Source organism: Bradyrhizobium septentrionale, from assembly GCF_011516645.4.
GTDB classification, from domain to species: domain Bacteria; phylum Pseudomonadota; class Alphaproteobacteria; order Rhizobiales; family Xanthobacteraceae; genus Bradyrhizobium; species Bradyrhizobium septentrionale.
The window spans coordinates 5,401,045-5,458,715 of sequence record NZ_CP088285.1 but is presented as its reverse complement, the minus strand read 5'-3'; the positions used below and the strand labels follow the sequence as shown (position 1 = coordinate 5,458,715).

Sequence of the window (57,671 nt, the reverse complement as noted above, 5' to 3'; positions counted from 1 at the left end):
GCTTGCCAGCAACGGCGCGAGACGCGCGTGCAGTCTGACAATCCAGGCGGAAAGCGCCAACGAGGCGGCGCGGATCTTTCGCGAGAACTGGAGCGCAATCGAATCGATGGCGCGCGACGGCGTGAGCACGGGCGTGGTCGGCTCGGCGCCCGTCAGCCTGGCGATGTCGTGAGGCTTCGCGCGAGGCGCGGCTGGCAAAACGCTTGAGGCTGAAGCGACGGCGGGTCGGGAGCCTCTTGTCATAATCGCGTAGCGTTTGACGCAATGACGCAACAATCGATCCATGAGGTGCAGGGCTCGCGCAGACACGCGAGCCTTGCTGTTTCTTAGAACGATTCAAATCCAATCCAGTTAGAGAGATTCAAGTCTGCTCCGGTTCTTTTCGCGCGCGGCGGCTGCTAGAGGCGCGGCGTGAACATGCTCGCGTGAATCGGAAGTACCAGAGTGCCTGTGAATGCTGATGGCCGCGTTGTCGGCGACCGTCGAAATGCCGCCGACAAGGGCCGCACCCATCTGTTGATCGGTGCAGCGTTCCTGCTCACCGATATCTCCGCCGCGGTGACGCAGGCAAACGCGCAATCAAGCGTCCCGTTGCCGCCTGTCACTGTCGATCAGCCGACGCAGAAGCGCAAACCTGCGGCCAATTCGGCGAGATCGGTGCAGCGGACGCAGGCGGCCGCCGCGGCACGGCAGCGCACGCGGAATGCCCAGCCGGCGCCACCGACGCCGTCGGAGCGGGCCGCGGCGGCCGCCGCAGTGCTCAACGAAGCCAAGCTGCACTATCGCGCGATGCCGAGCGCGACCACGCTCCGCAGCGGCGCCTCGCCGCTCGACACCTCGCAAACCGTCAACGTCGTGCCGGAGCAGGTGCTGAAGGACCAGCTGCCGCGCAACCTCGATGAGGCGCTCGCCAATGTCAGCGGCGTCACCCAGGCCAACACACTGGCCGGCACCCAGGACGCGGTGATGCGCCGCGGCTTCGGCGACAATCGCGACGGCTCGATCATGCGCAACGGCATGCCGCTGGTGCAGGGCCGCAGCCTCAATGCGTCGGTCGAGAGCGTCGAGGTGCTGAAGGGCCCGGCGTCGCTGCTTTACGGCATCATGGATCCCGGCGGCATCGTCAACACGATCAGCAAGCGCCCCGAGCTCTATCAGCATGGCTCGGTGACCCTGCTCGGCTCGACCTACGCCAACTCGAAGACCGGCGCCGACGGCACCATCGACGTCACCGGCCCGATCGGCAATGGCGGCCTCGCATATCGCTTCATCGGCTATGGCGTGAGCGAGGACTATTGGCGCAATTTCGGCCGCCACCGCGAGATGCTGGTCGCGCCGTCGCTGGCCTGGTATGGCGAGAACACCACGGTCCAGCTCAATTACGAGCACCGCGAATTCATCACGCCGTTCGATCGCGGCACCGCGTTCGTCAACAATGCACCGCTGGCGATCCCCGCGACGCGCCGGCTCGACGAGCCCTTCAACAACATGTGGGGAACCTCCGACCTGATGCAGGCCTCGGTCGAGCACCGCCTGAACCAGGACTGGAAGCTGTTCGCCGCCTACAGCTACAACACCGAGACCTTCAGCGCCAACCAGCTCCGCATCACCGGCGTCAATGCCACGACCGGCGTCGAGACCCGCAGCAATGACGGCACGCAGGGCTCGCTCAGCAATGCGAGCTACGGCACCTCCTATTTGCAGGGCAATGTCTGGCTCGGCAATTTCCGCAACGAGATATTGTTCGGCGGCGATGCCCAGTATCGCACGATCTACCGCGACAATCTGATCCGGCAGGCGACGCCGAGCTTCAACTTCTACAATCCGGTCTACGGGCTGATCACGCCGGGCACCACGGTGTCCGCCGCCGACAGCGCGCAAACCGACAAGCTCGGCCAGTGGTCGCTGTTCTTCCAGGACACGCTGCATCTGACCGAACGCTTCGCGCTGGTCGGCGGCGTGCGCTACATGGATTACGACCAGCTCGCAGGCAAGGGCCGGCCCTTCATCACCAACACCAATGTCTCGCAGGACAAGGCGTTGCCGCTCGGCGGCGCCATTCTCAAACTCACCGACGAAGTCTCGCTCTACGCGAGCTACACCCAATCGCTGAAGCCGACCTCGACCATCGCGCCGCTCACCGGCGGCGTCGTGATCGGCTCCAACATCGCCCCCGAAGAGGGCACCCAGTGGGAGACCGGCGTCAAGTTCGACTACAACAAGCGGATCTCCGGCACGCTTGCTCTCTACGACATCGACAAGAAGAACGTGCTGGTCTCGCAGTTCAATCCCGCGACCAGCATCGTCGAGTACCGCACGGCCGGCAAGGTCCGCTCGCGCGGCGTCGAGCTCGACGTCACCGGCCGGCTCACCGACAACTGGAGCATGATCGGCAGCTACGGCTACACCGATGCGCGCGTGACCGAAGATCCGACGCTCGCCGGCAAGGCACTGCAGAACGTTGCGCTCAACACCGCCTCGCTCTACCTCGTCTACGATTTCGGCACGGCGCTGCCCGGCCGGCTTCGTCTCGGCGGCGGCGCGCGTTATGTCGGCGACCGGCCGGGCGACGCCGCCAACAGTTTCGTGCTGCCGGCCTATACGGTGGCGGACGTCTTTGCGACCTACGAGACCAAGGTCCAGACCTTCCCGGTGATCTACCAGTTCAACGTCAAGAACCTGTTCGACACCGTCTATTATCCTTCCGCCAACAGCATTCTCACGGTGGCGATGGGCGACGCGCGGCGCTTCTCGCTGTCGGCGACGGTGAAATTCTGATGAGTGATGTCCGACGCCCAATCAAGGCCGCGCTGTTGCAGGTCCATTCTCTCGCCGGCCTCGCGCTGGCGCTGCTCTGGGCCGTGGTCGGCATCACCGGCGCGACGATGGCGTTCGAGGACGAGATCGAGGCCAGCCTGAACAGCCACATCATGCGCGTCGACGCCAGTGCGACGCGGCGGCTGACACCGGATGAGCTGGTCGCACGGTTGCAGTCGGCCGGCGACTTCGGCAGGGCCTCCGCCGTGACGATGGCGAGCGACCCGTCAGCGGCCGTACGCATCCGCTTCGCGCGCAGCGAAGGCGGCGCACGACCGTCCTCGGTCTATGTCGACCCCTATGACGGACATGTGCTCGGGTCGCCGCGGGCTGAGGACTTTTTCGCCACCGTCCGCAAGCTGCATCGTTGGCTGCTGTTGCCCGGCGACGGCAATGGCATCGGCCGCAAGATCACCGGCACCGCCGCGATCTGCCTGATCGTGATGCTGATATCAGGCCTCGTACTGCGCTGGCCGCATCGCGCACGCAGCGTGAAGATGTGGCTGAAGCCAAACCTCGGACTGCGCGGACGCGGCCTGCATCGTTCGCTGCACGCCGTGATCGGCACCTGGGTGCTGCCGGTCTATCTGGTGATGACGCTGACCGGCCTGTGGTACTCGTTCGAATGGTACAAGGCCGGCGCCAACTGGCTGCTGGCGCGACCCGTAACGACGACGGCCGCGATGCAGCCCAAGCAGCCGCGCGGGGCCGCAGCCGACGGCAAGGCGGATGCCAGGGCAAACCCAGGGAATGACAAGCGGGCCTCCGATCCGAACGGCGAGGCCAAGGCGCTTACCTTCGACCGGGTCTGGACGGCATTCCTGGCGCAGGAAGGCGACCAGTACGGCAGGGCCCTCCTGACAATGCCGGCCGGTGCGGGCACGGCGGTGCGCGTACGGTCATGGCTGCCTGATTCGTCGCTTGAGAGCGTGCGTGACGAATTCCGCATCGAAGCCGTCACCGGACGCGTGATCTCAGCGGATCGCTACGCCGACAAGACGTTCGGCGAGCGCATCCTCGCCGGCGTGCTCGACATCCACCGCGGCGCCATCCTGGGGTGGCCCGGCAAGCTCGCCTTCATGCTGGCCGCCGCCATGATGCCGCTATTCACCGTGACCGGTCTCCTGCTCTATATGTCCCGGCGCAGGCACCGCCGCCTCGCGCGGCAGCCGGTGGGTCACCTCGTTCCGGGCGAATGAACCGCGATCAGCCGAGGCCGCACGCCGCGAGCCGTGCGCGCAACTCGGCGTCCGTTTCGGCCGCGAGTTCGAGCAATCCGCGATAGGGATCGCCGGATATCCCGAGCACGGCGGCAAAGGCAGGCTCGGTCTTGAGGCCATATGCCCTCAACCTGCCGACGGCTCGCCGCAGCCGCCCATCGTCGAGAGCAAGCAGCCGTCGTTCGACCTCGAAATGGATCCAGCCCGGCTGCTGCTCCACCGGACGCTGCTCACCGAACAGCTCGAACGGCCAGCCATCCCACACAAAGCGGGCAATCGCCGGCCGTGGTCCCGAGGTCCATCGGTAGAGGACGAAATCATCGGCCGATTGATAATGGGTCCAGACGATTTCCGCGAAAGCGTTCGGATCGGGCGCATGGCAGACGATATCGATGTCGCTGCCCGGCACGGCAAGGCCGAGCGGCAGCGTTCCGACGATGCGCGGATCGAACGGCCTGAGCAGTTCCATCACAGCGGAGTTGGTGACGGCGGATGCGTAGTGCCCGACACTCATCGCGTCCCCGAGATCGCGGCAATGCAAATACCACGCTCGCGCGGAATGCGGGAGCCTCTGCCAAGGGCGGAACAAGGGCGGAAGCCTGGCGGGAACGCCTTTGTAAAACGTTGCGGGGCGATCTCGACCGCGTCACCGTGGTCGAAAATCGCCCCGTCGTCGGCGGACAGGGAGGCTGCTCGCAAGCCAGCCCGTCCAGCCGATATTAGAGAATGATCCGTTCGATCGACTAGCCGAACTGGTTCATCGTGTTGTGGGCGCCGCCCGCCTTGAGGGCAGCCTCACCGGCGAAGTACTCCTTGTGATCGTCGCCGATGTCGGAGCCCGCCATGTTCTGATGCTTCGCGCAGGCGATGCCCTGACGGATTTCCGCACGCTGCACGTTCTTGACGTAGCCAAGCATGCCCTGCTCGCCGAAATACTCCCGCGCGAGATTGTCGGTCGACAGCGCCGCCGTGTGATAGGTCGGCAGCGTGATCAGATGGTGGAAGATACCGGCGCGCTTGGCTGAATCGGCCTGGAAGGTGCGGATACGCTCGTCCGCTTCGATCCCGAGCGGCGTGCCGTCGTATTCCGCCTTCATCAGTTCGGCGCGATTGTACTTGCTGACATCCTTGCCGGCTTCCTTCATAGCGTCGTAGACCTGCCAACGGAAGTTGAGGGTCCAGTTGAAGGACGGCGAGTTGTTGTACGCCAGCTTCGCGTTCGGAATGACCTTGCGAATGCGATCGACCATGCTGGCGATCTGCTCGATGTGCGGCTTCTCGGTCTCGATCCACAGCAGGTCGGCGCCGTTCTGCAGCGAGGTGATGCTGTCGAGCACGCAGCGATCCGCACCAGTGCCGGGACGGAACTGGTAGAGGTTGCTGGGCAGCCGCTTCGGACGCATCATCTTGCCGTTCTGGTTGATGATGACGTCGCCATTGCGCGCGTTTGCGGCCGTCACTTCCTCGCAATCGAGGAAGCTGTTGTACTGGTCGCCGAGGTCGCCGGGCTTGTGGCTCACGGCGATCTGCTGCGTCAGGCCGGCGCCGAGCGAGTCGGTGCGGGTCACGATGACGCCATCCTCGACGCCGAGCTCGAGGAACGCATGGCGGCAGGCGCGGATCTTCGCGATGAACACCTCGTGCGGCACGGTCACCTTGCCGTCCTGGTGGCCGCACTGCTTTTCGTCGGAGACTTGGTTCTCGATCTGCAGGGCGCAGGCACCCGCCTCGATCATCTTCTTGGCGAGCAGATAGGTCGCCTCGGCATTGCCGAAGCCGGCGTCGATGTCGGCGATCACAGGCACGACGTGGGTCTGGAAGTTGTCGATCTTTTCGATCAGCGCCTTTTCCTTCGCATTGTCGCCTTCCTTGCGGGCCGCATCGAGCGCGCGGAAGATGTCGTTCAGCTCGCGGGAATCCGCCTGGCGCAGGAAGGTGTAGAGCTCCTCGATCAGGGCCGGCACCGAGGTCTTCTCATGCATCGACTGATCGGGCAGCGGGCCGAACTCGGAGCGCAGCGCCGCGATCATCCAGCCGGAGAGGTAGAGGTAACGGCGATCGGTATTGCCGAAGTGCTTCTTGACCGAGATCAGCTTCTGCTGGGCGATGAAGCCGTGCCAGCAGCCGAGCGACTGGGTGTACTTGGTGCTGTCGGCATCATAGGCGGCCATGTCGGCGCGCATCAGCGCAGCCGTGTAGCGAGCGACGTCGAGACCGGTCTTGAAGCGGTTCTGCAGGCGCATGCGCGCCACGGCTTCGGCGGTGACGCCGTTCCAGGTGTCCTTGTCCTTGAGCAGCGCTTCGGCCGCCTCGATCTCGCTCTGATACGAAGCCGGTCCCTGGATGGCCCGGTCGCTGATCCCGCGCGGTTGGAAGTTCATGTCCGTGATCCCTTCGGTGACGAAATAACTGGTCTCTTTGTAAGCGTGGCCTCACCGGGAGCTAGACCTGGCGCGGAAAACTTGTCATAACTTACAAGAAACCAATGTATTGTTGTAAGACTCTTACAATGGATTAGGCGATGGCAACGTCGAGCGCCCGTTCCGTCTTCATGGGACCACGACTGCGCAGGCTCCGGCGCGACCTGGGCCTGACCCAGGCCGACATGGCGGCCGATCTCGAAATCTCCGCCCCCTATGTCGCGCTTTTGGAGCGCAATCAGCGGCCGGTGACGGCGGACATGCTGCTTCGCCTGGCCCGCACCTACAAGATCGATCTGGCCGATCTCGCCGGCGACGGCGGCGCCGACCACACCGCGCGCATGCAGTCCGTCCTGAAGGAACCGATGTTTGCCGACATCGACATCCCCACGCTCGAAGTCAGCGACCTCGCGGTCAGTTATCCCGGAATGACGGAAGCGTTCCTGCGTCTCTACACCGCCTATCGCGAGGAGCAGCTGGCGCTGGCGGAACGCAGCGCGCCGGACCTGGCAGGCGCCGCATCATTTCCGGGTCAGGAGAATTTTGACGCCAACGATCCCGTGGCGGAGGTCAGGCGATTTCTGGCCGCACGCCGCAACAATTTCGCCAGCCTCGACGATGCGGCCGAGCGCCTCGCCCATGAACCGGCCGGACCTGCCGGATTTATCGAACGGCTGCGCCAGCGTCATAACCTGCAGGTTCGCTATCTGCCGCCCAACGTCATGCTCGGCTCGGTCAGGCGGCTGGACCTTCATCGCCGGCAATTGCTGATCGAGGACTCGCTCGATACCGCCGGCCTCAATTTTCAGCTGGCCAAGCAACTGGCCTATCTCGAACTGGAAGACGAGATCAGCGCCGCGGTGGAAGCCGGCAAGTTCACCTCCAAGAGCGCCGAGCTGCTGGCCCGCCGCGCGCTTGGAGCCTACGCTGCCGCCGCGCTCATCATGCCCTACTCGGTGTTTGCGAAGGCGGTCGAGACGCGCCGCTACGATCTGGAGGCGCTGGCGCGTCAATTCGGCACCAGCTTCGAGCAGACCGCGCACCGTGTCACGACCTTGCAGCGGCCGGGGCTCGAGAAGGTTCCGTTCTTCCTGATCCGCGTCGATCCGGCCGGCAACATTTCCAAGCTGCTCGATGGCGCCGGCTTCCCGTTCGCAAAGCACGGCGGCGCATGTCCGCTGTGGTCGGTGCACGGCATCTTCAAGACGCCACGGCAGATCGTCACGCAATGGCTGGAATTGCCCGATGGACAGCGGTTCTTTTCGATTGCCCGCACGGTGACCGCCGGCGGCGGCGCGTTCGGCGCAATCCGCGTCGAGCGCGCCATCGCGATCGGCTGCGCGGCCGAATATGCGGGGCAACTGATCTACACCCGCGACGGACAGGGGCCGAACGCCGATGAGCCCACGCCGATCGGCGTCGCATGCCGTGTCTGCCATCGGCCGCGATGCGCGGCGCGGGCGGCGCCACCGATCGGACGCGAGATTCTTCCCGACGATTTCAGAACCTCGAGCGTTCCGTTCGGGTTCTCGGCGGATTGACGGTACCCATTTCGTTCGAAAGCGCGCTAGCTTCCGATCCTGAAATCGCTTGCCGTCACGGTCGCGGCGGTCGCTCCGTTCAGCCACACCGCCGTGTCGGCATCGACCTGAACCACGAAATAGGCGCCGTTCTGGTACGAATGCGACAGGACGTCGGAGAAGGAGTGAAAGCCCGAGCCGTTGAGCTGCACGGTGTCCTTGCCTTCGGTCCAGTCCTGCACGACGTCGATGCCGCCCTGGCTGATGTTGAATGTGTCGACGCCGATGCCACTGCCGGGACCACCGCCGGCGCCGCCGAAGTAATAGTTCACGCCGGTGCCGCCATCGAAATAGTCTCTGCCGGAATCGCCGATCATGACGTCGACGCCGCTGCCGCCGAAAAACTCGCTATCGCCGGAACCGCCGTAGAAGTAGTTGTTGCCGCCCGCGGCGCCGTACATGAAGTTGGTGGCGCCTTCGCCGATCATCACCGAGCCGTTCGGGCCCGCGACGAAGACGTCTTCGCCGGCAGGCCCGCCGAAAGCTTCCGAACCCGCAGCGCTGGAAAGATAGAAATAATCCAGCGATGTTGCGGTCCCGCGGCCGACCTCGAGGCTCTCGCCGCTGCCGCCGACATAGACGTCGTTGCCCGTGCCGCCATACATCGTCGAATTGCCGGAGCCGCCATAGAAGGTGTCGTTGCCGTTGCCGGCCTCGATGAGGTCGCTGGCCGATCCTGCGTAGAAGACGTCGTTGGCGTTGCCGCCGGCCTGCGTCCACGGCCCCCAGACGGTGCCATCATTGGCGCGCACCCACACGATGTCGCTGGCTGAATCCGTGACATAGCTCAGCTGCGAAAGCTGCGCCGGCGTGACGATGTTGTCCTGGTTCGCAGGCAGTGGTGTGCCATTGAGCTCGAATTCCCCGTCATTGGTCGCTGCATTCCAAACTTCGTATTCGGTGGCCGGGCTGCCGAACGGATCGCTGTAGGAGAACAGTGATGTTGCGGCGAAGGTTTCGCCGGACGTCCAGGCCAGGTTCGAGACCGTCACCACCGGCCCGGTATCGACCGGAGCCGAGACCTGAAAGATCGCCCAAGGGCTCCACTCCGAGCCATTAGAAGCCTCGACCCAGATGACATCGGCGCCGGAGCCGGATCGGTACGTGGTCTGCGCGAGTTGCGCCGGCGTCAGATAGAGATCGGTCTGGCTCGGCTGCGCAATTCCGTTCACGAGAATCTGCGCGCCGCCGCTGCCAGTGTCGTACACCACATATTCCGCGATCCCCGCGCCGGTCGGATCGCTGGCGCTCAACAGGCTCGACATCGCAAACGTCTCGCCGTGGGTCGCGGTCACATTGGAGGCAACGACTTGCGGTCCTGGAATGCCGACGAAGCCGTGCTGACCGGTGGAATCATTGTAGTCGCCATAGATCTCGCCGGCGGCGTTGACCCCGAGGATTTCGGTGTCGGTGGCGCCCGGGACATCGACGGTCGTGAACACCCCGCCCTGATCCAGGAAACCATCCAGATGGCCGCTGGCTTCGGCGTAATAGCCGGCGATCTCGCCGTTGTCGCCGACATAGGAAATGGAAGTATAGGTCGAGCCGGGGCCGGCTATCGTTGTGTAAGCACCGTTATTGTAGACGAACCCGTATTGGGCGTTGGAGCTGGTCTCATAGGTGCCCACCACCTCGCCGGAGGCGGTGACGCCGACTGCGCTGCTCGAATAGGATCCGGGCGGATAGAGCGCGGTGAAGGTGCCGTTGTTGTTGAAGAAGGCATGTGTCCCGCTGGCATCCGTGATCGTTCCGACGATGACGCCGGACGCATTGACGCCGAATACCGACGTTGACGTTGCCAGGGGATCGTCGATCGTCTCGAACGAGCCGTTGTCGTCGAGGAATCCGTGAACGCCGGTGAACGTGCCGACATAGCTGCCGAATAGCTCGCCAGTTGCGGTGATGCCCGAGATAACGGTGGTGGCGGCAAAGGGAAAGTCGATCGTCGTCGTGACGCCGCCACTCTCGATAAAGCCGTGTTGTATGTTCGACCAGTCGGTGAAATCGCCATAAAGCTCGCCGGACGACGTGACACCGACAACATCCGTCTGGTTGCTCGATGCCGGGGGATCGTAGAGGGTGACCGAACCGTTATGGGCGGCCGTAATGCCGTGCCAATCGCCGTCCATATCGCCGACGTTACCGACCGCAAGCCCTGAGGCATCGACACCATCGATGCTGATATAGACAAAGCCGTTGCTGCCGTACCCGCCGGGAATATCGATCTTGTAGAAGTTGTAGTTTGTCATGATCGTGGGCTCGGACCGGTTGCCAATGCAGGTGTGTTGGCTTCCGCGCGCGAGCGGTTCGATTCATTACGATCTTTACATCTAGGGCGACCCCGCAGGCGAACTCGGCGTGACTGTCCGTGTCTGGTTGGTTTCGCGAGTTGTCGGGGGACGATTGACGCCAATGGCAAGGACCGGTCGGAGACATCAAGTACACGTCGTCCGCGACGACGTCGGACTCTTTGGCGGATTCGATTTTGGAGAAACCGTTTTCCGTACCTAACAAACCAAAGGGCTGCGGTTGTAACGCCGCAGCCCCTTCAGCAGATACAGTTGCGGCTAGATCTCGAACACCGACTGTCAGGGATATCGCCGGCCGTCCTTTGCCGCAACCTATTCGACGCCGGATCGTACGAGCGATAGCGCTGAGCGCAAGACGCCGCGTGCTGCTGGGCGGCAGCAGCTTCCTGCTGCGCGGTGGCGTTGGCCGCACCGGCCGCGATGACGCCGCCGATGAGGCCACCGACCAGTCCGCCGCGATACAGTCCGGCGAGCACGAGGGTTCTGCGGCTAGAAGGACTTCGGTTGCGCCGGGCAGTTCCAGTGGCGGTGCGCCGGCTGCAAAAATGGATTCTTCCCCGCCGGGCGGGGACAGTCGCCTGAAGTTGAGCACTACTCGCCGCGAGGTATTCGTGCTTTGATGCCGACCGAAAATCAGCTCAAGGTCCAAGGGAGGACGTGTGGTGCTTGGCGATGTCCCGCGCAACGTCGCGCCAGGGGCCGTTTCCCTCGCGCTCCCCAATCGCCCTGTGTCCGGTTCCGAGCGGCGCAAAATCGTAGTGGCAACTCGCCGACCTCCACGACTTGGGTCCGGAAACCGGCGGACATGGCTGCCGCGCCGCAAATCATTGCGCATTTCGTTGCGCGCGAAAAACACAGAAACTATAAGTGCTTGGAAGAATGGTCGGAGTGGCAGGATTCGAACCTGCGACCCCTGCGTCCCGAACGCAGTGAACATTTTTCTAAGTTGTTGATTTTTCTTGTTGTGGCAGCCTCTTCCGTCCCGTTTTGTTCACGGTCGTTTCACCCAATTCATTGCGATTTTGTTGCGGCGTATCGCAAAGTGAACGGAGCTCGTCGACATTGAGACTTCGGAAGCCTGGCAAGTGCCTTGCTGGGTTCGGAGTGACCTCACCCACCGGGCGGCAGAAGCAGATCCACAGCGCCTTTCCAAACGGGCCCCAAGCTCGGCCCGAACGTTGGTGTTTTCGCAACAAACTCGGCACTTCCGAACTCGCCGAGGCGGGACGGACTAGACTCAGAATTGCGGAATCAAAATGAGATTGATTGTCCAACGATTTCAACGCCCGTTTGGAAAAACGGCCGAATTCACCTCTAGCAAGTTCAATAACTTAGCTGACCTTTCCAAATGGCGAGACCATCTTTCCACTAATCTAACCTCTTGGATCAAGGGCAGCCTGACTCTGTAAGAGCCGAGCCGCCAGAGCCGCAAATCGACGAATGGAGCTTTCGACCTCTTCAGAGCATCGGCCACCGCAGCGTCGACGGAGGCGCACACACGCTCAAGGAGCGCTACCCTCATGGGGCGCTTTAGCTCGACCTGGGGGTAACCATCCGAGCTAGGTGATGGCATCGTCAGAATGGGTGTCTCGCGAAGAGCGTACCGGGCCATCCCGCGACAACCGCACTGCGCGCCATCGGGGGTTCGAGTCAGTGGTCCGCTACATCGCGAAACCCGCTATTTCGCGATTGATTGGACGGGAGATTCCAAACTCGTTGCATGAGGTTGATATGGCGGAGAGAGTGTCAGTCAACCTGATGGACAGGCTGCTGTTCAGTTCAGCAAGTGGAACCCACGGTCCCGGCTACCAGCCAATGGTATGCGATGGCGGCCGCAAGTTTGAGCGACATCAATGTGCCGATTTCACAATGTGGGACGATCAGGCCATCGCTAACCGAACGATCCGCATCGCATGCGCCGAGCATTCACCTCATGGTTTCGCCGGTTCACCCATCGCGTCAGCGCCGTTCGGCTGCGCGGTCGAGTTCGCCGTGATCGATGACCAGCAACATCCGCTAGGCTTCCCCTGCGTCAGGCTCGCCCACGGATGGCTCGACGCCATCACGATGCAACCCGTCACGGCGTTGCCGACACATTGGCGCTATTTGCGGCCCGACGTGCCACCGATGTGCTGCTGCTGACGATGGCGCGGTTTGGTGCTATCAACCGGCTGGTCTCGGTCCTGCTCCTGCGGTCTCGGGTGCCGCAATCGCGGCGGCCGGACTGGACATTGGTGCTGGCGCTACCTAGCCTCAACGGCAATGACCATCGCCGCGGGGGGTTCATTTGTATATTTTTCATTATTTGGATCGGCCTTGACCGTTCGCGGGCTCATCGTCGGCGATGGCGCGCCAGGCTGCACCGTCGAGATCGTCGTACTGGCCGCTTTTGAGTGACCAGAGGAAGCCGAGCAGGCCGGCAAAGCCAAGTGCGAGAGCCAGCGGCACCAGAAAGACCAGAATTTCCATCAGACCGTCTCCGTCGTTCGTGCCCTCAGCGCGTTCAGCATCACGATCACCGAGGAGCCCGACATCGCCGCCGCGGCAATCAGTGGCGTGACCAGACCGACGATCGCGATCGGCACGGCCAGCACGTTGTAGATCACGGCGAGCCAGAGATTTTGGCGCATCAACCGCAGCGCCTTGCGGGACACCTTGACAGCTGTCAGCACTGGCGCGAGACGTTCGCCGAGAAAGACCGCATCGGCGACAGCCTGGCTCATGTGGGTCGCCGTAACGGGCGACATCGAGGCGTGCGCGGCAGCCAGCGCTGGCGCATCGTTCAGGCCGTCGCCGACCATCAGTACCTTGCAGCCCTGGCGCACCAGTTCGTCGATCCGGTCGATCTTGTCGACCGGAGACACCTCGGCGCGCCATTCGTGCACGCCGAGCACCTCGGCTGCCAGCCGGACCGCAGGTTCGCGATCCCCAGACACGATCTCGACGACGATGCCCAGGCGCGCCAGCGCTGCCACCACCTCAGCCGCGTCCGGCCGCAACCGCTGCCGAACCGCGAAGGCATATCTGCACTCGCCAGACCTGAATGCGACGACGGACGCCTCGGGATCGCGGCACAGAAGCTCGTTGGCGAGGTCGTTCGCGCCGCAGAATGACGGCCGGCCCAGCCGGATCGGACGACCTTCGTGAAAACCGTGGACGCCCTGGCCTGGTTCTTCCTGGATGTCCGGCAGGGGTGCGGCCGCACCCGCCTTGCGCGCGACCGCGGCAGCGACCGGATGACGGCTCGAGAGTGCCAAACGGCCTGCCAGCTTCACGACATCGTCCGGGATTTCCGCGAGATTGACGACATCAAGCTCGGGTAGCGTCAACGTGCCCGTCTTGTCGAAGATCACCCGGTCGATCTCGGCGATACGCTCGATCGCGTCGCCAGCGTTGAGCAGCACGCCAGAGCCAAACAGCGCACCGGATGCAATCGTCTGCACGGCAGGAATGGCAAGCCCCAATGCGCAGGGACAGGTGATGATCAGGACTGCAATCGCTGTCACGATCGAATCATGAAAGCTCGCGCCATATGCCAGCCAGCCCAGCATCGTGGTCAACGCGGTCGCGTGCACCACCGGGGCATAGAGCCTTGATGCACGCTCCGCAAGTCGAAGATAGCGCGAGCGCGCCTGGAGCGCGCGATCGAGCAGCTGAGATATCTCATCCAGCAGCGTACCACCCGAGGCGGCCGACACACGGACGCGCAATGTTCCGGAACGGATCAGTGTGCCCGCGAATATAGCGCTGCCAGGCGTCACCATCGCCGGCAAGGTTTCGCCCGTGATCAGGCTCTGGTCGACCTCCGAGCGGCCCTCGATCACTTCGCCATCGACCGAACAGCGCTCGCCGGGCCGCAGCAGCACGATGTCGCCGGGCCGGATCGCAGCTACCGGGACCGTTCTGATCTCGGTCGGACTGATGAACTTCGTCGCGGTCTCCGCCTTGAGGGCGTACAGGTTGCCGGCAAAGGCACGGGTACGCCGCCGCATGTTCTGGTCGAGGTAGCGGCCAGCGAGCAGGAAAGCGATCAGCATGATCGCGGCATCGAAATAGGCATGTTCGGCGTGGTTTACGGTCTCGATAACCGAGGTTGCAAGCGCCAGGATGATGCCGATACTGATCGGAACGTCCATGTTGACGCCGCGCGCTCGCAGGGCTGACAACGCCGACGAGAAGAAAGGCTGCGCCGAATAGGCTGCGGCCGGCAGCACGATCAGCGCCGACAGCCAGTGGAAGAAATCACGCTGCTCCGGCAGCATGTCGGAGACGTTGCCGGACCATACCGGGACCGACAGCATCATGACGTTCATGGCGGCAAAGGCCGCGACGCCCAGCCGGCGCAACAGGCCTTGCGCACGTCGAGCCTCCAGGGTTTCGGCATCATCGCGCTCGAAGGGATAGGCCTTGTAGCCGAGCTCCGCGAGCCGACTTACGAACAGCGCCGGTTCAAGAGCACCCGCCTTCCATTCCAGCGCAAGGCGACTGTCCGTCAAGTTCACGCGGGCCGAGGTGACGTCCGGTATGGCTGACAGATTGCGCTCGATCTTGGCCATGCAGCCCGCGCAATTGATGCCCTCGACTGCGAGATCGAGATGGATGAGCCCGGTGCCCGCGCTCTTCAGATAGTGAGAGAAATCGATATCCGCCTGCATAGGATGCACCTTCAGTTCAGCAGGATTCGGTTCTTCGACAGGAACATGCGCCGGCCATCGGCGTCGGCCTCGATTACGAGGTCCCACTGCCCTGCCGCGACGCCTTCGGCGCGGCCGCTATAGCTCCCACCCCCGGCCTCGCCAATCTCGATTGCCCGGTCGGCGCGACGATCGATCGGCCGTTCGAGCCGGGCGAGGAAACTCATCCCCGTGAGCGGCGCGCCGGCGTGGTCGCGCGCCTCGAGTGCAATTGCAGCGCTGCCGTCAGGCCGCCGATCGATATGGGCCTGGACCCGCCAGTCGCGCTCGTTCTGCTGCCTGGCCGAATCGATCTCGCGTTGATAAGCGAGACTGGCACTGTAGGCGCTGTCGACCTCTGTGCCCGGAAGAGTCGAAATGGCAAGGCGCATCATGACCATATTCACGCTGATGACGACGGCGAAGAATGCGATCGTCGTGACCAAGACGAAACGTCCGGTGACGGGTCGCGCGGCTGGACGAGAGGCTGGCATGGCGGGATGTCCGTGGTTAGGGAAGGACGAAGTGGTCGGTCGCGGAGGCGACCTCTCCGAGACCGATATCAGTGACGCGGAACGTGACCGGCACCGACTTTTCCGCCTTTTCATCGAACGCCGCCGTCACCAGCACGCGAAGCTCGGTGGTGGTGTCGCGGCCAAGGACGATCATCGGCCGGTCTGGCGTCACGGAGTCCGCACCGATGACGTGCAGCTTCGCGTTGGCTGGCCCTTCGACATCGATCGCGATCACGCGATCAAAGCCGCGCTTGTTGAGGAAACGCAGTGTGTATCCATTGCGGATCGCGCCGTCACTAAGACGCACCGCAATCGGATTGCGGTCGTGCAGCACGTTGATGTCGAGCAGGGTTCGCGACATCAACGCGTAAAGCATCACAGCACAGACGACGGTGATCAGGCTGGCGTAGACAACGGTACGGGCGCGAACAGGCTTGAAAATCTCCTGCTTGCCGGCAACGCGGCGCTGAACGTTGATATCGTTGTCGTATCCGATCAGACCCGTCTTGCGACTGATCTTGGTCATGACAGCATCACAGGCATCAATGCACAGGCCGCACTGGATGCAGCCAAGCTGCGCGCCATCGCGAATGTCGATCCCAGTCGGGCACACGGCAACGCACTGGTTGCAATCGATGCAATCGCCGGCCTTCTCGCCGAGCGACCGAATGTCGAACGCCTTCTTGACCGAGCAACGCGGTTCGCCGCGATCGTATTTGTATGTGACGATGAGGGCCCACTCGTCGGTCAGCGCGGCCTGTATCCGCGGCCACGGGCACATATAGACGCAGACCTGCTCGCGCATATAGCCGGCCAGCAGATAGGTCGACGCGGTCAGCATCGCGATCCAGACATAGGCGATCACTGGGGCCTGAAAAGTCGCAAGGTCGCGCACCAGCGTCGGCGCATCGGCGAAGTAGAGCACCCAGGCGCCACCAGTCCACCACGCGATCATGAGCCAGATCGCGTGCTTCAACGCACGGCGACCGGCTCGCTTTACGGTCATTGGGCCAGCGTCGGCCTTCATTTGCGCGCGGCGATCACCTTCGACTAGCCGCTCGACCGCACAGAACAGATCCGTCCAGACCGTCTGCGGGCAGAGATAGCCGCACCAGATCCGCCCACCCAGCGCGTTCATCAGGAACAAGGCGAGCGCCGCCAGCACCAAAAGGCCAGTGAAATAGTAGATTTCTTGCGGCCACAGCTCGATGAAGAAGAAATAGAAGCGTCGGTTTGGAAAATCGATCAGGACCGCCTGGTCGGGCGCGCCGAGGCCCCGATGCCAGCGCACGAACGGCAGCAGATAGTAGACGCCGAGACAGACGGCCATCAACCGCCATTTGATCGAGCGGAATCGGCCTGAGACGCTCTGCGGATATACCTTCTTGCGGGGCGCGTAGAGCGGCCCGTCTTCGTCGGTTATGAGTTCATCAGGCGACACGGGCTTGTTCATGGGTTGCTCAAGTGAGGCTCGGTTGAAACCTACATCCCCGCAACATGTCCGGGTTTGACCTCGGTCAATGATCCCGGTCCCCTCGCGGTGGCGGCTACTTGCCGCCGCCGAGCGAGTGCACATAGACCGCCAACGCCTTGACTGTGACCGGGTCGAGGCGGCCGACCCAGGCCGGCATGACGCCGGCGCGGCCATTGGTGATGGTCTCGACCAGCGTCTCCTCGTCGGAGCCATAAAGCCAGATCTGGTCGGTCAGGTTCGGCGCGCCGAGCTCAGGGTTGCCCTTGGCGTTGTCGCCATGGCAGCTGGCGCAGTTTTCGGTGAACAGCTTCTTCCCTGCGACGGCGTCGAACCTCGGCGCGGTGGAAAGGCCGGAAAGCGAGCGCACATAGTTGGCGACGGTCACGATCTCGTCCTTCTTGAGGACGCCGTCGCGGCCGAATGCCAGCATCTGCCCTTCGTGAGTCTTTGCGTGTCCGGAACGTGCACCGAACTGGATTGTCTGCATGATCTGGTCAAGCGAACCGCCCCACAGCCAGTCGTCGTCGTTCAGGTTCGGATAGCCCTTTGCACCCGCGCCGCCGCTGCCGTGGCACGGCGCGCAATTGTCGGCGAATACGGTCTTGCCACGAGCACGAGCTAGCGCCAGCAGGGCCGGATCTTTCTCGATGTCGGAAAGCAACGCGTTGCCGAGCACCGCCATCTTCTCGCCGCGCAGCTTCTCGATATCCGCAAGGTCGGTCGCGACACCGGCGCGGGTGGAATACTGGAACAGACCGGTGGTGTAGCCGGAGACCAGCGGCCAGGCCGGGTAGACGACCCAGTAACCGATCGCCCAGATAATCGTTGCGTAGAATGTCAGGACCCACCACCGCGGCAGCGGCGTATTCAGCTCCTTGATGCCGTCCCACTCGTGACCAGTCGTGCTGCGGCCGGAAACGCGGTCGATTTCGTTGTGGTCGCTCATGATCGGTCAGTCCTCCCGCAGCGGCATTCGGGCTGCAGCATCGAAGAGAGATTTGTTGCGGGGCCACAGCGCGTAGACCACGATGGCAACGAATATTCCGACGAAGATGGGCGTCCAGAGTGAGCCGACCAGGCTCGACGCGAAATTCTCGACTTGAATGATCGCTTTCATGCTCGTGCCCTCAGCGCAGATTGGCTTTTTCGTTGTAGAGCTTGAAGTCGACGAGCGTGCCGAGCATCTGCAGGTAGGCGATCAGCGCGTCGAGCTCGGTCGGATTACCGGCCTTGCTGTCGAAGTTACGGACCACCGCCTTCGGATAGCGCTTCTGGAGCGCGTCGGAGCCGGGGCTGTCGGGGTCGACCTGTGCTTTCAGATCGGCGGCCGCGTTGGCGATCTGCTCGTCGGTATAGGGCACGCCGACCGCGCGGTTGGTCCGCAGATGAGCCATGGCGTCGGACGGATCGAGCTCCGTCCTGGCGAGCGCCGGGTATCCGGGCATCACCGATTGCGGGACGATTGAGCGTGGATTGATCAGGTGCGTGACGTGCCAGTCGTCGGAGTACTTGCCGCCGACGCGCGCTAGGTCCGGTCCGGTGCGCTTGGAACCCCACTGGAACGGGTGGTCATACATGCTCTCGGCGGCCAGCGAATAGTGGCCGTAGCGCTCAACCTCGTCGCGCAGCGGCCGGATCATCTGCGAGTGGCAGAGGTAACAGCCCTCGCGGACATAGATGTTGCGGCCGGCGAGCTCGAGCGGCGTATAAGGCCGCACGCCGTCGACCGCCTCGATCGTGCTCTTCAGGTAGAACAGCGGCGTGATCTCGACCAGTCCGCCGATGGCAATGACCACGAGAATGCCGGCGATCAGGATGATCGAGTTCTTCTCAACGATCTTGTGTCGATTCCAGAGAGACATATCTCAACCTATTCGGCAGGCTGGAGAGCACCGGCGCCCTCGGTTTCGCTGGCTCGGCCAGCATTGACCGTCATCCAGAGATTGAAGGCCATGATCAGGGCGCCGACCAGAAACAGCGCGCCGCCAGCCGCGCGGATGATGTAGAAGGGATGCATGGCCTCGACCGACTCGATGAAGGAGTATTCGAAGAAGCCGAGCGAAGTGTAGGCACGCCACATCAAGCCTTGCAGGATCCCCGACACCCACATTGCGGAAATGTAGAGCACAATGCCGATAGTCGATATCCAGAAGTGCCAGTTGACGAGCTTCAGGCTATAGAGCTGGCGATTCCAGAGCCACGGGACGAGGCAGTAAAGCGCGCCGAAGGAGACGAAGCCGACCCATCCCAGCGCTCCGGAATGCACGTGACCGATGGTCCAGTCAGTGTAGTGGCTCAGCGAATTGACCACCTTGATCGACATCATCGGGCCTTCGAAGGTCGACATGCCGTAGAAGGCGACCGACACCACCATCATGCGCAGCACGGGATCGGTGCGCAGCTTGTCCCAGGCTCCCGACAGCGTCATCAGGCCGTTGATCATGCCTCCCCAGGAAGGCATCCAGAGCATGATCGAGAATGTCATACCAAGGGTTTGCGCCCAGTCCGGCAGCGCCGTGTAGTGCAAGTGATGCGGGCCAGCCCAGATGTAGAGGAAGATCAGCGCCCAGAAATGGATGATCGAAAGCCGGTAAGAATAGACCGGACGCTCCGCCCGCTTCGGAATGAAGTAGTACATGATCGCTAGGAAGCCGGCAGTCAGGAAGAAGCCGACAGCGTTGTGGCCATACCACCACTGGAACATGGCATCCTGCACACCGCCCCAGGCAACGTAGGACTTCGAGCCGAGGAAGGAGACCGGAAGCGCGGCGTTATTGCCGAGATGGAGCACCGCGATCGTGACGATGAACGCCAGATAGAACCAGTTGGCGACGAAGATGTGCGGCTCCTTGCGCTTCACCAGCGTCATCAGGAACACGAGCAGATACGTCCCCCAGACAATCGTCAGCCAGAAGTCGGCATACCACTCCGGTTCGGCGTATTCCTTCGACTGGGTGACGCCCAACAGATAGCCGGTGCCGGCGATCAGAATGAAGAAGTTGTAGCCGACCACGACGAACCAGGGCGCGAGGTCGCCCGCAAGGCGCGTGCGGCAGGTCTTCTGCACGACATAGAACGAGGTCGCGATCAGGACATTGCCGCCGAATGCAAAAATTACCGCAGACGTATGCAGCGGCCGCAGACGGCCGAATGTCGTCCAGGGCAGATCGAAGTTGAGCGCGGGCCAGGCCAGCTGCATGGCGATGATCAGACCCACGGTGAAGCCCGCAATACCCCAGAACATTGCCATCGCCGAAGCGAACTTGATCGGGCCGAGATTGTAATTGGGGCGCCCACCGATCTCCGCCGGAGGCAATGCAGCCGGGCGGTCCAGATAGCGATTGCCGATCACGACCACGGAGATCAGGCTGGCCGCGCAAGCAAGCGCCGCGTGAAAACTGAATGCCGGATCGTGCCCCATCGCTGCGCCGAGAAAGCAAACGAAGGCAAATACCGCGAGCGCGGACGCCAGGCCGGCTTCGCCCATCGTCATCGACTTTGAAACGGAGGATGGACTTGTCATGTGGAAGCTTTCCCTGGATGCGATGACGTCATGGAAACCACGATCTCGCTGACAGCCGCTTGATCGGCATCAATTCCTGCGCCAGGTCGCGCGCCCCTGGCACCGCGGCTCAGCGCGGTGAGTGTCAATTCGTTCGGACAGTACCTGGCCGGACTGGCTCGCTTATCCCGCGCGAGGTCGGTAGTGCAGCGCTTCTTCTCTTGGCACAGGCCACACACCCGCCGCAGATCACGCAGCACATCACTGTGAGACGTAGCGAGCGCCTCTGCCGACAAACCTGCATGTTTGAGACGCTTACTCAGCAATTCAGGCGAACCCCGGCCGCGAGCCAGCGTTCGAAGGTCCGATGTGGAAAGATTGAGCTCGTGGGCGATCTCATCGACCTCCCGAGGAGTCATCAGATCGAATTCGTGCCGGCGAGCAAGAAATGCTCGGAGGCGGGCGAGAAGGTTCTCGAATTGCGGCGAGTTATTGCCAGCTGATCGATCGGTCATCGCCCACACCCCTTTTGCTTTCCGTAACCTCTAGCGGACGGTCGCGATTGCCGATTTGATCTTCGTCAAATGCGCAATGTCGCGGCGATCAAATGTGATCGCCACTCAAGGCCACTAGCTACCCCATGCGGACGGCAAAGACGACGGCATTCGAAGCTCCATCGAATCGGCAAAGATCGTCCAATCGCGAATGCCCTTCTGTCTGCAGAAGTCGGCTTCCGCGAGCTGTGCGGCCACGGACAGCGAAGCGGCATCGACCTTGAATGCGGCCTGACAGGCGCGATGTTCATGGCCGGTGTCGTCGCAAACGGTCTTGATGAAACGAACGTCAAATGATGGCACAGCACCCTCACGTGGGTTGATTCCTTGATGTCCACGTTGCCATTGATGCAAGAGGCCCGTATTGATCTGTCGCAATTGAATGCTCTGAGGTGCAGCCGTCGTATTGCGGAGGATATAGAAACCGAGCAGAGCTTTGAGCGACCACGAGGACCACGAGCGGCACGCTTTTCGCGACGTGCGGCTCGCATGATCCGCAACTGCGATCGGACGAGGTACTATTCGTGGTGAGATTTCCAGTCTGAGGATGACGGCCGGACTGCCGGTATTGACGTCGTCTTGCTGCTGACGGTCCATCCGGAGGCGGCGATCGCGAAGCCAACGATCGCGCAGATCGTAAGCAGCGTTGCCGCGAATCCCAGGACATCTGCGCTGACCACAGCGGTCACGATCAACGGGATCAGCAGGATTGCGAGGCGAGCGATCACCCTGCCGTCTCCTGCGCAATTTTGGCGGCAGCCGCTCGTTCGTCTTCCGCGGATTGGATGTAGAAGCCGGAATAGGTGTCGACATAGCACAGATGATCGTGCAATTCCCTGACGCCGGAGGTATTTTCCACGGCAACGATAGCCGCTTGCCTCGCCTGCTCGTCCATGATGATCCCTCGGAGGTGCACCACGCCATTGCGCACCGAAACCTGCAGACCAAGCGGACACCAGTTTGCGGCGACGAGCGCCCGCACGATGCGGTCGTGGATATGCTTGTCATCCGCCGTGGGGTCCGGAATCTGGTGAGCGATAGACGCAACTGCCCGTAGCAGATCGGCGCGTGTGACGATACCGACGAGACGCCCGTCGCGCATCACCGGCAGCCGCTTGACTCCCTTCTTCTCCATGAGCTCGACTAAATCCGGCAGAGGCGTTTCTTCCGTGACGGTGACCGGATCATAGGACATGATCTCTCCGACCTTACGCCCGCGTTCATGGGCAAAGTCCGTGGCCGCATGGCCGGAGCCGAGAAGGAACTGAAGCCAGCGGGCGCGCCGGCGTTGCGTCCCGATCTCGCTCCGCCGCAGAAAGTCACCTTCCGACAGGATGCCAACCAATCGTCCGGCCGCATCGACCACCGGGAGGCCGCTGACATGGTGATCCATCATCAGTTTGGCGGCGTCCATAATGGACGTCTCGGTTCCGACGGTGATGACATGTCTTGCCATGATCTGATGTGCGCGCATTGCCAGTTTCCCTTTCTCGCCAGACACGTTCGCATCAAATCGGCTTGTCTGTGTTGATCTCCCTCAACGGCCTCGTTTGACGGGGATCAAGGCGTAGCGACTTGATCGGACATACATGTCACGTTGTCAGGAGAAGAAGATCATGCTGCAGAACCTGCTTGCTTCAATCGGAGTACTCGCGATCATTATCGTGACTTTTGCCCGGATGACCTTCCAGGCAAGGCGCCCCCCCCCCGCAAGAGCAGCTGGCCAGGTCAAAGACGCTCCAAACGCTTCGTCCCGGCGGCCGTTCTAGAGCGCTCTCACCTGTCCTAACCCGCCTGTCCGAAATTTGACCTTCATCAATGCGGAGCGAGTGCCGCCGCTTCAGATTGTCCGTCCGTCAGGATCGTGCAAATGGCAGACAGAAGGGCTTGGCGCCCCATTATCTTTTCGTGTCCAACTACCGGCGATCGGGTTCAAGGCCTGCTTCCCGACGACACGTCCGAGCCAGCGGCTGACGATCTGCACTCAATCTCCTGCGCCGCGTGCGACGGCATCCATTTCTTCAACCTGAGGACAGGGAAAGTCATCGGTCCCAGGCCGGCTTGAGCAGATCGTGCTCCGGAGGAGGCCAGTAGCGGTCCGGTCGACACATATCAACACGCCCGCGCCGACATGGGGAAATAGCAACTTCCCTCAACGAAGGATGTTGAACATGACAGATCTTAGCGATTCCCGTTCCATTGCCGACGCCATCCAGAGCTGCGCGAAGCGCAGAAGACGCGACGTACGCGATCGAGACCGCGCGTTCGTTGGGCACCATCGAGCTGAACTTATTTGCTCGGCAGACGGGCGGTGCCGACGAGGCAACTCAGAAACCTGCCAGGTCGCGAGCCCTGCCCTGGATAGAGCAGCCAGTGGCTTCAGGCGTCCGAACGGTGTAATATCTCACGGTCTGAGGGCATTGCCTGGGGGAATATGTCCGACCGCATCTGGTACCGCTATGGCACTGCCGCGGCAGCGACCGCGCTCGTTTTCGCGGTGCGCGCGGGACTCGATAACTATTTCGAAGACCGGACCTTCACGATCATATACGTTCCGGCGGTGCTGTTCGCCGCCTTCGCCGGCGGCCGTGGTCCGGCGATTCTCACTACCCTACTCTGCCTCGCCGTCAGCGCTAAATTCCTCGGCAAAAGTCTGGTCACCGAACCTGCGAATCTGATCGATCTTGCATGTTTTGCGGTCCTCGGCCCCATCCTTGGCTTCATGGGCGACCGGCTACTTAGGGAAAGCGATCAGGCGCGAAATCGCCAAGCCCATCTGCAATCCATCCTGGACACGGTCCCTGACGCCATGATCGTGATCGATGATCATGGCATCATTCGCTCCTTCAGCGCGGCCGCCGAGCGCCTGTTTGCCCGAAAAACCGACGAGGTCGTCGGAAAGAACGTTTCGAGCCTGATGCCCCAGCCGTATCGCGGCGAGCACGATTGGTACCTCGACCGTTACCTTACGACCGGCGAACGGCGTATCATCGGGATCGGCCGGATCGTGGTCGGAGAGCGGAGTGACGGTTCAACCTTTCCGATGGAGCTTGCCGTCGGCGAGGCCAAGGTCCGCGGCGAGCGCTTCTTTACGGGCTTTATCCGGGATCTCACCGAGCGTCGCGCTCAGGAGCGACGGCTTCAGGAGCTGCAGTCCGAGCTGGTACACGTGTCTCGGTTGACCGCAATGGGCGAAATGGCGTCCTCGATCGCTCATGAAATCAATCAGCCACTATCAGCCATCACAAACTACATGCGCGGCGCAAGAGCGCTGCTGGCGTCGGAGGCACCGGACACTACGCGAATTCGCGACGCACTCGAGCGGGCCGCGCAACAAGCGTTGCGGGCCGGCGACATCATCAAGCGCCTGCGTGAATTTGTTGCCAAGGGCGAAACGCAACACTCCCTGGAGAGCCCCGCCACCCTGCTCGAAGAGGCCGTCGCGCTCGCGCTGCTCGGCGCCAAGGAGCAGGGCGTCCGGGTGGCGATCCGCAGCGACCGGGACATGCCCTCGATCATCGTCGACAAGATCCAGATTCAACAGGTCGTGCTCAACCTGGTTCGTAATGCGATCGAGGCGATGGCCTCCAGCCAGCGCCGCGAATTGACCGTCGGCGTCACCAAGACTAACGGTGTTGCGACGTTCACCATCGCCGATACCGGTCCAGGCATCAGCCCTGACATCGCCGACCGCCTGTTTCAGCCCTTTATCACGACAAAGGAGCATGGCATGGGCGTCGGCCTCTCGATCTGCCGGACCATCATCGAATCCCATGGTGGGCGCATGGATGTGATGCCAAACTCTGGAGGCGGCACGGTTTTTCAGTTCATCCTCCCGTTCGCGGAGGACGGAGAAGAAGCATGACGACGCGGCGTACAATTCTTGTCATCGACGACGATCCGGCGATGCGGGACTCACTGGCCTTCCTGCTCGATGTCAACGGCTTTGCCGTCACAACCTATGAGACGGCAACCGAATTTCTCGATCATTTCGCCAATAGCACGGTCGACTGCATCGTATCCGACATACGCATGCCCGGCATGAGCGGCCTCGAGCTCGTCCGCAAACTCAAGGCTGACGCAGCGGCATGCCCCGTCATTCTGATGACCGGCCATGGTGACGTCGCACTCGCCGTCGAGGCGATGAAGGCCGGCGCAGTTGACTTCATCGAGAAGCCGTTTGTGGACGAAGCTCTGTTGCGTGCGATCGGCGAAGCCCTGCGAGCACAGTCGGCAGCTCCGGCCGACGGAACGGTCAAGCGCGACGCCGAAGCTCGCCTGGTGGACCTCTCGCCGCGCGAGCGCGACGTCCTGCGGGGGCTCGTGGCGGGCAAGATCAACAAGGTGATCGCCCACGACCTTGGCATCAGCCCGCGAACAGTCGAGGTTTACCGGGCTAACCTGATGGCCAAGACCAATGTGCGCAGCATGTCGGAACTGATGCGGATAGCGATCGCCGCTGGGCTCTAGACGTCCCAAGAAAGCGATCGTTCAAGGTTGTTTGTCCACGGAGATAAAGACGTGCCAAGCTCACGCGGTGAGGCAGAAGATGGGCAAGCAACTTCGAGCCATGGGCCGCCCGGGCAAGCAGCAGAGTTATCAGCCCAACAGACAGTACGATCTCTGCGGCAACCATGATGATGCTTCGTGCTCGTTCCCAGAGCTGAGCCTGGAGATCGTCCACGTCACGCCTGTCCCGATTGTCATTCGGCCCTTTAATTGCGGATTGTTGTCAAGCTTTACATTTCTGAATTCGCCCATCGCACGGTGGTAGTGCTCGCGCCGTCGGAGGTCAGGGTTGCGGAGACGGCGCGAGCGCGGCTGATACGTACTTTGCCGGCCAGGCATTGGATCGCCCTGACTGGTTGATGTCTTCGCTGGGGTCATGGTCCTTTCCGAGGTCGCGTAGCGCCTCATGATGATGTCCGGGTCGGACGCCTCAACGTTTGCAGCGGAGTACGATCGAGCCGCCACCAGCCGAATGAACGAGGTCGCCTCAACACCGTCCCAGCGGGACATCGCCAGTCCGGCAGACCGGACCAGGAACTTTTGAGCAAATATCAGACCGGCTGCGGCTGCCCCCAGTCGAAGGATGTGCCATCGACCCAGATGCAGTGAAGGATGACTGCGATCTTTCGGGCGATGGCGACCTTTGCCTTCCTCATGCCGATCCGCTTGGCGAGCTTCATGCCCCAGGCCTTGAGGGAAGACCACTTCTTTGTCCGATAAAGAAGTACGGTAGCGGCCTCGAACAAGTAGGTTCGGAGGAGCCGGTCGCCCCATCGAGATATCTTGCCATTGATGTCCGTTTCGCCAGACTGGTTGCGCCGAGGTGTAAGACCCAGATAGGCGCCAACAGTCGATGCCGATCGGAAGCGGGACGGGTCATCGATCGTATGGCGGAACGTCAAAGCCGTCACCACGCCGACACCAGGAACCGTCATCAGACGAAGCGTCGTCTCATCCGACTTCGCCAACTCGCGGACCTCGTTGTCGAACTTGCTTTGTTGCTTACAGATCTGCTCATGGATCGACAGAAGCGGCGCGATCACACCGAGGAGCTGATGATCTTCGCGCAATAGCTCACGGACCTGATTGCGGAACTGCAGTCCGATCGCGCGTGGGAACAGCAAGCCGTATTCTTTGATCAGACTGCGGACCTGGTTCTCGATATCACGACGGATGGCGACGAGCCGGGATCTCGCGACGAGTATCGCGCGGATCTTCTGACTTTCCTCGCTCTTGACTTTGACTTCTCGATACCAGCCAACCCGAACCAGTTCGGCCAGACCTCGAGCATCATTCTGATCGCTTTTGTTCATGCGTACGGACAAAGCCGCGTGGGCATGCCGCGCGTCGATGCAAACCACCGGGAAATCGATCCTACGAAGTTCGTGCCATAGCCAGCTCGCCATCGCCCCAGTCTCAAATCCGATGCGCTCCGCTTGTGGCGCCCGCTTGCGAAGCAATGCCGCGAGTGCCCCTGGGTCGGACTTTGCCTTTCCTTCGAACAAGATCTGACCCACTTCGTCGACCACACATACTGAAGTTTCTTTTTGCGAGACATCCAGTCCAACATATTGCTTCATGGCCCCCTCCGATTCGTGAGATTGCGGGAAGGCTTGAAGATAGCGGACCTTTTTGAGCCGCGGGCGCCGACCGCAATTACGTCATCGTCTGCAATATTGCCCCCCTAAGCCGGGGGATCGGCGTCCAAAATTGGCTCTGACTCATATGTGGAACGGCCCGGGCTGCAAGGTCTTTCTCTGATTGAACAAGGAATGGCGGTGCGGTCATATGTTCGGCCTGTAACGCGGCACCTGGCCGCTGGCCACGATGATGTCCGCGGAAGCAATCGCCCAATCAATTTTGCGCGCTCGAAGCGCAGTGAGTCAGGCGGTCTGATTGCTACCGGGAATGTCGTCATTCAGTGTTCATCCAGATTGCACCCTGCCTCCTCGGCGGCTTTCCTTTTCCGCCGATGAGCTCTTAAGATTAAGATTTCAGCATTGCGGCCGGTGCCTGATAGATGCCGCCCTTGACTAGCAACGCCCAGATGGTGCGCGCAATCTTGTTGGCTAACGCCACTGATACGACCTTGACCGGCCGGCGTTGCAGCATGGTCCGAACCCAGAGCGGGACTTTCAAGCCTCGTTTGGCAAGCTTGATGATAGAAGTTGCACCGACGATTAAGAGCGTCCGTAGTTGCCGATTTCCCCGCTTCGATATCGCGCCGAGCCTTTCTTTCCCACCGCTCGATTGTGCCCTCGGCGTCAGACCCATCCAAGCCGCAAAATCTCGTGCAGTGGCAAAGCCACGAGCATCCAAGACCGATGTCCGAACGGTAGCGGCGATGAGAGGACCAACACCGGGAATGCTCATCAGACGCCTCGCATCGGGATCCTTTCTGACGGCAACCAAAATCTCTCTATCGAGCTTCTCTATGCGGTTTGTAAGTAGCTCAATCTGTTCAGCGAAATGGATCAGGGCAAAGCGGGCGGTGGCGGGGATCCTGTCGTCTTCCCCCTCCCGGAGCAATCCCAGAAGTTTCGCGATGCTTGCCATGCCCGTCCCCGCAATAATACCCAACTCGGCCATGTGAGCGCGCAGAGCATTGGCAGTCTGGCTCCGCTGTCTGATCAGCAGCTCTCGCGCCCGCAGAATCATACCGGCGGCTTGTTGTTCGGCAGTCTTCATCGGTACGAACCGCATCGTCGGACGGGTGACAGCCTCACAAATGGCTTCTGCATCAGCCATGTCGGTCTTATTTCGTTTGAGTAGAGTCGAGGAGAGGCGCGGTGATGCGCTTGTTGCGCGTTCCGTTTCCTCTCCCCGCTCATCAAACCGGACGTGCAGTTTTCCCGCATCCGGCTTTCCGACAGGTTTTGTCACAAGGCGCACGTCGGCGACACTTTGCGCACGCGGTTCAGCACAAGTACGCCAGGGTTCCCATGGATCCGATCAGAGAACCGTCTGACGCCACGTCCTGGCGTCTTATGTCGTCTGCGCAGAAAGGCGAGCACGCGGTCGAAGACGTGTCGATCAACGGCCTGATGAGCCGTAGCAAGAGAGCCATAGCTGAAGTAAGCGGACCAGCCGCGCAGAAGGCGGTTCAGTCGTGCTTGTACTTCGGGCCAAGCGCCCTTGTTGCCCGGCGTCAGCAGTACGCTGACCTTCCTCTTGATCCGCAGCACGCTTTTCTTGGACGGAGCCGCGCCAAGATACCACCGTCCCCCATTGCGGAAGCGGCGGGGTCCGAGCGTGTACCCAAGGAAGTCAAAGCTTTCCAATCGGGCATTCTTCACCGAGGTTTTAGTCTCGTTGAGCGTCAACCCAAGCTTGGTCATCACCGCTTTCGTCCACGTCAATGCTTCCTCCGCGTGGCCGCGGCTGAGAATGACGAAGTCGTCGGCATAGGAGATAACCTGGGCATGGAATGCTTCACGCCGACCGCTGAGACGCCAATGCTTCAGGAACCGGTTCATGTAGATGACGGAGAGCAGCGGACTGATGACACCGCCCTGTGGCGTGCCACGCTTGTTGCTCTTACCGCCGCTCATGCACCGTTTCCCGTCGCTATCCCGCTCCTCGACCGGTACTCGCAGCCATAACTTAATCAGCCGCAGCACATTCCGGTCAACGATGCGTCGGGCCACCGATTTGAGGAGGTCCGAATGCGGGATCGTGTCGAAGTATTTCGACAGATCGGCGTCAACAACGTCCGTGTAGCCCCGGCACACAAGCCGGTGCACTTCCTTGACTGCATCGACCGCGTTACGACGCGGGCGATATCCATAAGCACCGTCCTCAAAATCCGCCTCGAAGATCGGTTCCAGCACGATCTTTGCGGCAGCTTGGACGACCCGGTCCCGGATTGTTGGGATACCGAGTGGACGTTCGCCGCCGCCGGGCTTCGGGATCATCACCCGCCGCACCGGATCGGGCCGGTAAGTCTTCGTGACGAGTTCATCGCGCAGGCCGGCCAACCATGCTTCGAGTCCCGACGCGTCGATTTGCTCGAAAGTTGTTCCGTCCACTCCTGGCGCACCCGCGTTGGCGCGGGCCAGCTTGTAGGCATGGCTCAGAATGTCCTCGCGGCAGATCTTGTCGTACAGCACATAGAAACGGAAGGCAGGCTCCGCCTTCGCCTTGCAATAAAGCTTTCTCTGAAGGCTCCTGATCTTATCGGGCGTTTGTAGGCTCATCGCCAATCGACCCATTCCCTCGCCATCTTCAAAAGCGCACCTGAAGTCAGGGTCCTTTCCTCCGCCGGAATTACCCGGTTTCATCAGTACTACGACCCTGTCCGACTCCCGTCCGGTCCATCGACTACTCGATGCTGAAGGCGCGACCTTCGACCAAGACGGGTCTCCCCCGATTACCCGCACTACCTTTCCGGCGTGCCGTGCCCATTACCCCGGTGAACCGGACAGGTGCATGCGTCGATTGCTTCCCTGTCAGCGCGGCCTTCCCCGCCATACGATCGGGTCGGCATTCACATCGTAACTTTCGAGGCGTGCTCAGGCTTCACTCACGTTACGGCCCGCTGGATTGCTCGGCCGCCAAAAGCGACCTTTGTCACGAGGCTTCGATCCGTCCGATTGCTCGTCCAAACCGCTCGTCAGCTACCAGATCAATCGACAATTCTCTGGGTGGATCCTTCCTCCACTGGTAATGCGCGCCGTCGGGGCGCACCATAAGGCTTCACATAGGCCGGTGGCATCATGCGGACCGAATGCCCCAGGGCCGCGATTTCGCGCGCCCAATGATGTGCACTCGCACAAGCCTCCATGCCGACCAGGCAAGAGGAGAGCGCTCGAAAGAATGGCAGCACCTGCGATCGTCGCAACATGCGGCGAACCAATACTCTCCCGTCGTTGCCGATCCCGTGCACTTGGAAGATCGACTTAGCCAAATCCAAACCTACTGTGATAATCTTCTCCATTGGAACGGTCCTTCCCTTGTGGCGCCTCTCGAAGCGACCACGTTAGGCACTTTTGATGCCGGTTCGAAGGGCCGTTCCACACCATCACTTTTGATGCAGTTTGGGGGATGCGTGGCGCTTTGATTGGAGGAGAATCAACGCCGAGCTATCGCTGAAAGTTGGTGACGGCGGGAATCGGGAAGGCGGCATATCGTGGGGGTGCTTGACGCCTCCACTTCTCCACCGAAGGAGCGATATGCCGTGGCCAAAGATAACATCATCAAGTTGATTCAGCCAGGAAACGTCGACGATCAACTCACCGAAATCTTGCGCAATGGGGCGCGTGCTCTGTTGGCCCAGGCGGTCGAGGCCGAGGTCGCGGACTTTCTCGGCAAGCATGCCGATTTGAAGACTGCGGACGGCCACCAGCGCGTCGTGCGCCACGGTCACCTGCCGGAACGCGAGGTTATGACCGGTATCGGTCCGGTCGGCGTCCGCCAGCCGCGTGTACGCGATCGCGAGGCGGAGGCTACCGATCCCGACCGCATCCGGTTCTCTCCGTCGATCCTGCCGCCCTACATGCGCCGCTCGAAATCGATCGAGACGCTGCTGCCGATCCTTTACCTGAAGGGTATCTCCACCGGCGACTTCTCCGAGGCTCTGGCGGCGCTGCTCGGCAAGGATGCTGCCGGGTTGTCGGCATCCGCCATCGGCCGTCTGAAGGACGGTTGGCTTGACGAACACACCGCGTGGCAGAGGCGCGATCTGTCGGCGAAGCGCTACGTCTACATCTGGGCCGATGGCATCCATCTCCAAGCACGCCTCGAAGACGAAAAGCAGTGCATCCTGGTGCTGATCGGCGCGACGCCGGAAGGCCGCAAGGAACTGGTCGGCTTCACCGATGGCGCCCGCGAGAGCGCGCAGGACTGGCGCGATCTGCTGCTCGACCTGAAGCGGCGCGGGCTCGGCGTGCCACCGCGGCTCACCATCGCCGACGGCGCGCTCGGGTTCTGGAAGGCCGCCGGCGAGGTCTGGCCGAAAACGCGCGAGCAGCGCTGCTGGGTACACAAGACCGCCAACGTGATCGCCAAGTTGCCGAAGAGCCAGCAGCCTAAAGCCAAACGCGCGTTGCAGGAGATCTGGATGGCCGAAACCAAGGCCGCCGCCGAGCTGGCGTTCGACGCCTTCATCGAGAGCTACACGCCCAAATACGAGAAGGCGGCCGACTGCCTGAGCAAGGATCGGGACACGCTACTGGCGTTCTACGACTTCCCGGCCGAACACTGGAAACACCTGCGGACCACGGATGAGATGGACAAGCGATTTTTTCATGACCGAGATGACGATTGCAGAAATCGCGTACGTCCATTCTTTTGTTCGGCTGCGCCGCGGGCCATTCTTCCGTCCCGGCCACCGATCTCGCAGCCGCCGCGCGCAGGGGCGGTCAAGGCTGGCCGCGTTTGCGGCCACCGCAAGGCTTGGCCTTGACCGGCCCGAGCACGGCGGCATGCTGGCGTGGAACGGGACTGCATTCCTGGCTGGCCCTTGCCGTCAGGCGGGATTATCCTTGGTGGGCGCGGGCGACCTCGTGGCGAAGCGTGGCGCATCGGCTGCAAGCGTCACCGGGCTGCCCTATTTTGTCCTGCCGAGCTGAGGCGCCCGCGCGCCGGTTTTTGGCCGCCGTGGTTTCCATTGCGTCACCAAGCGCTCGTAGCTTTGCTCTGCCTGGGCGGCAATCAACATCTCGCGGTCGCGCAATGCCTTGATGTTGTAGGCATACGCTGGCCCACGCCGGCTGCCTTTCTGTTGCGGATGTCCGGCTTGAAGCTGCATCGCGCGGGTCTTGATGGCGACCAGTGCCGGGCGCGCCCACAGGTAATCCTCGCCCTTCGTCAACAAATGCCAGCAAAGCACGGTGAGCTTCCGGGCCACGGCCACCGCGGCGATCTGATGGCCGCGCCGGGCGCGGATGCGCAGGAAAAACGCATGCAGTGGACCGGGCGCCTTGGCCGCTGCCCAGGCCGCCTCGACCAGCATGGCGCGCGCGTGACTGCGGCCGATCTTGCTGATGCGGCCGTGATGGGCGGCGCCCAGTCCGGACTGCCGCACCCGCGGGTTCAGCCCGAAATAGCTCACCAGCTTCTGCGGGCTGTTGAACCGGCTGATGTCGCCGATCGCCGCCACGATGCCGGCGGCGACCGCCAAGTTGACGCCGGTGATCGTCATCAATCTGTTGACCGCGGAATCGTCGATGGCGTCCTGCGCGATCTCGCGGTCGAGCAGGGCCAGATCTTCCGCCAGCCGGTCAAGCTCGCGGACGTGCCGATCGATCGCCGCGCGCTCATCGTCTGGCAACGGTTGAGCGGCCAACCACGCCCGGCCGCGGCCGTTGAAAAGATCGGCATGCGGGCACTTCGGGATCAGGTGCGCGTGCAGGATCGAATGCACCTCGTTCTTGAGCCGCGTGCGATGCCGCACGAGCTGGTAGCGCCGCGCCACCAGCCGACGCTTGCGTTCGGTCTCCGCGTCAGGCGTCCAGATCTGCGGCAGGTACCCGGCCGCCTGCAGACTGGCGAGCGTGCCGGCATCGATCTTGTCGGTCTTGACGTGAGCCTGGGCGATCGCCTTCACCTGCAGCGGATTGGCGATAATCACCCGTGCCACGAACGGCGCCAGAACCCGCGACACCGCCATGCTGTTGGCGGTCGCTTCGACCACCACCTCATCACTGGCCAGCAGGGTCTTGCCAAATCCCTCCAACGCAGTCCGCGTCATATCAATGCGGCCCGCATGTCTGAGCCTGCCGTCCTCCCAAACCACCACCTCCCCGAAAGTTCGGTGGACGTCGATGCCAATCACCCGTCGCATTCGCACCTCCTGCCAATCAGAATACATGACGGGAGCTACGGGCGACACGACAACTACGGATTCGCGCTCTCAGCGCAACCGGGCGAGTCGCAGAGGCGGCCAGCTACTAACTCGAGCTCGCGGCTCATCGTATGCATCGGCCTGCCCGCACCTTCGTGCTCCCGGTGCCTCTGTCCCGATGGTCGCACCATACGCTACGATCTTGAATATCGCAGCGGAACATCGGCACCGAGAAATCTCATACCGGTTACCAATCCCATTGAAAGCACCTTCGCTACCGTGCGCCACCGCACGATCCGATCGAAGGGCTGCCTGTCCAACAGAACGGCGCTCGCGATGGTCTTCAAACTGCTTGAGGCCGCGCAGAAAAGCTGGCGTCGTCTCGATGGCCACAACCAGTTGCCAAAACTCGTTCTCGGTGTGACATTCAACGATGGGATCGAGGTCATCGCCAAACCGACTGACCGTCAGCCCATAACCGCCGCCGCCTGACCGGCCGCGCCGTCACCAAAATTTGGCGATAGCTCGCTCAACGCCATGCAGCAAGCACTCCACCGCTCCAGTCTGGTGCCGCGTGGGTTTGTTGTAGAGAGTGCGTACTACGAAGGTGATAAGGCCATTATTGAGATCCGGGCGTCCGGAAGCGTCGGTCTGTGTCCCTTGTGCGGAACAGTTTCCCGACGTGTCCATAGCCGGTATCGGCGACGCGTAACTGACCTCCCGCTTTCGGGGCGGATCGTACAGCTCCTGGTGGTCGCCCGCCGCTTCCGCTGCGACGCCGTTCTGTGCGGGCGCCAAATCTTTACTGAGCGCTTCGCCGAAGGGGTGCTGGCTCCATCAGCCCGGCGCACAGCGAGGCTGGACTCCATAGTCCATCACCTCGGTCTGGCGCTGGCGGACGACCGGCGGCAGGCTTCGCAAAACGGCTGATGCTGCCGGTGAGCAAGGATACGCTCCTTCGCGTGGTTCGACGCCGTAGCCGTCCACCAGCTGACCCGCTCAGGGTTATCGGCATTGATGATTGGGCATGGCGGCGCAATCACCGATACGCCAGCATCATCTGCAACCTGGAAAGGCGCCGGGTGGTCACCCTGCTGCCGGACCGTGAGCCCGCGACCGCCCAGGCCTGGCTCGCTGCTCATCCCACGATCGCGATCGTCGCCCGTGACCGCGGTGGAGCATATGGCGAAGCCGCGGCAAAAGCCCTGCCGCACGCGGTACAGGTCGCAGATCGTTGGCATCTGATGGAGAACGCCAGTCGGGCCTTCCTCGATGCCGTCCGAAAATCGATGCGCCAGATCCGCAGCGCAATCGGAGCAACGACGATCGATCCCGAGCTGCTAACAGCTGCGGAGCGTCTCCAATATGAGGGCTATCTCCGGCGCGAGGAGGCCAACGCGACCATCTTGAGCCTGTCGAAAGGTGGGATGTCGATCAAGCAGATCGTGCGCCAGACGGGCCACGCAGGGGGCTGGTGCGACAGGTTATCCGCGGCGAACGCCATGATGTCTTCCGGACCCGGGAGAGTTCTCTCGATCAGCACCTGCCATGGCTCGACGATCAATGGGCAGCCGGTTGCCGAAACGGCGCTGAACTTTGGCGCCGCTTACGGGCGCGCGGTTTCCGAGGCTCCCTTCGTGTTGTCGGCGAATGGACGACTCGTAGACGGCGGGCCGAAAAGACTGATGTCGAAACTCTTCATCGGATTCCATCGGCCAGAACGATCGCTCGCCTCATGACCGTCGGACGGGATACGCTATCGAAGGCAGAGACGGTGACGGTCGCGGCGGTAGAAGCTGGCGTGCCACCCCTGGTCGAGGCACGCGAAATCATCGCCGAATTCCACTTGATGATTCGGCGCCGAGCCGCCGGCGAGTTGTCACAATGGATCGAGCGCGCTCGCGCCAGTCTTGTCGCATCGTTCGCCCGCGGCGTAACGAACGATGAAGCGGCGGTTCGGGCGGCGATCACCTCGCCTTGGTCGAACGGACAGACTGAGGGTCAGATTACGCGCCTCAAGCTCGTCAGACGCCAAATGTACGGCCGTGGCAAAATCGATCTGCTTCAAGCCAGACTAATCGGCGCAGAATAAACGCAGCTGCACCAAAACTGCGACAGAGCCAAAATTGGAAGCCGATGAGGGGCGCATTGCCTCATCGAAAATGTTACCGAACAATTCCGCTGATGACTGGGGCGGCGTTACCGAATCAGGTCGGTGGCGCCAATGGCGAGCGGGATCAGCATGGGCGCAAGGCGCGAGGTGTTGGCCGTGGTGGCGAGGCGCTACCGTGCGGCTGGACGAGTTGAGAAGGGACGGATCCTTGACGAGTTGACAGCGACGACGGGTTGGCACCGCAAGCACGCGGTGCGAGCACTGTCGGTTGCCGGAAGGGACAGGCCCAGGCCACCACTGGACGAAGGGGCAACGAGCCCAACCGAACCAGCGACAAGTCGGCGACGCAAATACGCCAGCGTGCGCGACGCGCTGATCGCGCTGTGGGAAGCCTCCGATCGCGTCTGCGGTAAGCGCCTCGTATCGATGATCCCAGTGCTGTTGCCCGCACTCGAGCGGCATGGCCGGCTGAAGCCAACGAGCGCAGAGCGTGCGCTGCTGACAACTCTGAGCGCGGCGACGATCGATCGGATGTTGATCGACGTTAAAATTGCGGCTGCTGGGGGGCGCCGGCGGCGAGTCGGATTCTACTCGGCGATTCGACGCGAGGTGCCGATCCGCACTTTCAATGACTGGGCAAACCCGCCGCCAGGCTTTTGCGAGATCGACATGGTCGCGCACGGTGGGACCAGCGTCGCCGGCTCGTTTATCCAGACTTTGACCATGGTGGACATCGCAACAGGATGGACGGAATGCCTGCCCCTGGTGACACGCGATGGCAGCCTCGTCGTGGAAGCGATGAAGCGAGCGCAGGGCCTGTTCCCGTGGGTGATCTGTGGCGCCGACTTCGATAACGACAGCGCGTTCATGAACGACGTCGTCGTTCCATGGTGCCGAGCACAGAAGATCGAGGTAACGCGGTCACGTGCCTACAAAAAGAACGATCAGGCTTTCGTGGAGCAGAAGAACGGTGCGGTGGTCCGGCGGCTCGTCGGATACGGGCGCTTCGACGGGGTCGAGACGGCCCGCGTGATGGCACGTCTCTACGCGGCGGCGCGCCTGCTGGTGAACTTCTTCCAGCCGTCATTCAAGCTCAAAGAGAAGCGCCGCGAGGGTGCCAAGATCATCAAACGCTATCATCCGCCTGCCACACCATACGAACGTGCACTGGGGCACCCGAAACTCCCATCAGCGGTCAAGCGCCGTCTGCGCCACACGTATCGGACTCTCGATCCCATACAATTGCTTGCCACGATCCGCACGGCGCAGGAAGAGCTCGGCGAACGGATCGGCAAGCGCGGTCTTGCGAAGGTTCCCACCGTATCGCCGGCTGATCCGCTCTCGTTTGCCCGATCGCTCGGCACGGCGGCAAAAACCGCCGAAGTGCGGGCCACGCACCGCCGGCCGAAACAGCGATACAAAACGCGTATTCGCATGCCCTCGAAGCTCGATCCCCATCTCGCGATCATCGAGAACTGGCTCGCCGTCGAGCCACAGCTCACTGCACTGGCCATCGTGGGCAGGCTCGCCACGATCGATCCCTCGATGTTCAGCGACAAGCAGCATTCGATCGTTCAGCGCCTGCTTCGGTCCCTCCGGCGGAAGGTGGCGGAGACAGCCATCGTATCCATGCCCGTGGATGAAATACGGCCCGAGGCTGTGGACGGCGCTGCGTGTGATGAGCACTCCGCCCCGCCCACAGCCTCTCCACCGAGCTGGCCGCGGCTCGAGACCGGTCTGGGGCAGTTCGTAGACCTTCATCCCGGGTAACATTACTTCCTGAGGCAATACGAGGGGTCAAATTTGGAGGCCGATTGACACATCCGGTCAGAGCCATTTCAGCAGCAGCTCCCGCGACCGGCCCGTTCAGCGCGCTGGGTACCTCGATGCGGTTTGCCCGCAGCACCGAGATCTACGGCGAGGACGAGGACGCGGAGTATCTCTATCAGGTGATCTCCGGCGCGGTGCGGACCTACAGGATCCTGGAAGACGGACGCCGCCAGATCGGCGCCTTCTACCTGTCCGGAGACATTTTTGGTCTCGAGGCCGATGAAACCCACATATCTTCCGCCGAGGCGGTCTGTGAGACCCGCCTCGTGGCAGTGAAGCGCAGCGCGCTGATGGCCCGTGCCACCCAAGAAAAGGAGCTAGCGCGCCAGCTCTGGAATGCAACCGCGCGCGAGTTGCGCCGTTTCCAGGAGCATCTGGGTCTCCTGATCAGCACTACTCAAGAGCGGGTCGTCGGCTTCCTGCTCGACATGCAACGCCGCGTCGCGAAGAATAACGTCGTCGAACTGTCGATGTCACGGCAAGACATCGCCGACTACCTTGGTCTGACGATCGAGACCGTGTCGCGGACCTTCACCCAACTCGAGCAGAGCGGCGCGATTTCGCTGCCGACCTCGCGTCGTGTCGAGCTGCACAATCATGCGACGCTGAATCGTCTGGCTACGGCGTAGGAGCGCGAGCGGCCATCGCGACCAAAGCAACCACGAAAGCCGGCCGCGCGACACCCCACCAAAATGGGGGCCGCGAGCAGTTCACGAACACCAATTGCGGCGTCCGCGTCGTTCGAAGGCGCGCATCGCGCCCACATGACCGACTTCATTCGGGATCCGAAGTCGGGCGGCTGCGCGGCCGGCGTTCCGCCGACCAATCTGGGCTTCTGGCTGGTCGTTGAACGCCCCGGCACCATCTTGGCCAACGCAGTCCGGAAGGCCGCAAAGCTGGTGCGTCGGACGTAGACGATCCGGACGGCGCGTCTTCGGTTTGAGCTGGCGCAAAGTGTCGGCGTGATCCAGGCCATCGAAATAGGTGTTGGCGTAACCAACGAGCGCACAGCGTAACCACGAGCGCGGAAAGACATGACACGTAAACAACGGCGCCTGTGATGATCGGTAGTTCCCTCGCAGTCCTCGGCTTCGCGGCGGGACTGGTTCTCAGCGGGCTCCGTGATTCCATCGTGTTCTTCACTACACCCACGATGGCAGCCGAGCGCCACATCGGAGCGGGCAAGCGCTTCCGGCTCGGCGGATGTGGTCCAGCCGGGCTCGCTGGCGCGCAGGGCGGTCTGACGGCCACGATCAGCATCGCCGACGGAGGAGCCAGCGTCCCGGTCAGCTACAGAGGCATCTTGCCGGACCTGTTCAGGGAGGGACAGGGCGTTGTCGCGGAGGGCGCGCTCGACGCATCGAGCATGTTCCGCGCCGACCCAGTTCTGGCGAAGCACGACGAAACCTACATGCCCAGGGAGGTCGCTAATGTCTTGAAGAAGCAGGGCCATTGGAAAGCCGATAACCGGTGAAACCGCGGGGAGGACGCAAGCGTGGACACGATCCTTGTCGTCTTCAAACGTTTCTAGCTTGCTCGAAGTTGACCTGACGCAATGTTTGCGAACGCGACTTCCTGCAATGTCCGCCCAGAGGAAAGGCAGACAATGCACTCAGATCTCGCAAGACGATACGGACCGGACCGGCTCCCCCGCTGACACCAGCTATCCCACGGCTCCGCACTTCAATCCGACGATCCGCGAGGTTGACTACCGTCGATGGTTGAAGTCGATAACGCCCCGGCGACCCGCCTCGATCTACCTACATGTGCCATTCTGTCGATCCACGTGCTGGTACTGTGGTTGCCACACCTCGATCAGCAAACGCGACGATCCTATCGCCGTGTACGCGTCGGGTCTGCGTACCGAAGCGCACCTGGTCGCGGATACCATCGGTCATCGGCAACCGATCTCACACATCCACTTCGGTGGCGGCACACCGGCGATCATGACGCCGGACACTTTCGCCGACCTCGTCGGCGCGCTGCGCTATTCCTACTTCGTGCTGCCCGACGCCGAGATCGCCGTGGAGATCGCCCCGCGGACTTTGACCGAGCCCATGTCGGAAGCTCTGGGTTTCAGCGGCGTCAACCGCGTGAGCCTCGGCGTTCAAAGCTTCGATCCGGCGGTCCAGTGCGCGATCAATCGCCTCCAGAGCTTCGATCAGACTACCAGGTGCGTCGAATTGCTGCGACGCGCAGGAATCGGGAATCTGAACTTCGACTTGCTGTACGGCTGGCCGCTTCAGACGATGGACTCGTGCCTGGACACCGTCGCCAAGTGCATCGAGCTGAGCCCCGACCGGTTCTCGGTGTTCGGCTACGCGCATATTCCCTCGTTCAGGAAGTCACCAGCGCAAGATCGGCGAGGAAGCCCTGCCCGACAGCATCGAGCGTCACCTTCAGTCCGAAGCGATCGCGGATGCACTCGTCGATGCCGGCTACGTGCGGATCGGCTTTGATCACTTCGCCCTCCCCGACGATAGTCTCGCCATCGCACGACGGGAGGGGCGGCTACGAAGAAACTTCCAGGGCTATACCGACGATGTTGCGGACACGCTGATCGGAATCGGAGCAAGCTCCATCATGCCGCAAAGGGTTCGTGCAAAACGCGGTCGCGACCCGCGACTATCTCGAACGCGTCGCCGACGATCGGCTTGCAACCATCAAGGGCTACGCCTTCACGGAAGACGACCGCTTCCGCGCCGACATCATCGAGCGGCTCATGTGCGACATGACCGTGGACTTGTCCAGAATCGCTAGGTCGCATAATCGGGACCCGGGGACTGCCGTCGTCGACCGGGCGCGCTTTCTCAGTCTCATCGCGGATGGTGCCGTGACCATGAAGGACGATCGGATCTCCGTGAGCGACGGAGCCGAATTCCTGGTCCGTAGGTTGGCTTCCGCCTTCGACGCCTATCTGGCTCGATCCAGCGCGACCCATAGGCGCGCTGCCTAACGTCCAGGCTGATTATGACCTCAGAGCGTCCCTTCGACGGAGTGTTCTTACCGCTTCGATCCGCGACGTGCCGGCCCGCCGAAGCCGACACTCGACAGCCGGGGATCTGCTGATCGCGATCGCGTTCGTCCAGCCGTTGTGCGGCCCATGCATCGAGCACATTCGGAATCCTGTCCAACCACCGCCCCGACTTTTGTTGAATCCTTTTGCGCTAGCTCAAACTTCGACGGACCGGGTCGGGCTGAATACCTGTCACTAAGGCGAGCGCCCCATCCTCCTTGCGGTTGTCTCGATACAGCCCGCCCGATCCGCCGGGCTTCTTTTTCCCAACACGATGATCCGATTGCAGCTCGCCTGGGCCAACAAGGCTTATTCGGCCGGAACTCCGGCCAGGCTTCGCTCGAGCGCCACAAGTAGCTGCAAGCGGCCCACGATACCGACAACCCGCGCGTCACGAAGCACCAGCACCTGCGAAATCTGACGACTGTCCATTTCAGCAACAATCTCATCAACCGTTGCACACTCCTCCACCCAGACGGGTTTACGGCTCATAACGGCATCAACGCGGAGGGCTCGTGTCCGCTCGCGAACGAGCTTTCCTTCCTCTCTGCTGAGCAGCCATTCGAGCCAAAACCCTTCGGGGCAGTGCACACCGAGTTATCGCCGATGAAGGAAGTCGCCTTCCGAGATTACGCCGGCCAAAGATCCGGTCCCGTCGAGCACCGGTAAACCTCGCTGACCGGTCTCTAGCAACAGCCGCGCGGCATCAAGCAAGTGTGCTTCTGGCTTAATCGTCGCGAACGAGGTGCGCATTACGTCCATCGCAAACATGGCTAGCCTCCGTTGGGCTTGGTGGTTACGCTCGTAGCTTTGCACCGGCCGTCTGTTCGCGCCTGACACATGTCAATCGCGGCGCGGCGCCAAAACCGATCCGGATCAAGTACCCGAGAGGTGCGCTGGCCGTCCGATTGCGCTTCTTCGCTGGCCGAGGAAGGGGCCAGGTTCGGAACCTTGCTGATACTTATCCGGACCGACCATCCGGCTGGCGTCGCGATCTCCAGCCATCGACTGCTTTGCAAAACAAATGCCTTCTCGCTCACTCATGTCGATGCCGATGCCCACGTCACGAGCTTGCGCGCCAGCGCGCCAAAGGCCGTGTCGAAGGCCGCGGCGGCGTTAGCGGGCGCAAGGGTGTCGATCGTTCGGGCTTCCTCGAAGAGTTGCGCCGCCTTGAGGTGACCGTCCGGATCCACGATCTTGGCTGATAGTACGATAATCGCCTTCGGCTGAGGCCCAAGCGCGATCTCGAAGCGACGCAAGTCGATCAGAAGGCGCGATGCCCCCTCTACAGCTACAGCAGTGTCGGCGCGCAGGGGCGCATGTGCGATGTCATAGTTCTCGAAGCTCTGCAGCACCCGCGCCTGCACCAACGCCGGCAGACTATCGCTCCACTGCGCCCCCTCGAACCCTTGAGTTTCCTCATCCGGCGTGAACAGAAAGCGCTGAGTTTGCAGTCGGGTGATCGCGGTCGGCTCCGCTACGATCAGCGGTACGGGCAGGTTCGTATGGCGTTGCGCTCCAAAGCTGTCCGCCGCGCGAAGGTCGTACACCACTTTGCGCGGCGCAGGCGCTCCGCCGGTCATCCGCTCAAAGTCCCGCCACGATACTGTCGAGTTTCGGCGTGTTGCGCGCTAGTCCTTCGGCGAATGTGCTGAGATTGTCGATGGTGCTGTGCAGCGGTACGGCATTCTCGGACAGAACGGTATCCACCCGGCGTAGCGCATCGCGGGCAGCCTGCGTCATGCTCCGCCCCGCGCCCTTTTCGGCCACCAGTGGTTCGCGCGCCGGCGGCGCCTCGGGATCATCACCACCTTCCAGCGCGATCACCGGAACGCCGGTTATTCCCTGGAAATCAAGACCGACACGCGTGTCGCTATGCACCGGCGTGCGCTCGGCGACCGCGATCTTGGCGGGAACCTCGCGCGGGCGTTCTGGAACCAGCTCAAGGTCTGTGACCTCGCCAACGCGGATACCGTTGAAGAGAACGCCTGCGCCAACCAGGGCCCGGGCACCGGATCCGTAAAGACGAGCTGATAGGACTCCCGCTTGCCAATGCCGCCAACGTTGTTCAGCCAGTAGACGAAGCCGAATACGGCGACGATTGCCGACAATACGAATGCACCGATAACGATGTAGGGCGCGCGAATTTCCATATCTATCTCTACTGCCTAGGAGCCGAAGCCGACCGTCTGCGCTCGAGCTCCGTGAAAGTAAGCCTTGACCCAAGGATGGTCGGATCCGAGCACGGAAGACAGCGGGCCGACAGTTACAATCCGCCCGTCAGCGAGCGCGGCAACCCGGTCGCAGATCGCTTGCAAGCTGTTCAAGTCGTGCGTCACCATGAACACGGTGAAGCGAAGCGTCCGGTGTAGCGTCCGAATCAAGGCGTCGAATTCGCCCGCTGCTATTGGATCGAGGCCGGAGGTTGGCTCGTCCAGAAACAAGAGAGCGGGATCCAACGCAAGCGCCCGTGCGAGAGCCACCCGCTTCGTCATTCCACCCGAAAGTTCGGAAGGAAAAGTCTCCGTCCGCCCGTGTGAGGCCCACCATCTCGAGCTTGGCATCCGCGATCTCATCAAGGAGCCGTGGCGACAGGTGTGCATTTTCGCGTAGCGGAAACTGGACATTCTGTCGCGCCGTCAAGGCCAAGAAGAGGGCTTCCTGTTGAAACAGGATACCCCAGCGGCGCTCACTTTTCTCGCTCAAAGTCGATCTGCCCGCCGCGTTTCGGCAACAGGCCGACAAGGCCCGCATCAGCACCGATTTGCCGCCTCCCGATGCGCCAACAAGGCCAAGTATCTCCCCGTCCTTCACGTCAAGATTGAGATGGTTGAGGATCGTTTTGTTGCCGAAGCCAACCACCAGATTTCGGATATGGATCGCCGTGGAGCCAGCCATGACTACATCCCGATCGAAGCAAAAAAGACCGCGAACAGCCCGTCGAGCACGATTACAAGAAAGATCGATTTCACGACCGACGCCGTCGTCTGCTGTCCCAGCGACTCCGCGCTGCCCTTGACGCTCAGCCCCTCCACAGCCGCGCCGATCACGAGCGCCATGAACGGCGCCTTGATGATGCCGACCTCGAAATGCGTGACGGAAACCGCCTCGTGGAGGCGCGCAATGAAAATCGCGGGACTCATCCCGCCATAGAGCCAAGCGATGAGACCGCCACCATACAGCGCCGCGAGCGATCCGAGAAAGGCAAGGATCGGCAGCGCCACCACGAGCGCCAGGATCCGCGGCAGGATCAGGACCGCAACCGGATCGAGCGCCATGGTGCTGAGGGCATCAATCTCCTCACGCATCTTCATCGCGCCGATCTCAGCCGTATAGGCGCTGCCCGATCACCGGCCACCATGATAGCGACGATCAGCACCCCGATCTCGCGCAGCACGAGGATGCCGACCATGTCAACGACACAGGACTCCGCGCCGAAACGACTGAAATGGACAATCCCTTGCTGAGCGATGATGGCCGCGATCAGGAGCGTGATCAGCGCCATGATCGGCACCGCATGCCATCCCACCCTGCCGAGCTGATAGACGGTCGAAGTCAGCCGAAATGACCGCGGATGCCTGAGAACGCCGAGCAGCGCCATGCTGATTGCGCCGAGCATATGCAGCAAGGCCGTGGAATCGGTCGCCAGCCGTCTGCTGCCGCGACCGAGTTGGTCGAGCTTCGCCAGCAGAGGATTAACGGATCCGCGTTCGGCAGGCACGGAACGGTTCAGTTCGCGCACCTCTTCCAGCAGGTCGCCGTACGGACCGTCGGCACCGGTGAGGGCTGCTCTGGTTGCGCCACCGCGGGCCAACCTTTCAAGCAGCCAAGCCCCGACCGTGTCGAGCGCGGTGACACGACGCAGATCAATCGACCCGATGTCGGTGCGCGCGGCACGCTCGCACAGCTGTTCCAACTGCTCGACATTGGCAACGTTCCAGGCCCCGCATGCGGTGAGCACGTGCGGATCGTCTGCGTTCACTGTCAATGCCGGTACGTCAAGCAAGGGACCAACTCCGAGTTCACCGATCAGGCATAGGAGGCTGGCGGCAACGGTGTTTGACACAACGCAATTGGCTTCAACGGCCTCGAGGACGTTCTTGACGCAAATCAACGGCTTTGCGGGCCGAAGGCTTACGATTTGGCACGTTTTGGCCGACAGCACCGGGCGCGCTCAGGGAGATTTCGATGAATCGTGCGGCTTTCAAACCTCTGCAAAACACTGCGTTGCCGCACTCATTGGTCCGGCTCGAACGTGCACGCGAGCATGATTACCCCGAGGGCGCCTCCGCGATCGGCTATATCATCGTCGCCCCGCTAGACACAGCATCGCGAATCGATGTCGAGACCTGGAAAGCGCATCGCGAGGCCTGCCGCGTCGTTCGACAACGACCCGCCGAAGGCGATCAGCTTGGCCACCTTGTGCGCGGACCGAGCGACAGCTCGCGCTTCCACTACGACGTCGCCGGCGCAGCCGCCGATGAAGCCGGATATCATTTCGGCAACGAGCGCTTTCGGATCGGCGAATATGTCTCAATCCACGAGGCGGACGGCATGCATCCCTATCGGGTCGCGAGACCCGTGTCCGACTCACCAGGTCGTGCGCCAGGTTCATGTCGAGCGGTGGCAACGCCAGCGCCTTGTCGTTGATTGGGGTGAACGGCAGATCGTCTCTGTCGGCAGGATGGCGCCGACTTTCTCACGATTGCGGCGAAAGTTGGTATCCGGACACACGTCGCCGTATTCCCGTTGGATCAGGCGAATGACGCTCTAGCCCACCTGCGCGACGGCAAGCTCGTCGGCGCAGCCGTTCTGAAACCGTGATGACGCCGGCATCATCGACCGACGCGGACGAGGCAGGCCAGGCCGCCGCATTGTCGTTCCTGGCCGGCTCTGGCCCGCCGAACGTGCCAGTGCAACGGATCGACACCCATTGTTCGATCGTCTTTCTCGAACCTTCGCGCGTCTTGAAGGTCAAGCGAGCGGTCAAGCTTCCCTATCTCGACTACTCGACATTGGAGAAGCGGCGGCGCGCTTGCGAGGATGAGATTGCCATCAACAAGCTCTACGCCCCTCCATCTACCGCGGGATGGTGCCAATCATACGCGGGCGCGATGGTCCGGCAATCGGAGGGACCGGACCGGTTGTCGAATGGGCCGTCGAAATGGTTCGGTTCGACGAACCTAAGACGCTCGATTACTTGGCCGCGCAAGATTCTTTCGGGCCGGAGCTTGGCGAGAGCCTGGCCGCTGTTCTGCTCAAATCCCATCGGACAGCGGCCGGCGGCGATGGATCGCACTGGCTTGCTTCGCTCCCTCTCATCATCGATCGCAATTAGGCTTTTCAGTTAGTCCTACCGAGCCGGTTCTTGCATTTGCCGCCGCGCAAGCTCCTCGCTACAGCGGAAGCAAGGACAGCGCGCGACAGATCATCTCGCATATTTTTTCGACTTTAGCGCCTGTGGTCGTTTGTTTGTTTCGCTCACGAATTGCCCGTGGGGTACCGGTTCAAGGTTATGCTCGGCCTTCGACATGGTAAGTCCAGCCTACCTGCGAGATGTTCTGCATCCTTGTTGTTGCTTCGCGGAAGAGCAATAAACGACACCTCAAGACCGCCGTAAGCGTCTGAGCGAGCCCTGGCAGAGTGCGTTGGCGATGCTTCCAAGGTCGGCCACATACTCAAATCAAAGTCGAGCGGCATCTGCAGCGACCAGGTCGAGGCGGACCACGCAGGTTGCTGCCGTCCAGCTTGGACTATGTCCTGCGCCTGCTCAGGAGGAACCCCGGGCCACGGTGGGACATCTCCCACCATCAAACGCAGATCGTGATCGTAACCTTCCGGGAGGACCAATGGCCGACTGACAGCTCCCTGCGGCGCGCTGTGCTGCGCAGCGGCGTCCTCGGCGTACGTCGCGACCGCATGCGGCGCCGTGGCATCTTCGTAGCCGCTCGCCTGCATCATCGGCTGCGCCTGCCATGGCGATGCACCCTGTTGATGGGTGGGGGCCACCGACGTCAGCAGGCGACCGCCTGAATTGGCGATCTCGCTCAGCTGCCGCTCGCTGGAAGGCCGTGCAGATTGTCTAGAGTCCTCGGCCTCTTCGCTGGCCTCAACTCAGCTGTGTCATGCTCATCGTTGATGAGGACCTCCTCGCTTGGCAGGAAGTTGCTCCTCGCAAGTGCACCCCTCAACTTGTCCGAGGAGTGCTGGCGGTCGGGCTCTCCGGGATCCGGTGCCTGGTCGTGGCGCGCGGCTGGCTCGAGAGATGACGACGGGCCGGGTTCGTCCATCAGTCCCAAAAGCAAATCCTGATCGCGGCCTTCCGCGGGAAGCTCCTCTGGCCGACTGCCAGTTTCCTGCGACGCGCTGTGCTGCGCAGCGGCGGCGTCGACGCGCCTCGGATCCATCAGTACCGCGTCTTCGGGATTGATGGGGCCACGTTCTGGGGGTGAGGATTCAGCTTAGCGCGTCGTGAGATCGGCACTCCGCCCGTCGACCGGAAGGTCCGGAGATGGTCGATTGCCTGAAGGAGTCTCTTTGGATTACCCTGTCCGGTGAACTCGAGCACCTCACCGCCATCGGCCAGCGACTTATTGTCGAACCGAGCAAGAATGCTCGGTTTTTCTTTTGCGAAAAGCCAACGGCTAAAGCTAAGAGGAGAACTTACGTACTGCTTGGCGACGGGTTTGGTGAACCCGCCCTTGATGAGGGCCTTCTCAAGCCCCAAAATAATGGGAGCATCCTCGGAATGAAGACGCCGCTTGTCGTGCCGTATCGCAATCCCAGTTGACTGAGCCGGTTGCGGCGCCGAGGACGACGGCCGGGTTCGTCCATCAGCCCCAAAAGCAAATCCTGATCATGGCCTTCCGCTGGAAGCAACTCCTCTGGCCAACTGCCAGCTTTCTGGGTCGCACTGTGCTGCGCAGCGGCGTCGCCGACCTGCCTCGACTCCTTCAGGGCCGCGTCTTCGGGATCAATATGGCGCTCGAGTTCCATCGCCTTAGCGCCGGCCGACGATTTCCGGAGATGAGCCAGTGCGGCACCGATCCCCCGGTTACCACCGGCGTCCTTCTTATAGCTCTTGACCTCTCCATCCAACGCCTTGCCTGAAAGCCGACCAGCAATGCCCTTCTTGTTGTTTTCATGCAGGTAGTCACTGAAACTGCGAAGAGCAGTTGCATCCCTCGTGCCGGTATCTGCCGCTACTTCGTTTTTGTACTCTTTGATGAGTGCCGCGTCCTGGGGATGAGGATTTAGCTCAGCGCGGCCTGCGATCGGAACGACTCCGCCCGTCGACTGCGAGGTTCGGAGATGAACTATTGCCGTAAGAAGTTTCCAGGGATTACCCTTTCCGATGAACTCGCGCGCATCTTCAGTCAGTGGCTCTTCGTCGTCAAGCCGAGCAAAAATGGCCTTTTTGTTATTTGCGAAGAGCCAGTGGCCAAAGCTGAGAAGAGTACGTACATAGTCCTTGGCGGTGCCTTCGGCGGCCCCGCCCTTGATGAGGGCCTTCTCAAGCCCCAAAACAAGGGGAGCATCCTGGGAATAAAGAGGGCCAAGACAGCATGGTGCATGTGCCTGCGCGCTTCGCCGTCAACAGCCGATAGACCGAAGATTCAGAGACAAAATACTGCTTCTCATCGGTGAGGCGTACGGCCGGCTTTCGCGGCGAGGACTATCTCCAGCCAACATCTTGACAGGATGCGCTGAACGCGCGAGTCAAAATCGAAACGCAACTAACTTTTGGTGCCTTACAATTCAGTATTAATCTTGAGACCCTATTGCATCGGCAATGTCGTCATCGACCAGCTCATGCAGTGGAACTTCAAAGCTTGAACGGCCTCAGCTCGGCTGATGGCGACGATCGACGAATCGCGGGCTTGGATAAAAGCAAAGCAAGCCTTCCGCCCTAACCGCATCCATCAGTTCGGTGGTAGCGCCTCCGGAATCTACTGCGCCTCACTCGCGTCGGCAAAGACCTCATCGCGGATCACGCGCAACGTCACTTGATGAAGATAGGCCTGCAGGGCCTGGTCAAGCTCGGAGAACTCCGGCCACAGAACTTGATCGAGGATCCGGTTGCGTGCGCGAACCATGACCGTGTTGCGCCGCTGTCGATAATAGCGATAGGGCTTCATGCCATAACGCCGGCACAAGGAGAAACAGATGGCGCGACCATTGATCCGGCATTAAGAACCGCATCTCAATTTGAGGGATCTTGCCGACCAAGTTGCGTCAAAACGCTCCTTCACACGTTTCAGCGCCGCTTCCGCCGCGAGCCCGCTCTCCGGCCCTTTCGGCACCCGCGAAAAGAGCCTCGATCTTCGGCAACTTCTCGCGCGCGCGCCCGCGGGTCAGGGGCGAAGGGCCGCGAGGTCACGATCCCGAGCTGGGAAACGGCCGCGCATGAGGAACGGCTCGGTCGCTGGGCGATGAACTGATGCTGGGACTTCATGGCTGCGGATCTGTCCGCGCTCGACCTTCTGGTGGTCCAAATCGACGGGTTGCATCCCGGCGACGATCTCGTGCTGGTGGCCGCGACCGGGGTCAGGGCCGCGTCTATCCGCCCACTTCCAAAGCCATAATCACTGTGTGCTAGAATTAGTAGGTTCGCTGTTCTCAGTTCTCAGCTAAGTAAGTAGAGCCGTTTTGGAAGAAACCTGTCCTGAACATAAGGCCAGAAGGACCTGAAAAGTGCAATTGACGGTGCTACGCAAGTCAGGAACTCGCAGAAAATGGAGAACAAGCATGGCAAACTTACGCCAGGACGACAAGTCTACACCAGGGACAGATGATGCAGCTCGCCGTGCCGGCGAGCGGGCTGCCGAGCAGACCAGCCGTACCGGACAAGCTGCAGCTGATCAGACTGCGCATGTCGGGCAAGGTGCCGCTCAAGCCGGAGAAGAAACGGCCCGATCAACTTCCAACTTTCTTAAGCAGAACGTTGAGACGGTGCAGAACGCATGGCGGATCGGCCTGGAAGCGACGACCTTAGCCGTGGGACGCTCTACCGAGCAACTTGGTCGCACGCTCGGGGTCTCAGGAGAAGGGGTGCAACAGGCAAAAGACGCAACGGAACGGTCGGCGCGCAACGTGCAAAAGATCCTTCACACCAGTAATGCTGCTGCCAAAGTGATGAATGGAATTTCTCAAGAGTACAGCCAGATGGTTCGGCATCAAGTCGGGAAGAACATGGACTACATCAGCGAGCTGTGGACCTGCCGGACCCCTCAGGAATTTGTAGCCGCACAAAGTGATATTGTGCGGAAGTCTGTGGAAATTGCTCTGGAAGGTAGCCGTCGGATCGCCGACCTGTCGCTCAAAGTGGCCGACGAAACCGGAAAGCAGATCAAGTGAAGTATGGAAGAAGTCCGGCACTCCGCCTAATGGGCATACAGGTTCGGCTGGAAAACGAGCGCTGCTTGTCGGTTACTCTTGCCGCCTTGGGAGTGAGACTTTTGAGAAAACCAAGGCTACCGCTGTAAACGCAATGTCGAGTTAATGCCAGTCTCTGAATTGGCAGCGCCCCTTGGATTCTCCGTTACGCACCAACGCTCATTAGAGCGACTTGTCATGATCGTTCCGTCGTGGGCCGCGTGGGATGCGGCGCCCTGAATGCCGGGCTAACAGAAGGTCGTGCTTTCGATTTATCTCTTGGAGGTCGGCAGCCTTGAATGGCGTAAGCCGTCGCGTCGGTTTCATCCTGCTCGGCGCGATAGAGCTCTTGCCTGTCCCTCTGACTTGATCCGGTCGCCCCCCAGAGTAGGTAGGAGCCCGATCCAATGTTGATGCTGTACCGTCAAACGTCGGTAGCCTTTTGGGCTGGACTCCGTGGAGCATCAGGATCTGACGATGTCTGAAAGACTGCCAACTTGCGCGCCGAAGTTAAGAAACGCATTGCCCAGATCGAAAGTATGACACTAGTCCAGATTCAACGGGTCATGATGGATTGTGTGTCCGAGCGGTCTGCTGGCAGGATGACGACATGTGAGCGCAATACGTTGCGCCGAGCACTGAACAAACGGGTCAGCATTCTCAGACGAGACCTTGTCGCGTAAGAGTTCGCGAGCCTGCACGCAAAGCGCCGACGCCGAACTGGGGAAGCCGGGCGAGCTACGAGAGAAATCGTGAGAGAGCTAAAGCGCAGTGTGAGGCCGCGATCCGGAACCGGTTCGCCAAGCTTGCACGCCTAAAGAAAGAACTCGCGCGATGGAATTAGGGGTACGCCGCTCGCGTCAAGGGACAAGAGAAGAAGTCGCATGTTCAGACAACCACCCTTCCGTTCCTATTCAACCGCAGCTCGCATCTGTATTGGCATTGCGGTCTAAGCGCCGTCCTGCTGGTCTGGACAATAATGACGCACGTCGTGCGGCAAGGCTGGCCAGTTGGTGTATCCGCGCTGGCATAATCAACGATGCAGATACGAGCTGAGGAAGCCCGGGTGAATGCAACCCGCCCGCACTGACCACTTATTCAAATTTTCAACCCGTGAGGCGGGGCTCTGAACGTTTCCAAGCAACCGGATAATGAGTCCGTTCTGCTAACGGTCAAAGCCTTGGCTCACGAAATAGGAGTGAGCCATGACGCGCCGTATCACCTGCATTACCAAGCTGCCTAACCATCAAGACCGCCATCGGCGTATTCAAGCAGTCGGTGGTTCAGCATGGCGAGATTCGGAAGAAACAGCCATTGCAAACGTCAAACACGACAAAAGCGCTTACGATGCTACTGAGCAGGGCAAGACAGTCAAGGTGATCGTCAAAAAACACGATGGTCGCGAGTACCTAAAGACCGAGAGTAATCATTTTCTTCCCGACAATCTTCTGAGTCTTCCGGATTGCTCGTGACCGGCATGTCGTATTGTCCGTCGTCAGATGATTTGAAACTGATCACGCGTTTCGAGAAGGGAGGCTCTGGCTCATCAGGGGGTAGAGTTTGAGCAGCCTGCAGTTGATGCTGCAAGCGGCGGTTTGCGATGCTGTCGCGCTTGATGCGTTTTCGCTCTGCGAGGATCGCCCCGGCTTGAGCGCCACCCGTTCGTCCAGCCGGTCGCGGCGCTGCGCCGGGACTGGATCCGGGTCCGGGGTCGGCCGGTCGCCGGAGGAGTTGGGGCGGTGAGGCGGCCGGACAGACGCTGAACCCGCGGGAGGCCGCGGTACTGGCCGGGCTCCTGGCCGCCGACCGCGAGGTGACGGCGCTCGAGATCGGCCGCGACTCCGGCCTTTACCCCAACGGCAATTCGCGGACATCGGCCGAGCTCGGCTCGTCATGATCCGGCCGCTCCTGATCGCCGGCGCCGTGGCGCAGTGCGGCCGCAAACCCCTTCGCTTCGAAATCACGGAACGCGGTCGGATCGCGATCGCGCTCTTCAAGGCCATCGCCAACAGAAAGGTTCGACATGACGCTCACGCTTGAGGAGAAAATGAACGGCGCCGAGACGCGGGCGCGGCAGCAGACGGCGGAGAAGCACTTCTTCGACCAAGCCCAGCCGTTCTTCCCGCTCGGATTCTCGATCGGTTACCGCAACCCCGGCCATTGGGACATCGACGCGAAGCAGTGCCCCGGCTACGCGTCGGCATGGCAAGCCGCGCATCCCGAAGGGTCTACCAGCGCCAACGACGGCGATCGCGAACGGGCATTCAGCATCCGCGGCGCGCCCGGGAATGTCGTTGTCTGCGACGAGCGCTGGAATCCGAACCGGCCTCAGCCTTGTGAGATGAACTTCCGCAGCGTGATAGCCGCGATGGCGTGGATCTGCGAAGAACTCATGCAGGAGCCGGGCACATGAACAATCCGCTCCTCTGGGCCGGCGTCGCCCTTCTAGTCATCGCCGCATTCTGCCTCGCCAAGACGTGGTTGCAGCCAGCTGGCATCTTGGCGACCGTCGGCGCTGTGCTCATCGTCATCGTGGTCCTGACGGTTGGCATTCCGGCATTGGGCGGCGCTGTCGGGTACGCCTTCACGACCATTTTCGAGATGAAGGGGGACCAGGACCACGACTAAACGCGGCATCAACGTCACGCCGGGATATTTCTTGCATCGCCCCACCACTAAACCGCTGCCGAATTGGCTTTTCTACACGCTGGTCTGGTTGATCATTCCGCCGGCATTCGCCGTAGTGATTGTGTGGACGTCGGTGACGTGCCATGAGCGAGGCGCGCCATGAAGGACATCACGTCGCTGCGCGATATCGACCCAAAGGCAATCGCCGACGCGTTGCGCGCGCCGTCGCCGTACCGACGCTGATCCTCGAGCTCACACCGCGGGAGCGATGGCCGTGCATGGTTCAATACTATTGGCGTGGCACGGTTTACGTGCCACGCGATGTGTTCCGATTCGAGCCTGATCAAATTGGGCCGTCGGATTGCGTCTGGATCGTTCCGGGAACGACGCCATGATGGTGAGGCGCTCCTACTCAGGGCCATCCTTCCGCCAACGCCCCGCACCTTCCGCGTGCGGATGCTTGCGGCCGGTTTCAGGCACGCCACCCGCGCCGCGGAGAACGCACGAAAGCGCTCCATGCGGTTGCGCAATCGTGCGGCGGCCTCAGATGAAGTTCCCGCCGGTCGGCACCGTCGCGAACCGCGGCCGCTCATTGGCACGGCTGGCGAAACCGTATGATTGACATGGGAGAGTTGCCTGGCGACCGAAGCGTCCAGGTCTTGGGCCCGCGAATATCTGGCTGCACGGGCATCGCAGGGAAAATGAACTTGATCTAAAAGGCCCGCGCATCCGCGCGGGAGAAGCACGCGCAGCAGAAACAGAACTATACCGGCGAACCGCATTTCGTTCACCTCGAGGAAGTCGCCGGCATCGTGGAACGCGCCGGCCTTTCGGAGACCGCGATCGCGGCAGCTTGGCTGCATGACACCGTCGAGGACACCGACGCCATTCTACCTGAGGTCTGCGCGAAGTTCGGCTCCGCCGTCGCCTTGATGGTGCTCGACCTGACCGATACCCCACCAACACCGGGCATGAACCGTGAGCGGCGGAAGCGCGCCGACCGGCTTCGACTCGAGCTCGCCGGACCTGAGACCCAGGGCATCAAGTGCGCGGATCTGATCAGCAACACGTCGACGATATCGAAGCACAACCTAGGCTTTGCGAAGACCTATCTGCCGGAAAAACGCGCCACCCTGGAGATCCTGACGAAGGCGCCGGCGCCGCTCCGGCAGCAGGCGTGGGCATCGTTGTGCGCGGCCGAGGCGCAGCTTCCGGTGAAACCAACCCCTGTGACGCAGGCCGAGCGGGATATCTTGAACAACGCGACAATCCCTCCGGCACCAGAAGCCGACGCATGGGACCACAAGCGTAAAGGAACAACCTGATGTGGCTCCACACCGTGGTCGCGTGGAGCGCCCAGACCAAAAACCCCTACTCGTCGTTGAACGAGTTCGAAGGCGTCGAAGAGCGTCACGAGTCGTGGTTCTGCCGGTCGAAGTCGCCCAACGACGGATTGCGGCTGCTCCAGGAATACTCGGAGGCCTTCAGACTGGGTGAATCAAACACCGCGTCTCCCGGTCCACGGCCGAGCGTCCTACCATTGAACGAAGTCAGGAAGAGTGGTCGCAGGCAGCGGCTTCGAACCGCCCTATCCCGGCTTATGAGACCGAGACCCTACCCGAGAGGCCCTGCGAAATGGATGCGATCGAACGGCACGCGGAGAATCTGAGGGAAGCTGTCCGCAGGCGGTATGCTGACTGGTGCCAAGATCAGGAGATGTTCTTCAAGCGTTACCCGGGCGTGACAATCGAACTTCCCGCCGGCCGTCGGTCGCCAGCAGAAGAACTGCGAGCTGTGGCCGCAACTGTCATGGAGAGATCCGGGTTGGATGGACAGAGCATCGACGGTTCAGGTATCTTCTCAATCGGCGTCTATGATGGCCCGGGGGGCGCGATTTGAACGCGCGCGGCGTCAGCCGACCACCGCTTCAAAGGCGGGTACCCTGACCAGGCTCGGTCACCCCCGAATTGATGGCGCTCCCTACGGGAGTTGAACCCGTTTCCTCACCTTGAAAGGGTGATATCCTGCCGGTAGACGAAGGGAACGAGGATGTTTCAGAACGAGATCGAGACCGTAACCGGTGAGTTGCTCATCGAGGCCAATCGAGCTTTTATCGAACGGCGCGGACAAATGAGCCCTGTTGAAGCGATTGTGGCGGGTCTGCACGGCAAATACTCCGTAAACCACATTCTCGCAGCGACATACCGTCTGCAGGCGCTAGCCCGCTTGACGAGCCAACAAGATATGAAGGGTCTGCAGCAACGGCTACATGGAAGGGATCATCAGCTTGTCAATGAGGCCGCTTTCCATGCCGCGGCGCAGTGCACACTTGTGATGCCGCGAGCGCCGATCAGTTGTCGTTTGACAAGGATGAATTTGTGGAGTTGGCGATGCGCTTCGCGGATCCAGACGGTTTTGCATAGGATGGCGCGGGCTGCCGGATTCGAACCCTATGACGGCTCCTCGAGCATGAACATCGAGAATAAATTCGTCTTGTTCATTGCCACGCGAATTGCGGTCGAAAAGTGCATGGCCGAACGAATAAAGGATGAGAAGCTGCTAGTGTCCTGAGTCACAAGTTCGCAATCGTAGATTCGCAGTAGATTCGCGTCGCCGTGCCAAGGATGGAGGCTGCAGCAGCGACGGAGGATCTGATGGCGGTCCAGCAACTTGCGCCCTGACATTGAGCGATGAAGAGCGTGCCGAACTGAAGTCGCTGACGATGCGGCGGAAGACAGCGCAGGCGCTGGCTCTGAGAGCCCGGATCGTGCTGACCTGCGCGGAGGGCGGTCAGAACAAGGAAGTCGCGGCCAAGCTGGGCCTGGACCGATCGACGGTAGGCAAGTGGCGGCGGCGTTTTGTGGAGCGGCGCGTGGACGGGCTGCATGACAAGCCGCGCTCCGGGGCGCCACGTACGGTTGACGATGCCCGCATCGAAGCCGTGATCGTGAGGACGTTGGAGAGTTGCCCTGAGAACGCCACCCATTGGAGTTCTCGCGACATGGCGAAGGCCAGCGGCCTATCAGTGTCGACGGTGCAACGCATCTGGCGGGCCTTCGGGCTCCAGCCGCACCGAATGGAGACGTTCAAGCTCTCGACCGATCCAAACTTCGTGCCCAAAGTGCGCGACGTTGTGGGCCTCTACGTCTCGCCACCGGAGCACGCCATCGTTCTATGTGTGGATGAGAAGTCCCAAATCCAGGCGCTGGACCGCAGTCAGCCGATGCTGCCGATGCGTCCCGGCCAGCCGGCCCGAAGAAGCCATGACTACACGAGGCATGGCACCACATCGCTGTTCGCCGCCCTCGATATTGCTAGCGGACGGGTCATCGGCAAGTGCATGGACGCCACCGCACCGCCGAGTTCCGCAAGTTCCTCGACGAGATCGAAGCTGCCGTGCCGCGTGAACTGGACGTCCATCTCGTCATGGACAATTACGCCGCGCACAAGACCCCCTTGATCCGAAAATGGCTGGCTAAACGGCCGCGTTGGCACGTGCACCTGACCCCGACCAGTTCGTCATGGCTCAACCAGGTCGAGCGCTTCTTCGCGCTCCTCACCGATAAGAAGATCAGGCGCGGCATCTATCGCAGCATCGCCGCTCTCAGGGCTGACATCACTTCGTTCATCGACCGACACAACGCCGATCCAACACCGTTCCGATGGACTAAGTCCGCCGATGACATCCTTGCTTCCATCGAACGCTTCTGCCGGTACAATGCCCCGGCAAAACACGACCCGATGTCGCGAACTTCTGGTTCAGGACACTAGCTGGCAATCATCAACTTAATCGGCCTCTGAGCCGAAGACGGCACGTCTCAGAGGTTCGATCGGCGATAGCGCCCTAACCCGCTCACCCGACGATGACGGGCCGCGCCTCGGCGCTGGTCGATCGGAGCCCAGGTTCGATGATAAGGGCGGGCATTCTAAATGCCCGCTCCGGGTGCATCCCAATGGACGTGCCGATGTCAGCCCCTCGCCAAGCGCTCTTTGGCTGCTCTAGGTGCGGCTATACTGGTTAAGCGGACGAAGGCGATATGCTGACGGCGATGGCGCCGACGACCGCGAAAACTGTCTGCCAGGTGGTGAAGCTATCGCCATCTGTTCTGAGGCGGGGCTCATCCCCGCGCGACAGGCGCCCGACGTGTCCGGGCGTGGGCCGCAATCACCGCGCAGGCGAAGACAAAGCGGCGGCACGCTTCCGCGTAAGCCGACCCCTTTGCGGGTTGCTGGCGTCAGGCCTGCGCCGGATCAAGGATCAGCGCCAAGGGCAGCGGGGCGGTGCCCGCCAGACAGGAGTCAGGTTGTCAGGGCTGCGCGGCTCTCAGCCGGAACATCGTTGCCGTTACGGTGCGGTATGGCTGATCGGCTAGAATGGATTGTGAATCGATGTACGGTTAAGGAGGCCGGCGTGGCGGCGTTCACAGGACGCGATCTGCATCTGGTGAAAAAAAGCGTTCGCGATCGCGGTGCTGCGATCGAGCGTCAGCCTGGGCCGTTTCAGTCGGCTTCCGATCAAAGTGACATGAAGACGTTGCTCGATCATATGATCGAGAACGACGCCGAGTTGGCGTTTACGCGCACGTGGCAAGGATCGCCGTGACCGAGGAGCCCGACTGAAGGGGGCCGATCACCAATGCGGAGCAGTCCATCGAGCCTCTGGGCGCGAATGAGGAAGCAAAAGTCCTCGCATTTTAAATCGCCGTTCAAGGAAACGGTAGTGAAGCGATCGATTACGATGTGATGGCTGCCGCCTATCGGGCTGACAATGAGCACAACGCTTGGAACACGCTATACGAAAGGTGCGCCATTCTCGCCTTATTCGGCGCTTGCCTATACCCAACGATCGAGACGATGGCAATCGACAGGATCGAACGAGGCAGCGCATCGCTCTGTGCTCACTCCGGCCATCATCGTGCCATCAACGTGTGGTCATTGCGATCGCTGCCGATCGACACTCAAGAAGCCATCAACGTCACAACTTGGATGCTGAAGAACCTCGCGGCCTTTAGAGCGTCGCTCCATCCTCTCATACATACTCTCAGCCCCCCTGCTTCACGAAGCGCGATTGAAAAAACGGTGGGGTTTATGCGTCGGCCAATCTCTGCGACAAGGCACCGAGTCGCTTGAAGGCACAGCCGTCGACTGGCTTGCAAAACGAAATAGGAGGCATCGGGTTGCGAATAGATTTTCCGCGTATCAATCGGTCTAAGGCTGTCTTCGATGATATTTATGCTTCGGATGATCCCAGGGCATATTTCACCGTGCTGGGAGACCTGGATTACATGATCCCGGACGTGGCTGAGCCGGTTGTGCGCCAGATTCTCGCGGCGAACGTAACGGCAACTGGCGT

Annotated in this window: 43 protein-coding genes, 3 tRNA genes and 14 pseudogenes (2 of these 60 only partly in view); 29 read left to right on the top strand and 31 right to left on the bottom strand. The window is 61.5% G+C overall.

From position 1 onward, the window contains the following. The 3 genes from HAP48_RS27810 to HAP48_RS27800 form a co-directional block, all read left to right on the top strand. On the top strand, window positions 1-172 hold the 3' portion of the coding sequence (locus tag HAP48_RS27810) for a hypothetical protein (RefSeq protein ID WP_166208577.1). It extends 62 nt beyond the left edge of the window; the window shows 172 of its 234 coding nt (coding positions 63-234); its start codon lies beyond the left edge, outside the window; its stop codon occupies window positions 170-172. Between the two features lie 278 nt (window positions 173-450). Beyond that, window positions 451-2,778 (top strand): TonB-dependent siderophore receptor, encoded by a 2,328-nt coding sequence (locus HAP48_RS27805; protein WP_166215936.1) that lies wholly within the window; start codon window positions 451-453, stop codon window positions 2,776-2,778. Next, window positions 2,778-4,016: a PepSY-associated TM helix domain-containing protein gene (locus HAP48_RS27800; protein WP_166208580.1), complete on the top strand. Its 1,239-nt coding sequence runs from the start codon at window positions 2,778-2,780 to the stop codon at window positions 4,014-4,016. The genes HAP48_RS27805 and HAP48_RS27800 overlap by 1 nt, the downstream gene beginning before the upstream one ends. Window positions 4,017-4,023: 7 nt before the next feature. On the opposite strand, the gene HAP48_RS27795 is transcribed toward HAP48_RS27800, so the two are convergent. Beyond that, a complete protein-coding gene (locus HAP48_RS27795) occupies window positions 4,024-4,551 on the bottom strand; it encodes a DUF4269 domain-containing protein (RefSeq protein ID WP_166208583.1) in 528 nt (175 codons plus the stop codon). A 229-nt stretch (window positions 4,552-4,780) separates the two neighbouring features. Further along, the gene (locus HAP48_RS27790) at window positions 4,781-6,418 is read right to left on the bottom strand and encodes an isocitrate lyase (RefSeq protein ID WP_166208586.1); all 1,638 of its coding nucleotides are present in this window, start codon (window positions 6,416-6,418) and stop codon (window positions 4,781-4,783) included. A gap of 140 nt (window positions 6,419-6,558) precedes the next feature. Between HAP48_RS27790 and HAP48_RS27785 the strand changes: the two genes are divergently transcribed. Next, window positions 6,559-7,998 (top strand): helix-turn-helix domain-containing protein, encoded by a 1,440-nt coding sequence (locus HAP48_RS27785; RefSeq protein ID WP_166208589.1) that lies wholly within the window; start codon window positions 6,559-6,561, stop codon window positions 7,996-7,998. A 26-nt stretch (window positions 7,999-8,024) separates the two neighbouring features. On the opposite strand, the gene HAP48_RS27780 is transcribed toward HAP48_RS27785, so the two are convergent. Both HAP48_RS27780 and HAP48_RS27775 read right to left on the bottom strand, forming a co-directional pair. After that, complete coding sequence (locus HAP48_RS27780; RefSeq protein ID WP_166208592.1) at window positions 8,025-10,286, bottom strand: calcium-binding protein; 2,262 nt, start codon at window positions 10,284-10,286, stop codon at window positions 8,025-8,027. Window positions 10,287-10,585: 299 nt separating this feature from the next. Beyond that, window positions 10,586-10,822 carry a BA14K family protein gene (locus tag HAP48_RS27775; protein ID WP_224496642.1) on the bottom strand — a complete coding sequence of 79 codons (237 nt, stop codon included), beginning with the start codon at window positions 10,820-10,822 and terminating at the stop codon, window positions 10,586-10,588. On the opposite strand from HAP48_RS27775, the gene HAP48_RS27770 reads away from it, so the two are divergent. Together HAP48_RS27770 and HAP48_RS50530 are read left to right on the top strand one after the other, a co-directional pair. Further along, window positions 10,709-10,966: a hypothetical protein gene (locus HAP48_RS27770; RefSeq protein WP_210295711.1), complete on the top strand. Its 258-nt coding sequence runs from the start codon at window positions 10,709-10,711 to the stop codon at window positions 10,964-10,966. The two genes, HAP48_RS27775 and HAP48_RS27770, sit on opposite strands and share 114 nt — an antisense overlap. 1,033 nt (window positions 10,967-11,999) lie before the next feature. After that, window positions 12,000-12,488, top strand: coding sequence for a hypothetical protein (locus HAP48_RS50530; protein ID WP_210292683.1), 489 nt, complete (start codon window positions 12,000-12,002; stop codon window positions 12,486-12,488). Between the two features lie 159 nt (window positions 12,489-12,647). On the opposite strand, the gene ccoS is transcribed toward HAP48_RS50530, so the two are convergent. The 11 genes from ccoS to HAP48_RS27710 form a co-directional block, all read right to left on the bottom strand. Then, the gene (ccoS, locus tag HAP48_RS27760) at window positions 12,648-12,815 is read right to left on the bottom strand and encodes a cbb3-type cytochrome oxidase assembly protein CcoS (protein ID WP_165128271.1); all 168 of its coding nucleotides are present in this window, start codon (window positions 12,813-12,815) and stop codon (window positions 12,648-12,650) included. Then, window positions 12,815-15,001, bottom strand: a complete 2,187-nt coding sequence (locus HAP48_RS27755; RefSeq protein ID WP_029081495.1) for a heavy metal translocating P-type ATPase — start codon at window positions 14,999-15,001, stop codon at window positions 12,815-12,817. Before HAP48_RS27755 ends, ccoS begins: the two co-directional genes overlap by 1 nt. Before the next feature lie 11 nt (window positions 15,002-15,012). Then, a complete protein-coding gene (locus HAP48_RS27750; protein WP_029081496.1) occupies window positions 15,013-15,513 on the bottom strand; it encodes a FixH family protein in 501 nt (166 codons plus the stop codon). A gap of 16 nt (window positions 15,514-15,529) precedes the next feature. Then, a complete protein-coding gene (ccoG, locus tag HAP48_RS27745; RefSeq protein WP_166215942.1) occupies window positions 15,530-16,987 on the bottom strand; it encodes a cytochrome c oxidase accessory protein CcoG in 1,458 nt (485 codons plus the stop codon). Window positions 16,988-17,081: 94 nt separating this feature from the next. Further along, a complete protein-coding gene (gene ccoP, locus HAP48_RS27740) occupies window positions 17,082-17,954 on the bottom strand; it encodes a cytochrome-c oxidase, cbb3-type subunit III (RefSeq protein ID WP_029081498.1) in 873 nt (290 codons plus the stop codon). A 6-nt stretch (window positions 17,955-17,960) separates the two neighbouring features. Continuing rightward, window positions 17,961-18,125 (bottom strand): cbb3-type cytochrome c oxidase subunit 3, encoded by a 165-nt coding sequence (locus HAP48_RS27735; RefSeq protein WP_029081499.1) that lies wholly within the window; start codon window positions 18,123-18,125, stop codon window positions 17,961-17,963. A gap of 10 nt (window positions 18,126-18,135) precedes the next feature. Next, window positions 18,136-18,870 carry a cytochrome-c oxidase, cbb3-type subunit II gene (gene ccoO, locus HAP48_RS27730; RefSeq protein WP_029081500.1) on the bottom strand — a complete coding sequence of 245 codons (735 nt, stop codon included), beginning with the start codon at window positions 18,868-18,870 and terminating at the stop codon, window positions 18,136-18,138. A gap of 8 nt (window positions 18,871-18,878) precedes the next feature. Continuing rightward, the gene (ccoN, locus tag HAP48_RS27725) at window positions 18,879-20,501 is read right to left on the bottom strand and encodes a cytochrome-c oxidase, cbb3-type subunit I (RefSeq protein WP_420869911.1); all 1,623 of its coding nucleotides are present in this window, start codon (window positions 20,499-20,501) and stop codon (window positions 18,879-18,881) included. Between the two features lie 26 nt (window positions 20,502-20,527). Then, window positions 20,528-21,025: a hypothetical protein gene (locus HAP48_RS27720; RefSeq protein ID WP_156928632.1), complete on the bottom strand. Its 498-nt coding sequence runs from the start codon at window positions 21,023-21,025 to the stop codon at window positions 20,528-20,530. 114 nt (window positions 21,026-21,139) lie between these two features. Next, window positions 21,140-21,661 (bottom strand): hypothetical protein, encoded by a 522-nt coding sequence (locus tag HAP48_RS27715; RefSeq protein WP_224496641.1) that lies wholly within the window; start codon window positions 21,659-21,661, stop codon window positions 21,140-21,142. A 127-nt stretch (window positions 21,662-21,788) separates the two neighbouring features. Further along, window positions 21,789-22,538 (bottom strand): CBS domain-containing protein, encoded by a 750-nt coding sequence (locus HAP48_RS27710; RefSeq protein WP_029081504.1) that lies wholly within the window; start codon window positions 22,536-22,538, stop codon window positions 21,789-21,791. 960 nt (window positions 22,539-23,498) lie between these two features. Between HAP48_RS27710 and HAP48_RS27705 the strand changes: the two genes are divergently transcribed. Both HAP48_RS27705 and fixJ read left to right on the top strand, forming a co-directional pair. Further along, window positions 23,499-24,929: a PAS domain S-box protein gene (locus HAP48_RS27705; protein ID WP_029081505.1), complete on the top strand. Its 1,431-nt coding sequence runs from the start codon at window positions 23,499-23,501 to the stop codon at window positions 24,927-24,929. Beyond that, a complete protein-coding gene (gene fixJ, locus HAP48_RS27700) occupies window positions 24,926-25,534 on the top strand; it encodes a response regulator FixJ (protein WP_029081506.1) in 609 nt (202 codons plus the stop codon). The genes HAP48_RS27705 and fixJ overlap by 4 nt, the downstream gene beginning before the upstream one ends. A gap of 590 nt (window positions 25,535-26,124) precedes the next feature. Here the strand turns inward: fixJ and HAP48_RS27695 are convergent. The 4 genes and pseudogenes from HAP48_RS27695 to HAP48_RS27680 all read right to left on the bottom strand — a co-directional run. After that, window positions 26,125-27,153 carry an IS110 family RNA-guided transposase gene (locus HAP48_RS27695; protein WP_166208598.1) on the bottom strand — a complete coding sequence of 343 codons (1,029 nt, stop codon included), beginning with the start codon at window positions 27,151-27,153 and terminating at the stop codon, window positions 26,125-26,127. Between the two features lie 406 nt (window positions 27,154-27,559). After that, window positions 27,560-28,366: pseudogene (locus HAP48_RS27690) on the bottom strand (IS110 family RNA-guided transposase); the annotation flags it as partial. Between the two features lie 86 nt (window positions 28,367-28,452). Continuing rightward, window positions 28,453-29,784 (bottom strand): group II intron reverse transcriptase/maturase, encoded by a 1,332-nt coding sequence (gene ltrA, locus HAP48_RS27685; protein ID WP_224496640.1) that lies wholly within the window; start codon window positions 29,782-29,784, stop codon window positions 28,453-28,455. 476 nt (window positions 29,785-30,260) lie between these two features. Further along, window positions 30,261-30,509 (bottom strand): annotated as a pseudogene (locus HAP48_RS27680) (IS110 family transposase); the annotation flags it as partial. A 240-nt stretch (window positions 30,510-30,749) separates the two neighbouring features. Between HAP48_RS27680 and HAP48_RS27675 the strand changes: the two are divergent. Then, window positions 30,750-31,847 (top strand): annotated as a pseudogene (locus tag HAP48_RS27675) (IS256 family transposase); the annotation flags it as partial. Between the two features lie 273 nt (window positions 31,848-32,120). On the opposite strand, the gene HAP48_RS27670 reads toward HAP48_RS27675, so the two are convergent. Beyond that, a complete protein-coding gene (locus HAP48_RS27670) occupies window positions 32,121-33,338 on the bottom strand; it encodes an IS110 family RNA-guided transposase (protein WP_224497085.1) in 1,218 nt (405 codons plus the stop codon). Window positions 33,339-33,605: 267 nt separating this feature from the next. Here HAP48_RS27670 and HAP48_RS27665 point away from each other — a divergent pair. The 7 genes and pseudogenes from HAP48_RS27665 to hemN all read left to right on the top strand — a co-directional run. After that, window positions 33,606-33,848 (top strand): annotated as a pseudogene (locus tag HAP48_RS27665) (IS256 family transposase); the annotation flags it as partial. 45 nt (window positions 33,849-33,893) lie between these two features. Continuing rightward, window positions 33,894-35,448: pseudogene (locus HAP48_RS27660) on the top strand (ISL3 family transposase). 381 nt (window positions 35,449-35,829) lie between these two features. After that, on the top strand, window positions 35,830-37,239 hold the full coding sequence (locus tag HAP48_RS27655) for an integrase catalytic domain-containing protein (RefSeq protein ID WP_166209478.1): 1,410 nt from the start codon (window positions 35,830-35,832) through the stop codon (window positions 37,237-37,239). 116 nt (window positions 37,240-37,355) lie between these two features. Continuing rightward, on the top strand, window positions 37,356-37,928 hold the full coding sequence (locus HAP48_RS27650; protein ID WP_166208608.1) for a helix-turn-helix domain-containing protein: 573 nt from the start codon (window positions 37,356-37,358) through the stop codon (window positions 37,926-37,928). A gap of 83 nt (window positions 37,929-38,011) precedes the next feature. Next, window positions 38,012-38,213: pseudogene (locus tag HAP48_RS27645) on the top strand (formylglycine-generating enzyme family protein); the annotation flags it as partial. Between the two features lie 120 nt (window positions 38,214-38,333). Beyond that, window positions 38,334-38,764, top strand: a pseudogene (ccmE, locus tag HAP48_RS27640) (cytochrome c maturation protein CcmE); the annotation flags it as partial. 141 nt (window positions 38,765-38,905) lie between these two features. Further along, window positions 38,906-40,255 (top strand): annotated as a pseudogene (gene hemN / locus HAP48_RS27635) (oxygen-independent coproporphyrinogen III oxidase). Between the two features lie 369 nt (window positions 40,256-40,624). Here the strand turns inward: hemN and HAP48_RS27630 are convergent. From HAP48_RS27630 to HAP48_RS27610, 5 genes and pseudogenes are all read right to left on the bottom strand, one after another. Further along, window positions 40,625-40,807 (bottom strand): CBS domain-containing protein, encoded by a 183-nt coding sequence (locus tag HAP48_RS27630; RefSeq protein ID WP_224496639.1) that lies wholly within the window; start codon window positions 40,805-40,807, stop codon window positions 40,625-40,627. Between the two features lie 105 nt (window positions 40,808-40,912). Then, the gene (locus tag HAP48_RS27625) at window positions 40,913-41,086 is read right to left on the bottom strand and encodes a CBS domain-containing protein (RefSeq protein WP_224496638.1); all 174 of its coding nucleotides are present in this window, start codon (window positions 41,084-41,086) and stop codon (window positions 40,913-40,915) included. Between the two features lie 269 nt (window positions 41,087-41,355). Beyond that, window positions 41,356-42,468, bottom strand: a pseudogene (locus tag HAP48_RS27620) (ABC-type transport auxiliary lipoprotein family protein). Window positions 42,469-42,483: 15 nt separating this feature from the next. Continuing rightward, a pseudogene (locus HAP48_RS27615) lies at window positions 42,484-43,213 on the bottom strand (ABC transporter ATP-binding protein). Window positions 43,214-43,215: 2 nt separating this feature from the next. Next, window positions 43,216-44,321: pseudogene (locus HAP48_RS27610) on the bottom strand (MlaE family ABC transporter permease). A gap of 182 nt (window positions 44,322-44,503) precedes the next feature. Here HAP48_RS27610 and HAP48_RS27605 point away from each other — a divergent pair. Then, a complete protein-coding gene (locus HAP48_RS27605; RefSeq protein WP_224496637.1) occupies window positions 44,504-44,965 on the top strand; it encodes a hypothetical protein in 462 nt (153 codons plus the stop codon). Window positions 44,966-45,138: 173 nt separating this feature from the next. Beyond that, window positions 45,139-45,666, top strand: a complete 528-nt coding sequence (locus tag HAP48_RS27600; protein WP_224496636.1) for a hypothetical protein — start codon at window positions 45,139-45,141, stop codon at window positions 45,664-45,666. A gap of 1,312 nt (window positions 45,667-46,978) precedes the next feature. Here the strand turns inward: HAP48_RS27600 and HAP48_RS27595 are convergent. Together HAP48_RS27595 and HAP48_RS27590 are read right to left on the bottom strand one after the other, a co-directional pair. After that, window positions 46,979-47,839 (bottom strand): hypothetical protein, encoded by an 861-nt coding sequence (locus HAP48_RS27595; protein WP_175612288.1) that lies wholly within the window; start codon window positions 47,837-47,839, stop codon window positions 46,979-46,981. A 425-nt stretch (window positions 47,840-48,264) separates the two neighbouring features. Beyond that, window positions 48,265-48,453 (bottom strand): hypothetical protein, encoded by a 189-nt coding sequence (locus tag HAP48_RS27590; RefSeq protein WP_224497163.1) that lies wholly within the window; start codon window positions 48,451-48,453, stop codon window positions 48,265-48,267. 204 nt (window positions 48,454-48,657) lie between these two features. On the opposite strand from HAP48_RS27590, the pseudogene HAP48_RS27585 reads away from it, so the two are divergent. The 3 genes and pseudogenes from HAP48_RS27585 to HAP48_RS27575 all read left to right on the top strand — a co-directional run. Beyond that, window positions 48,658-48,864, top strand: a pseudogene (locus HAP48_RS27585) (IS256 family transposase); the annotation flags it as partial. A gap of 199 nt (window positions 48,865-49,063) precedes the next feature. Then, on the top strand, window positions 49,064-49,672 hold the full coding sequence (locus tag HAP48_RS27580) for a phasin family protein (RefSeq protein WP_165128261.1): 609 nt from the start codon (window positions 49,064-49,066) through the stop codon (window positions 49,670-49,672). 1,223 nt (window positions 49,673-50,895) lie between these two features. Beyond that, window positions 50,896-51,162 carry a DUF3892 domain-containing protein gene (locus HAP48_RS27575; RefSeq protein ID WP_084518808.1) on the top strand — a complete coding sequence of 89 codons (267 nt, stop codon included), beginning with the start codon at window positions 50,896-50,898 and terminating at the stop codon, window positions 51,160-51,162. A 376-nt stretch (window positions 51,163-51,538) separates the two neighbouring features. Here HAP48_RS27575 and HAP48_RS27570 read toward each other — a convergent pair whose 3' ends face one another. Next, window positions 51,539-51,715: a hypothetical protein gene (locus HAP48_RS27570; RefSeq protein WP_166208614.1), complete on the bottom strand. Its 177-nt coding sequence runs from the start codon at window positions 51,713-51,715 to the stop codon at window positions 51,539-51,541. A gap of 22 nt (window positions 51,716-51,737) precedes the next feature. Here HAP48_RS27570 and HAP48_RS27565 point away from each other — a divergent pair, with 22 nt between their 5' ends. The 3 genes and pseudogenes from HAP48_RS27565 to HAP48_RS27555 form a co-directional block, all read left to right on the top strand. Next, window positions 51,738-52,103, top strand: a complete 366-nt coding sequence (locus HAP48_RS27565) for a hypothetical protein (protein ID WP_165128257.1) — start codon at window positions 51,738-51,740, stop codon at window positions 52,101-52,103. Beyond that, window positions 52,100-52,318, top strand: coding sequence for a hypothetical protein (locus tag HAP48_RS27560; protein WP_029084918.1), 219 nt, complete (start codon window positions 52,100-52,102; stop codon window positions 52,316-52,318). The genes HAP48_RS27565 and HAP48_RS27560 overlap by 4 nt, the downstream gene beginning before the upstream one ends. Window positions 52,319-53,049: 731 nt before the next feature. Next, a pseudogene (locus HAP48_RS27555) lies at window positions 53,050-53,643 on the top strand (HD domain-containing protein); the annotation flags it as partial. Between the two features lie 158 nt (window positions 53,644-53,801). On the opposite strand, the gene HAP48_RS27550 reads toward HAP48_RS27555, so the two are convergent. Continuing rightward, window positions 53,802-53,873: transfer RNA gene (locus HAP48_RS27550), tRNA-His, on the bottom strand. 80 nt (window positions 53,874-53,953) lie between these two features. Between HAP48_RS27550 and HAP48_RS27545 the strand changes: the two genes are divergently transcribed. Continuing rightward, entirely contained in the window at window positions 53,954-54,217 is a 264-nt protein-coding gene (locus tag HAP48_RS27545; protein WP_029084917.1) for a hypothetical protein, read from the top strand. On the opposite strand, the gene HAP48_RS27540 is transcribed toward HAP48_RS27545, so the two are convergent. Next, window positions 54,196-54,284: transfer RNA gene (locus tag HAP48_RS27540), tRNA-Gln, on the bottom strand. The two genes, HAP48_RS27545 and HAP48_RS27540, sit on opposite strands and share 22 nt — an antisense overlap. A gap of 5 nt (window positions 54,285-54,289) precedes the next feature. Next, window positions 54,290-54,363: transfer RNA gene (locus HAP48_RS27535), tRNA-Glu, on the bottom strand. Window positions 54,364-54,367: 4 nt separating this feature from the next. Here HAP48_RS27535 and HAP48_RS27530 point away from each other — a divergent pair. From HAP48_RS27530 to HAP48_RS27510, 4 genes and pseudogenes are all read left to right on the top strand, one after another. After that, window positions 54,368-54,889 (top strand): hypothetical protein, encoded by a 522-nt coding sequence (locus HAP48_RS27530; RefSeq protein WP_165128253.1) that lies wholly within the window; start codon window positions 54,368-54,370, stop codon window positions 54,887-54,889. 151 nt (window positions 54,890-55,040) lie between these two features. Further along, window positions 55,041-56,089 (top strand): annotated as a pseudogene (locus tag HAP48_RS27525) (IS630 family transposase). Window positions 56,090-56,729: 640 nt separating this feature from the next. Further along, the gene (locus tag HAP48_RS27520) at window positions 56,730-56,921 is read left to right on the top strand and encodes a hypothetical protein (protein WP_224496635.1); all 192 of its coding nucleotides are present in this window, start codon (window positions 56,730-56,732) and stop codon (window positions 56,919-56,921) included. A 580-nt stretch (window positions 56,922-57,501) separates the two neighbouring features. Continuing rightward, window positions 57,502-57,671, top strand: the start of a protein-coding gene (locus tag HAP48_RS27510; protein WP_165129335.1) for a class I SAM-dependent methyltransferase. It continues 763 nt past the right edge of the window; 170 of the gene's 933 nt are visible here — the first part of the coding sequence; its start codon is at window positions 57,502-57,504; its stop codon lies off the right edge, out of view.

Bases quoted from the DNA above. Each gene is read 5' to 3' on its own strand.
- HAP48_RS27800 (WP_166208580.1), top strand. From the start codon at position 2,778: ATGAGTGATGTCCGACGCCCAATCAAGGCCGCGCTGTTGCAGGTCCAT.
- HAP48_RS27795 (WP_166208583.1), bottom strand. From the start codon at position 4,551: ATGAGTGTCGGGCACTACGCATCCGCCGTCACCAACTCCGCTGTGATG.
- HAP48_RS27790 (WP_166208586.1), bottom strand. From the start codon at position 6,418: ATGAACTTCCAACCGCGCGGGATCAGCGACCGGGCCATCCAGGGACCG.
- HAP48_RS27785 (WP_166208589.1), top strand. From the start codon at position 6,559: ATGGCAACGTCGAGCGCCCGTTCCGTCTTCATGGGACCACGACTGCGC.
- HAP48_RS27780 (WP_166208592.1), bottom strand. From the start codon at position 10,286: ATGACAAACTACAACTTCTACAAGATCGATATTCCCGGCGGGTACGGC.
- ccoS (WP_165128271.1), bottom strand. From the start codon at position 12,815: ATGGAAATTCTGGTCTTTCTGGTGCCGCTGGCTCTCGCACTTGGCTTT.
- HAP48_RS27755 (WP_029081495.1), bottom strand. From the start codon at position 15,001: ATGCAGGCGGATATCGATTTCTCTCACTATCTGAAGAGCGCGGGCACC.
- HAP48_RS27750 (WP_029081496.1), bottom strand. From the start codon at position 15,513: ATGCCAGCCTCTCGTCCAGCCGCGCGACCCGTCACCGGACGTTTCGTC.
- ccoG (WP_166215942.1), bottom strand. From the start codon at position 16,987: ATGAACAAGCCCGTGTCGCCTGATGAACTCATAACCGACGAAGACGGG.
- ccoP (WP_029081498.1), bottom strand. From the start codon at position 17,954: ATGAGCGACCACAACGAAATCGACCGCGTTTCCGGCCGCAGCACGACT.
- HAP48_RS27735 (WP_029081499.1), bottom strand. From the start codon at position 18,125: ATGAAAGCGATCATTCAAGTCGAGAATTTCGCGTCGAGCCTGGTCGGC.
- ccoO (WP_029081500.1), bottom strand. From the start codon at position 18,870: ATGTCTCTCTGGAATCGACACAAGATCGTTGAGAAGAACTCGATCATC.
- ccoN (WP_420869911.1), bottom strand. From the start codon at position 20,501: ATGACGATGGGCGAAGCCGGCCTGGCGTCCGCGCTCGCGGTATTTGCC.
- HAP48_RS27720 (WP_156928632.1), bottom strand. From the start codon at position 21,025: ATGACCGATCGATCAGCTGGCAATAACTCGCCGCAATTCGAGAACCTT.
- HAP48_RS27715 (WP_224496641.1), bottom strand. From the start codon at position 21,661: ATGGACCGTCAGCAGCAAGACGACGTCAATACCGGCAGTCCGGCCGTC.
- HAP48_RS27710 (WP_029081504.1), bottom strand. From the start codon at position 22,538: ATGCGCGCACATCAGATCATGGCAAGACATGTCATCACCGTCGGAACC.
- HAP48_RS27705 (WP_029081505.1), top strand. From the start codon at position 23,499: ATGTCCGACCGCATCTGGTACCGCTATGGCACTGCCGCGGCAGCGACC.
- fixJ (WP_029081506.1), top strand. From the start codon at position 24,926: ATGACGACGCGGCGTACAATTCTTGTCATCGACGACGATCCGGCGATG.
- HAP48_RS27695 (WP_166208598.1), bottom strand. From the start codon at position 27,153: ATGAAGCAATATGTTGGACTGGATGTCTCGCAAAAAGAAACTTCAGTA.
- ltrA (WP_224496640.1), bottom strand. From the start codon at position 29,784: ATGGGTCGATTGGCGATGAGCCTACAAACGCCCGATAAGATCAGGAGC.
- HAP48_RS27650 (WP_166208608.1), top strand. From the start codon at position 37,356: ATGCGGTTTGCCCGCAGCACCGAGATCTACGGCGAGGACGAGGACGCG.
- HAP48_RS27630 (WP_224496639.1), bottom strand. From the start codon at position 40,807: ATGAGCCGTAAACCCGTCTGGGTGGAGGAGTGTGCAACGGTTGATGAG.
- HAP48_RS27625 (WP_224496638.1), bottom strand. From the start codon at position 41,086: ATGTTTGCGATGGACGTAATGCGCACCTCGTTCGCGACGATTAAGCCA.
- HAP48_RS27605 (WP_224496637.1), top strand. From the start codon at position 44,504: ATGAATCGTGCGGCTTTCAAACCTCTGCAAAACACTGCGTTGCCGCAC.
- HAP48_RS27600 (WP_224496636.1), top strand. From the start codon at position 45,139: ATGACGCCGGCATCATCGACCGACGCGGACGAGGCAGGCCAGGCCGCC.
- HAP48_RS27590 (WP_224497163.1), bottom strand. From the start codon at position 48,453: ATGAAGCCCTATCGCTATTATCGACAGCGGCGCAACACGGTCATGGTT.
- HAP48_RS27580 (WP_165128261.1), top strand. From the start codon at position 49,064: ATGGCAAACTTACGCCAGGACGACAAGTCTACACCAGGGACAGATGAT.
- HAP48_RS27575 (WP_084518808.1), top strand. From the start codon at position 50,896: ATGACGCGCCGTATCACCTGCATTACCAAGCTGCCTAACCATCAAGAC.
- HAP48_RS27570 (WP_166208614.1), bottom strand. From the start codon at position 51,715: ATGTCGAACCTTTCTGTTGGCGATGGCCTTGAAGAGCGCGATCGCGAT.
- HAP48_RS27565 (WP_165128257.1), top strand. From the start codon at position 51,738: ATGAACGGCGCCGAGACGCGGGCGCGGCAGCAGACGGCGGAGAAGCAC.
- HAP48_RS27560 (WP_029084918.1), top strand. From the start codon at position 52,100: ATGAACAATCCGCTCCTCTGGGCCGGCGTCGCCCTTCTAGTCATCGCC.
- HAP48_RS27545 (WP_029084917.1), top strand. From the start codon at position 53,954: ATGGATGCGATCGAACGGCACGCGGAGAATCTGAGGGAAGCTGTCCGC.
- HAP48_RS27530 (WP_165128253.1), top strand. From the start codon at position 54,368: ATGTTTCAGAACGAGATCGAGACCGTAACCGGTGAGTTGCTCATCGAG.